The following is a 56202-nucleotide window of genomic DNA, read 5'->3' as shown; positions in this document are numbered from 1 at the left end:
GGCAGGAACTGCACCACGAGCTGGCCGACCATGGGCTGGAGCTGCGCGAGCGCGGCGCCGGGCTGATCTTCGCCTCCCAGGACGGCACCTTCGTGAAGGCCAGCACCGTGGACCGCGGCCTGTCGAAGAAGGCTCTGGAAGCCAGGCTGGGCGCCTTCCAGGCACCGGTGGGCCTGGTGCGGCCCTGGGCGAGCAAGTCCTACCGCAAGGGACCGGTGCGTAGCCGCGTGGACACCACCGAGCTCTACGCCCGCTACCGCGCGCAGCGCGAGGCTGTGGGCGACCAGCGGGCCGAGGCACTGGGCGTTGCCCGCAGGCGCAAGGCCGAGGCACTGGCGGCGGCGAAGCGGGCCTATGCGCTGCAGCGTGCCGCGATCCGGCTTTCTGACGGCAAGGGCATCGACAAGCGCCTCGTCTACGCCACCGCGAGTTTCCAGATGCGCCAGAGGCTGCAGGCTATCTACCGCGCCTACGAAGCGGAACGCGCGGCGATCCTGAAGGACCACCAGCACCAAGCCTGGGCCGACTGGCTCAAGGCCGAGGCCGTGAAGGGCAACAGCGAGGCGCTGGCGGCGCTGCGGGCCAGGGCCAAGGCCTCGAACCTGCGCGGCCACACCGTGCGCGCGCAAGGCCTGACCGAGTCCACCGGCGCCAGCCCTGAAGTCGAGAACGTCACCAAGGCCGGCACTGTCGTCTACCGGGCCGGCGCCAGCGCCGTGCGCGATGACGGCCAGCGGCTGCAGGTCTCGCGTGCGGCCGACCAGGACGCGGTGCAGGCGGCGCTGAAGCTGGCCCGCCAGCGCTACGGCGACCGCATCACCGTCAGCGGCTCCCAGCGATTCCGTATGGCCGTGGTGCGCGCGGCGGTGGAGCTGGCGCTGCCGGTCACTTTCACCGACCCCGGCCTTGAGCGGCAGCGCCAGGCCCTGATGCGCAAGGAGCCCCCTCATGGAACGGATGAGCGACGAGGACCTGATCAACGAGACGATGGCCGCCCTGGGCGAGCCGCCCGATCTGGAACTGACGCGGCTGGCGCTGCCCGCCATGCCCACGGTCGAAAGCCCAACCCTGGCGGCGCTGCCCAAGGTGCGCCGCCCCGATCCCGTCACCGTGTGCCAGACCTGCCCGAACGCAATGTGGCAGGCCAACGAGCAGGACGTGAGCTGCTACTGCCGGGTGATGTACGTCACGGTGTGGAGCAACAAGGAGCCCAAGCACCTGACGCACTGCGACGGCCCGTGGATCGGGCAGGAAGAGAAGGAGGAGTAAACCGCCCGCCCGTGGGCCGCCCGGGGTCGAAGGCCCCGCCCAAGGCCGAGGCGCGGCTGCGCACCGGCGCCGGCGTGGGCGTGCGTGCGCCGGCGGCGCCACGGCCAGCGCCAGCTGCCCCCGCCTGGCCGATACCCGGCGCGAAGCTGGCGCCGCAAGCCTACGCCGCCGCGGACAGCTACATCGAGGAGCGCGAGGGCAAGCGTGCGCGCGGCATCGACGTGCCCAGGCACGTGCGCTACAGCCCGACCAAGCAGCCCCTTTCCTTCGCAGGCCTGCGCAGCGTCGATGGCTGCACGCTGGCCCTGCTCGACCGCGGCGATGCGGTGCTGGTGATGCCAGTTGACTTCACAACTGTCTGGCGGCTGAAGTCCGTATCCATCGGGCAATCCATCACCGTCACCCCCACGGGCTCGCTGGCTGCGAGCCATTCCAGAGGACGAAGCCGATGACCCGCTCCATGACAGTGAACAACCCTGCCGTCGGGCCGCAGGTGCGCCAGCGCCGCAGGACCCGTGGCAAGCTGGTGCCCATCATGGGCACCGCCTCGCTGGCGGGTGGCTTGTGGGCAGCCACGCAGCACTTCGCCCATACCTTCGACTACCACGCCAGCCTCGGGATGAGCGTGGGCCACGTGTACCTGCCCTGGCACGTGCTGGGCTGGGCCGCGAAGTGGAGCGAGGTCTACCCGCAGCAGCTGATGACTTCGGGTAGCGTCGGCGCGATGGTGGCCGCGGGCGGCCTGATCGCCACCATGGTCGTGAAGATGGTCGAGGCCAGCAAGCCCACGGGCAACCAGTACATGCACGGCAGTGCCCGCTGGGCCACGCTGAAGGACATTCAGGCAGCAGGCCTGCTGCCACGCGAGGCACGGAGCTGGCGCGAGAGGATGCACAAGCTGCCGCCGCCGTCAGCCCTGGCCTGCTACGTGGGCGGCTGGATCGACAAGCAGGGCGTGCTGCGCTACCTGCGCCACACCGGGCCGGAACACGTCCTGTGCTACGCCCCCACCAGGTCCGGCAAGGGCGTGGGCCTGGTGATCCCGACACTGCTTTCCTGGGTCAAGAGCGCCTTCATCACGGACCTCAAGGGCGAACTGTGGGAGCTGACCTCGGGCTGGCGAAAGCTCTTCGCCGGCAACAAGGTGCTGAAGTTCGAGCCGGCTGCGCTGGACAGCGCGCACTGGAATGCGCTGGACGAGGTGCGTCTCGGGACCGAGCACGAAGTCGGGGACGTCCAGAACATCGCGCAGATGATCGTGGATCCCGATGGCAAGGGGCTGGAGTCGCACTGGCAGAAGACCAGCTTTGCCCTGCTGCAAGGGGTCATCCTGCATGCCCTGTACCGGGCCAGGAACGGCGACGGCCCGCGCGCGTCACTGCCGGTGGTGGACCACATGCTGGCCGACCCGGAGCGCGCGACGGCCGAGCTGTGGGTGGAGATGACGCAGTACCACCACCTCAACGGCGAGGTGCATCCCGTCGTCGGCGCCGCGGCGCGCGACCAGCTTGACCGGCACGAAGAGGAAGCCGGCTCGGTGCTGTCCACGCTCAAGAGCTACCTGTCGCTGTACCGCGATCCGGTTGTGGCCCGCAACGTCGCGGACAGCCACTTCCGTAGCAGGGACCTGATGCACCACGACAGCCCGGTGAGCCTGTACCTGGTCACCCAGCCCAGCGACAAGGAGCGGCTGCGCCCGCTGCTGCGGCTGCTGATCACGATGACGATACGGCTGCTGGCCGACAAGATCGGCTTCGAGCAGGGGCGTCCGAAGCCCAGCTACAAGCACAAGCTGCTGATGATGCTGGACGAGCTCACGGCCTTCCGCAGGCTGCCGATCCTCGAGGACGCGCTGTCGTGGATGGCCGGCTACGGCATCAAGGCCTTCCTGGTGATCCAGGACATCACGCAGCTTCGCCACCCTCAGCTGGGCTACGGGCCGAGCGAGACGATCAGCTCGAACTGCCACGTGCAGTGCGCCTTCCCGCCCAACCGGGTCGAGACGGCGGAGTACCTGTCGCGGCAGACCGGGCAGACCACCGTGCTCAAGGAGGCCATCACGGTCAGCGGCAAGCGTGTGGCCTTCATGGAGTCCAACGTCTCGCGCACGGTGCAGGAAGTCGCGCGCAACCTGCTCACGGCTGACGAGGCGATGCGCATGCCCGGCCCCGAGAAGGACAGCGCCGACCAGATCACGAAGGCCGGCGACATGGTGGTGTACGTGGCGGGCTACCCGGCGATCTACGGCAAGCAGCCGCTGTACTTCCAGGACCCCACCTTCCTGGCCCGCTCGCAAGTGGCGCCGCCCAAGACCAGCGACTGGATCGTGGCCGCGAACCAGCCGCGCATGGAGCAAGCAGCATGACCTGGCAAGCACCACCGACCCGCTGGGAGCAGTTCACCGACTCCATCGGTGTCTCGTTGCTGGCAAGCCTGTTTGTCATCCTGCTGATGGCCTGCTGGCACTTTTGGAAGGAGCGCAGCAACCGCAGGCCCGAGCAGCGCGGAAAGGACGCCCCACGCGGGGAAGACGTCCCGCATGGAAGGGACGGCCCATGAGGCGCTGGCACAAGTTTGCCCTGGCCGGCGTCGTGGCCGCCCCGCTAGCGCTGGGCGCCGCGGCCAAGGCGCTGGGCCTGTACTGGAACACCAGCCCGAGCATCCCGCTGGGCCTGTACCGCGCCACCAGCGAGCTGGTGCGCGTCGGGTCCTACGTCCTGCTGTGCCTGCCGCAGGGCGGCGTCTTCGAGCAGGCCTACCGGCGCGGCTACCTGGGCGTGGGCGTGTGCCCTGGTGGCGCCGGCTACGTCATGAAGCGCGTGATGGCAGCGCACGGCGACCACGTGGAGCTGGATGACGACGGCGTGCGCGTCAATGGCCAGCCGCTGCCCGACAGCGCCCCGGTGCGCTTCGACGGCGCCGGCCGGCTCATGCCGCACCTGCAGGCCACCAGCGCCACGCTGGCGCCCGACCAGGTCCTGCTCATGTCCGACCGGTTCGCCCTCTCCTTCGATGCCCGCTACTTCGGGCCGACCAGCCGCAGGCAGATCAAGACCGTGATCCGCCCCGTGTTCACCTACTGAGGAAAAGCCACTCATGGACATGCCAAACGACGAAGACGTGCGGGTGCCGCCTCCGAGCCTGGCCGAGGTGGTGCGCGACAAGCTGCGCGACGCCGGCACGCCCGCCTTCCTGGCCGAATTCGACCCCGAGGAGGCGGCACTGGCCGGCGCCTTCGTGGAAGACGCGCTGACCCTCAGCGACGCCCTGGACAGCGCCACCGACCTGGCCGCGGAGGCCTGACCATGGATCGCGGCAAGCCTTTCCATGAGCGGGTGGCCGAGAAGCTCGTCGAGCTGCTCGAGGCCGGCACCGCGCCCTGGCAGAAGCCCTGGGAGCCCGGCCGGCCAAGAGCTGGCGTGCCGATGAACCCTGTCAGCGGCAAGCGCTACAAGGGCATCAATGCGGTCTTCCTGGCGGCCCAGGGCTACAGCGACCCGCGCTGGATGACGTACAACCAGGCGCAGGCCCAGGGCGCCCAGGTGCGCAAGGGCGAGCACGGCACCCCGGTCCAGTACTGGAAGTTCAGCGAGGAGCAGCCCAGGCTCGACGACAACGGGCGGCCGGTGATCGGTGCGGACGGCAAGCCCGAGACGGTGCAGGTGCAGCTGGAACGCCCGCGCGTCTTCCATGCCGTCGTGTTCAACGCCGAGCAGATCGAGGGCCTGCCCACGCTGCAGCACCGGCCGCCGGCCTGGGATGCGGCGCAGCGCGCGGAGAAGTTGCTGCACGCCAGTGGCGCCACGATCCGCCACGTGGAAGGCGACTGCGCCTTCTACCGGCCCTCCACCGACGCCATCCAGATGCCCGGGAAAGGACAGTTCCCGGACGCGGCCAGCTACTACGCCGTCGCGCTGCATGAGCTGGGCCACTGGACCGGGCACGAGAACCGGCTGGGCCGGGACCTCGCCAATCCGTTTGGCAGCGAAGGCTACGCGCGCGAGGAACTGCGCGCCGAGATCGCATCCATGCTGGTGGGCGACTCGCTGGGCATCGGCCATGACCCGGGCCGCCACGCGTCCTACGTCGCGTCCTGGATCAAGGTGCTCAAGGAAGACTCGCTGGAGATCTTCCGCGCGGCGGCCGACGCCGAGCGCATCCACACCTTCGTCATGGCGTTCGACCAGCACCAGGGCCAGAAGCAGGAGGCGAGTGTGGGCACCGTTGCCGAGGAAAACCAGCGCATCGACCAGGCCCTGGAGCAGGCCCAGCAGCCGCGCGTCTACTTGGCCGTGCCCTTCGCGCAGAAGGATCAGGCCAAGGCACTGGGGGCCCGCTGGGACCGCCAGGAGCAGTCCTGGTACGTGCCTCCCGGCGTGGAAACGGCGCCGCTGCTGGCACGCTGGCCCCGGCGCGAAGAGGCAGCACAGCAGCTCCAGGCAGCGCCAGCCGAACAGCCGGCCGCGCCCGCGCACGAGGAGCAGCGTACCTACCTCGCCGTGCCCTACATCGAGCGGCACCAAGCCAAGGCCGCGGGTGCGCGCTGGGACGGCGCGGCCAAGTCCTGGTACGCGGGCGAAGGCGCGGACAGGGACGCGCTGCGGAAATGGCTGCCCGAGAACCAGCGCCAGCAGCAGGACCCGGCGATGGCCGCGCGCGACGAGTTCGCCCAGGAGCTGCGCGGCATGGGCTTCATCCTGGAGGGCGAGCACCCGGTCATGGACGGTGCCACGCACCGGATCGCCACGGCCGGCGACAAGGGCAAGGAGAAGGCCGGCTTCTACGTCGGACACCTCGACGGCCACGTGCCGGCCGGCTACGCCAAGGACAACCGCACCGGCCAGGAACTACGCTGGAAGGCCAAGGGCTACCACCTCAGCGACGAGGACCGCGCCAGGCTCACCGCCGAGGCCGCGGCCAGGCGGGCCGAGCGCGAGGCCGAGCAGCAGCGCCAGCACGAGGCAGCGGCGCAGCGCGTGCAGCGCCAGCTGGCGGCTCTCCAGCCGCTGGACTCCAAGCACCCTACGCCCTACCTCCAGGCCAAGGGCATCCAGCCTTACCCCGGACTCCTCACGGACCAAGCCGGCAAGACCACCTTCGTGCCGGCCTATGACAAGACCGGCAAGCACTGGACGACGCAGTACATCGGCGAGGACGGCACGAAGCGGTTTGCGAAGGACAGCCACAAGGAAGGCTGCTTTCACGTGCTGGGGGGCATGAAGGAGCTGGACCGCGCGCCTGTCATCGTCGTGGGCGAGGGCTACGCCACCATGGCGACGCTAAAGGAGGCCATGGGCGCCCCGGTGGCCGGCGTGGTGGCCTTCGACTCCGGGAACGTGGGCGCGGTGGCGAAGGCGCTTCGCGAGCTCCACCCGACCAAGCCCATCCTGGTGGCCGGCGACGACGACCGGGCGGTGCAGCTCACGCAGGGCTTCAACCCGGGCCGCGAGAAGGCAGAGGCGGCGGCGCGCGACGTCGGTGGCAGGGCCTTCTTCCCCGTCTTCGCCCCGGGCGAGGCCGACTACCCGCGCGAGCTGGCGCCCATCACGCCGGCCGCCTGGCGGCTGCACGACGCGGCCGAGCGGCTGCTGGAGCAGGGCGGGCTTTCGGACAAGGACCGGGCTGCGGCCGGGCAGGACCTGCTCAAGCCCGAGCAGCTCGCGGCACTGGCGCGCATGAAGTCGCACACGGACTTCAACGACCTGGCGCAGCGCAGCCAGCTCGGGCGTGAGGGGCTGCTGCGGCAGGTGATGCCCGAGGCGCAGCAGGCGGTGGAGCTGCACAAGGCCCGGGTGCAGGAGCAGGTCCAGCAGCGTGGCCAGGACCAATCCCGAAGTACGGGTCACGGGATGCAGCAGCGCCAGCGCCACGGCATGCGGGCGGGATGACCGTGGGACCTCTGATCGCTCAAGGCTCGTCCGTACGCGAGGCTGCCGAGGAAGTCGGTATTTCGCCGTCGTCCCTGCCCCGTGCGAAGCCCACCCACGTCGCCAAGGCCCCCCTGCGGAACCCCACAAGGATCAGCGCTGCGTTCGCGCGGCGCTTGCAACCCAGGTGCCGGCTGAATTCCCGCAGTTGGCCCAGAGCTGAAGAAAGGACCGGGACAACTCAGAGAACCTGAGCCCGAAAAGAGAAAAGGCCCGGGATTCCCGCCCCAAGCCTCTCTCCGTGATGCGTGATCCCTCGCCGAGATCTACACACCGCCATAGCAGGCTTGAAGTGTAGGGGCAGCGAGGGAATCCGCAACGCGCGGGTGAACTCGTCCCTGCAGATTCATGTACCTACCTGCTACAGACCAGGCGGGCGCACGCGCGCCCTCGCCTTCTTGCCGCCGCTCACGTGACCTCCCTGATCCCATTCACGAAGCCCATCTGAGGCTTGGGGAACAGACTCACCGTGGCGAACTGCGCGGCCTGCCCGCTCGGGCTGAGGCCGCGCTGTACGAGTACTTGGCCAAGGCGGACCTCAGCGGCGTCGATGACTGCGGCCGGCGTCGCGTGTTCGACACGGCAGTCCGTGAGCTGCAGGACGCCACGGACTACTGCCGCCGCAGCATCACAGGCGCCAACGCCGACCTGGTGGCATGGGGCCTCATCGAGCGCCCGCCTCAGGAATTGCATGGCGCACGCGGTCCCGGCACGCCCATCGGGAAGACCTGGCTCACGCCCTACGCCGACGCCATGTTCTTCGGCCCGCGTGCGCAAAACGTTGCGCAGCCAGTAGCTAAAGAACCAAACCCTTCAGGGGGCGAAGGGGCTGCGCCCCAGGCCGCTGAAGAGGCTGCCGATACCGAAGCCCCGAGGCCGCCAGAGCCCGCTGAAGGCCGAGCCGTTCATGTGCGCGACGACCTGAAGCCGCTGCTGGAAGTGATGCAGCCGGACGACGTGCGCAAGGTGCTGGCCGTGGCACGCGCACACGATGTGTGGGTGCAGGACGTGATGGCGCACCGGATGCTGGCCATCCTGGCTGCACGGGAGCCCGTCGGGTACCTGATCCACCTGATCCACAGCGGTGAGGATTGGAGGCGACCCGTGGCACCTTCTGGCGGGCGCAAGAAGGCCACTGGCCAGGAGTCGATCAAGGGTCCCAACACGCTGGCCGGCGAGCGCGAAGACAGGGAGCGTGAACGTGAGGCAGTCCAGCACCGGGCACAGCGGTCCAAGCCGAGGATTGAGCACCTGCAAGCCTTTGCGGCGCTGAAGTCGGCGGCGAAGCTCCGTGGGCTGCAGGCCGCGAGCTGGATCAATGCCGATCACCGTCCATGCCACTCGGGGCTGATGTGATAGACCGTCTATCGCCCCTCTTCGATGAGTCGCACCACCAGGCGCAGTAATGCGAGGGTTGCCAAAAGCTAAGACTTATACGGACAAGTGGGACAAATGCGGTGCATTCTGGTCTGCGACGCAGAACATGGGCCACGAAGCGGGGATGGAGATGAAGTTGGCCCGCTGGCATTGGCGCGAGAGCAAAATGCCAAGTCGCTGCCCGGCAGTACGGATTCAAGTCAATGCAGGCGCTGTTTCATGGCTGAGCGCTGCGTCTTCACCTACCAGACGCGGCTGGTGCTTGCGCCTGAGCAAGCCCAAGCGCTCAACGCCTATGCCGAGCTGCATGGCCGGGCGCAGCGCTGTCTCCATGCCGCACTGCGTCGGCATCGCAGCCTCAACGAACTCAAGCGCGAGTTCCTGCCCCGGTTCGGCCTGACCGCGCGTCAGTTCAACGGGATTCGCGTCGAGCTCGACGGCAAGGTCGAGGCAATCCTGCAGCGCCGGCCGCAGCTCATCGAGGAGGCGAAGGTGCGCCTTGCCAAGGCGCACCGCCTCGTCAACAAGCTCGCCCAGAACAGTCCCGGCACCAACAAGCTGCATCAGAAAAAGCGCCGTCTCGCTGTCCTGGAGCAGCGCCTAGCGGCGTTGCAGCGCGACGAGGCCGATGGGCAAGTGCGGCTGTGCTTTGGCAGCCGCCGGCTCTTCCATGCCCAGTACAACCTGCAGGCCAATGGCCTGTCCGACCACGAGGAGTGGCTCGACCAGTGGCGCGAGGCGCTCAGCCGTCAGTTCTTCGTGCTGGGCAGCCAAGATGAGACCGCGGGCAACCAGACCTGCCAGGCCGCAGTGTGCGAGGACGGCAGTCTGCAACTGAAGCTGCGCCTGCCCGACGCGCTGATGCAGGAATGCGGCGCAAGGTTCCTGATGATTTACGGTGTGCGCTTTGCCCACGGCCACGGGCCCATAGTCTCGGCGCTGGGCATGAGCCGGGTCGTGTCAGCCACTACCCGGGCTGGCAAGCCCGCGTCCAGGCGCGTGGGCCGCGCCATCAGCTACCGCTTCCTGCGCGACGACAAGGGCTGGCGCGTGTTTGCCAGTGTCGAGGTCGACGCTGCGGCCGTGACCACCTCGCCGGCGCTAGGCTGCACCGGCATCGACATCAACGCCGACCACCTCGCCGTGGCTGAGGTGGACCGGTTCGGCAACCTGGTGGACGTGCGGCGCATTGAGCTGCCCACGCGGGGCAAGTCCAGCGACCAAGTCAAGGCCCTCATCGGCGATGCGGCCGTGCAGGTCGCGGCGCTGGCCCAGGCGCGCGGCAAGCCGCTGGCTTTGGAGAAGCTGGACTTCCGCAAGAAGAAGGCCGAGCTCGAAGCGGTGGATCCGGCGCGCTCCAGGCTGCTGTCCTCGTTCGTCTTCTCCAGGATGACGAGCGCCCTCAAGGCAGCAAGTCTGCGCGCCGGCGTGGAAGTCATCGAAGTCAACCCAGCGTTTACCTCCATCATCGGCGCGGTGAACCACGCACAGCGCCGGGGCATCTCGGTACACCAGGGCGCGGCCTGTGCCGTCGCCCGTCGAGGATTGGGGCTGCGCGAGGCCCCGGCCGTGCGTGAGGCCATCGTGCCGCTGCGCAATGGCGGCCACGTCACCTTCGCCGTACCCGCGAGGAATCGCGCGAAGCATGTGTGGCAGCAATGGTCGGGGATTCGCACCTGCCTTAAAGCGGCGCACGCAGCGCATTGGCGGTCGGGCAGTTCCACCGACCCGCCCGCACCCTTGTCTCCGGCAACGCAGGCATCGAGTGCACACCGCCTCTCCACGGCGCAGTCCCGTGGCGCGAACCGCTCCCAACACTGTTCGGGGAGCGTCATGGACGACATTCCGTTCTAGCGGAATAGATGTCCATGTTTTTAGGAGCGGTGCTAGACCGTCTAGCGCCCTGAACTTGCGGATTGAGGAAGCGGCCTCAGCGTGCGCTGGCACGCCCCGCTAGACGGTCTATCACCACGCCGTCCGGGCCGCAGGCAGCACGTCAGCAACAAGGCTTTCTGGCTCGACAGGCCGCCCGGCGGCATCCCAGTCAAAGGCTGCTGTGCGTGTCCACGCCGCGGCTTGCGCGGCAGGCCAGCCAGCAACAAAAAGGGCAGGGCGCTGAGCACTCTGCCCTTCGACGGTCAAACGGCGAGCACCGGGCCGCGTCAGTCCAACAACGCCTTCAATGCCGATTCGAGCGCCTTCCATTTTTCCGGCGGCATGACACCCGGAGCGATCTTCAGGACCGTGTGGCCGGTGTCGTCCACGGCAATGGTGGCCCGCCGCCCCGCGCCCAGGTTGAACTTGCGCTCAGGAAGCGGCGCCGCCGGGGCCGGGCTTTCGCGCCTCAGGCACGCAGTGAGCTGACGGAACACCTCCGGCGCGGGCAGGCGGTCTGCAGCCGCCTGCTTCGCCGCGGCGAGCACGGCCTGTTCATGCTGCGCAACCGCCTCCTTGAGCTCCGTGGCCCAGCGGAACTGGATGTCGTTGGGGGAGGGGAACGCCTCCAGCACGGCGGACGGCAGCTGCGCGATCTGCGTCGCCTTCACGACATCGCTGATCGCGCGGCCAATGCCTTCGGCTAGCTTTCTCATCGAGGGAAAGAGCCCCTCATCCAGCGCGCGCCGGTACATGGCCCCCTGCTCGTAGGCCGACAGGCCCTGGCGGTTGCGGTTCTCACGCTCCATGTGCGTGAAGAGCTCGGTGTCCGACAGAGGCTGCACGACGGCCAGGACAGGCAGGCCGAGCTCCAGGCAGGCACGATGGCGCCGGTGGCCGAAGACGATCTCGTACTGCGGTTCACCGTCCTTGGCATCCGGCCGGGGCCGTACCTTGATCGGCTGGACATTGCCCCCCGCATCCTGGATCTCGGCCCTCAGCGCCTCGAACTCCGCGGTGGTGTACGAGTCCGCGTGCCGGTTGGCCCAGCGGGACGGGGTGATCAACGCCGGGTCCATCGGCTGGGCGCCGCGCTCCTTCTCCAGCTGCGAGACCTGCTGCGTGAGCCGGTCGATCTCGGCCTTCGTCCTGTGCCCGTCCTGGAAGAACCCGGAGATCTTGCCGATGCCCGTCGGCGCTGCTGGCCGCGCGGGAGCAGCCGCCGGGACCGCGGGTGCCGCCGGCGCCGCGCTGGCCGGCTCCAGGTTGTCGAACGTGATGGCGGCAGCCCTCTTGGCAGGGTTAGTCATGGCGGGCCTCTCGTGCGGCTTGCTTGCGCCAGTACTTCTGCATCTCGTCCTCGATCATCTCCGTCACCCGCTCGTAGGCGGCGGTCGCCCGCTTCACGGTACGAGGATCGCCGGCGGAGGCGTCGAACACCGTGCCGAACGCCGCGGAAGCGGCACTGGCGGCAACGGTGGTCGGCACCTCCACGGGCAGGAGACGCTCGGCGTATGCGGCAGACATCCACTTCAGGACACCGGTCGCCGACTGGTCCGTGGACTGGACCTTGGTCGGCAACACGCTGATGAACGAGAACGTCTTCTCGGCGCCGCGCTGGGAGACCATCTGGTCCGTGACGTCCTTGAACATGCGCCAGAACTGCGCCGAGCTGGCGAAGTCCAGGGCATTGGGCGGCAGCGGCATCACGATCCCGTTGGCAGCCATCAGGGCATTGATCGTCACGTAGCCGAGCGAGGGCGGCGTGTCGATCACGATGACGTCGTACTCGCCGCGCACGTCCTGCAGGCCCTCGTCCAGCACCCGCCACACCTCGAAGTCCGCGCTCTCGGCCTGGCGCGATGCGAGCGCGAACTCGGCCGCGAACAGCACGGGCGCCGCCGCCACCAGGTCGATCCCGTCCCAGTAGGTCTGCCTGATGGACGGCCGGATGGAGGCCTCGCTGCCGGAGAGCAGCGGCAGGATCGTGTCCGCCTCGTGCACCTCGGTGTCGGGCAGGATGCCGAAGAGCGTGGTGAGCGAGCCCTGCGGATCGCAGTCGATGACCAGCACCCGGTGGCCACGCAGCGACAGGCCCTGCGCCAGGGTGAGCGCCGTCGTGGTCTTCGTCACGCCGCCCTTGAAGTTGCCGATGGCGATGGTCGCGGCTGCGGCGCCCTCGGGCCTGAGCTCGTCGCCGCGCGCCGCACGCACCCACTGGCGGGCCTCGGCCAGCGTGAACTCGCGTTTCGCGCCGCTCGGGCTGAGCTTGCCCATCGGCAGTTCGCCCTGCTTGATCCAGTAGTCGTACTTGGCCTTGTCCAGCCCGGCCAGCGTCTGGATCTGGCCGGCGTTGAAGGCAGGCGCCTGCTTGCGGACCTCGGGCGCCAGCATCTGGGCGCGCACCTGCGACACGACCGCATGCACGCGGTCCGCCTGCATGCCTACATCGGCCATCGTGATGTCGTCGTCGACGAACTTCAAAAGTGCCTCCGGTTACGCTTGTTTTCAGACGCAGGATCGTAGCATTGGCGCCCGTTTCTGCCTCTGACGTTACGCCTTGCTTCTGATGTTTTGACCTGCTTGTCGTGCCGCCGCGACACGGACCGCCTGCGCGCGCGGGCGCAGGCAACGCCTCACGCTCACCGGGACGGCTTCTTCCTCTCGACCCAGTCCAGCACCGCGCGCAGATCGGCGGCTTCCTTGCGGCCCTGCTGTTCCAACTCGGTCTGCAGCCAGTGCAGGCGCTGCAACGCGGTTCTCGTGGGCGCCTTGGGTGGTCGGGCTTCCCGCTCCACTGCCAGTGCCTGGGCCTGTTCCTTGGCTGCTTCCATGGCTGCCTGGATTTCGACCGCCGTGCGCCGGCTGCGCCGCCGGTTCGTGGTCACGCCAGTGCGCTTCATGGCCCGCGTCAGCGTGCTGACGGCGATGCCTGCAGCCGTGGCGGCCTCCTGGACGGATCGGCCGCTGGCCACCAGCACCAGCGCGCGGGCCGTGGCTTCGGTGGGTTGGCGGGGCATCGAGTCCTCCATGCAGCCGGCGTTTGGGAAGGCAGCGCGCTGCAGTGGCGCTGGTGGCCAGCGCCAGCCGCAGGCCTTCCCGGGGACCGCCCGCCTGCCTGTCAACGTTCCGCCGCATGGGCTTTCCCGCCACACAGACGGGAAAGACGCCGGGCGGGCCGAGCGGTGAAACGACGCGCGTTTCAGCCGTTGGCCTGCGGCGCCTCGGGATGACGCGCTCGCCAAGCGCGCAACGCCTGCCGGTATCGCTCCATTTCGAGGTCGTACAGCTCGAAGATGCACGGCTCGCAGCCATTGCCGCAACAGGCGTCGAGATCCGGCTGCGCAGGCGGCTGAGGCATGGGATCGGCGTCGGGCGCAGTGGTCGGCGTCATGACGATGCGGGCCAAGGGCGCGCCAGCGGGCGACCCGGGGCGGCGACGTTCGGCTCGACGTCAGCCAAGCCACGAGCGGCCTCGATCCCGGTCGGGCTCGGCATGGAACCCAGGCGCTCCAGCGCGTTGCGCAACGCCGCGGCCAGCGTGTCGCCGCGCGCCTTTTCTTCGTCGAGCTGGCGCTGCAGCCGCGCATGCTGTTCCTGGAGCTCCCGCAGTTCCACAGCCAGGTTGCCAGGCTGCGCGTTGACGTCCAGCGCCGCGATGGCGTTGCCCAGCGCTGCGGCACGGCTGCGGTAATCGGCGGCCAATGTGGGCGCAAGGCGCAGGCTCGCCGCGCACGACGCGGCTTGTTCCCGGGCACTCGTGGCCGCGGCAATCAGCGTGTCGCGCTGCTCGTCGAACAGCATGACGGTGGTGACGTTCATCTGGTCCTCGTGCCTTGCGGGTAGGGCTCTGGACTTGGGCTGTGCCCGGCCGCGCCCAGGACACATGGCTGATCCTGGTGGAGCAGCACCGGCCATGCCAGCGCCAGGGGCGCTGCGGTACGCATCTTGGCGTCGAAAGACTCTACTGAAGGTAGATGTTTTCTCGCCAGTATGGATACAGTGCGTGGCATGGACGAGAACGACGAAAAGCAGTTGCGCCGCGAATTGGGCAAGCGCTTGCGCGAGGCGCGCCAAGGCGCAGCGGGGGGCCATCGGTACACGCAAGGTGACGTGGCGACCGCGCTGGGAAAGAAGGTCGCCGCAATTTCTGCCTGGGAAACGGGACGCACGCTGCCTGATGCCCTGGCCGTGCGCTGGATGGGCCAGCACTACGGCGTGTCAGCGGACGTGCTGCTGGCCTTGAAGCCCGCGCTGCCTGGTGAAGGGCCTGCGCCCGCGCCAGCACCCCCTGTGGCCGGCGAGCCGTCCAAGGCGACGGAAGCTGCCTCGCACTCGCAGCGCGTCGCGATCGCCAAGGTCAATGCCAGGGAGGTCCCAGGCATCGACACCATCGAGCTGCCACTGCAGGACTTCATTCGGGTGCTGGACCGGGCGCTGGGCAGTGGCCTGAGCGGTGAGCGCGAGAAGCACGCTTTCATCGAGGGCGTGCTGGCGGCCTACCAGGTCAAAAGCCAGTCTTAACGCTGATCAATTCTTCGTGGAAGTTTGTCCCGACGAATTCAATTGAAATCATTAGTTCTCTTGATATTGATCCTGACAGTTTAATACACGCACTGAAGGTGCATATATACACTTAAAATAGGATATTTAAGACCACTGAGAGTATAATTATCTCCATGCACCAGGGCAGGTGCTACAGGAGATAGAGATGAGTGGTTTCGATTCTTCTCCCAACACCTTCAGCTTCCATTCGGCATTCGCCGGCATTCCGGTAGTCATCGAATACGAGGTTGAAGTCAACGAGGACCACCGGGGCCGTGACGTTGAAATCATCCCGACCGTGTGCGTCATTGGCGAAACCGGAGTCGATCTCTGCGAGGACGCCGGTTATTTCCACCCGGACCAACTGAAGACGTGGCTGACGCAAGCCGAGGCCGACTACAACAGCCTGCTTGCCGACGACAGCGAGCCCAACGACTTCGCCGATCCCTGGGCGGCCTCCGCTGCCGAGGATCGCTGGATCGCCCAGCGCGATCAAGTTCACTACGCCCGCGCGGGGGTCTGACGTGGAAGGGCTCTGCCTCCAGCGGAGCTCATGGCCCCCGGTGCGGGGCCATGCGGCGGCCACCAGCCAGCAGCTGGCTTCCCATGGCGTCGGTTTTGAACCCGGCCCGTACTACCTGGGAGCCAGCGGGCGAACCCTGCATCACGACAATCTGCCGAGCCCTGGCGGCATGGTGGCCGTGGTGCCGGTCCTGGCCAACGCGCATCTGCTCAAGGCGGCCCCGGACCTGTTCGCCGTGGCCCAAGCCCTGGCTGCCCTGCCTGCCGCATCCGACGCCGAAGCCCTGGCGGCGCGGATCGCGGTGCTGGTGGAGGCCGCACAGGTGGCTATGGCGCGTGCCTCGGGAGCGATGGCATGAGCAGCGCCACCCACCAATCCGCCATCCACTGGCTCGCCGCGCACCGGCCTGTGGACCCTGGCGGACGGCAGCGGGTCGATGCCCTGATTCGTGAGCACGAGGCCGCCTGCGTGGCCGAGGAAGGCGAGGACCCGACCTGCCCGCCGTGCCAGTTCGGGCACCGCTGCCAGCACGGGGCAGGGTGCCCGACGCGCGACAACGAGGCACGCCATGCGTGAGCCCTGCGCAATCCGGCGTTGCTGCCGCAACGGCCACCGCAGCCGCACCGCCTGGGAAGTGGCCGGCTTCCTCGCGGGGCTGCTGCTGGCGCTGCTGTCCGCTCCCTTCTTCTGGATCTGAGCCCTTCGGGCCCCGGTCGGCGGCCCCTCTCGCTGGCCTTCCTTCCCTTGGAGTCATGCCATGTCGCAACTCGGTCCCGTCATCGGCAACCGCCTCGCCGGCGCCCACAAGGCCGCCCCCGCGCCCCACTTGCGCCAGCGGCTGGCGCTGGAGTCCCGCCGCAGCACGCCGCTGGGTACTGTCGCCACCGGCGCGCACGGACGGCTGTCCTTCGTGCCGAACTACCTGCTGCACGGCCGGGAGCGGATCGAGGCCGATCCCCGCCCCATGCCGTGCTCCGCGTTCCGGCCGGGGCAGCGCGTGCGGGTCGATGCCACCGCCGACGACTTGCTGGAGCAGGACCTGAATCGCTTCGAGCCCGAGGAGGCCGCGGCCCTGGCCGGCCGCGAGGGGGTCGTGGTCGAGCACTCGGGGTGCGCCTCGCTCGGGCTGGTGCTGGTGATGCTGGACGGCGTGCCCTGGGCCTTCATGCCGGCGTACCTCGCGCCGGTGTGCCCCGCCGAGGGCGACGATGAGCTGGCGGCCATGGCAGGGGAGGGCGCCGCCACCGCCTTCGACCCCTACACCGAGCCGCTGGCGCTGGGCGATACGGTGCAAGGCATGGACGGGCGCATCGGGCGCGTGACGCTCATGCAGCCGCAGCGCCTGGGCGTGGTGTTCGAGCGCGGCAGCGCTTGGTGCGGCGACATGAACTCGCGCGCCTCGTTCCGGCTGCTGGCCAAGGCCGGTGCCTGGAGCTGCCCCGACGGCTGCCCGTCCTGAGCGGGAGGGCGAAGGCGATGCTCAGCGAAGCACAGAAGGCCCTGCGCCGTACCGGCGTAGGCGCCTCGGAATGCGCCGCGGCCCTGGGCCTGAGCCCGTACCAGACCCGGTTCGAGCTCTACCAGGTCAAGCGCGGCGAGGCCCCAGAACCTGAAGACAACCTGGCGATGCGCTTTGGCCTGGCGGCCGAGCCCTTCATCCTCTCCGAGTTCCAGCGCGCGCACCCGGATGACCTGCTGGTGGTGGCGCCCGACACCATGCGGCGCGGGCGCCTCTTCGCGCACTTGGACGCCTGGGTTCCCGGCCGCTTCACCGTGCAGGCCAAGACCGCACGCACGCGCAACGGCTGGGGCGAGTCCGGCTCGTCCGACATTCCACAGCACTACCTCCTGCAGGTCCAGCAGGAGCTGCTGCTGTCGGGCGAGGCGGTGTCCTTCGTGCCGGTGCTGTTCGGCGGTGCGGACTACGACGAGTTTGTGGTCGAGGCCGACCGCGAGCTGCAGGAGTTGATCGAGGACGGCATCGCGGACTTCTGGGCCCTGGTGGAGCGCGGCGAGCCGCCCGAGCCCGTCACGCTGGACGACATGCTGGAGCGCTTCGGACGTGCCAGCCGCGCCGAGCAGGTGATGGCGGACGCCGAGGTGCTGCGCGCGGCCCGCGAGCTGCACGCCATCAAGGCGCAGCGCGAGCAACTGGACGCCACCGAGGCCGCCCTGAAGGCGCGGCTCATGGGCGCCCTGGGCGAGGCCGACACGCTGGTGGACGCCACCGGCCAGACGCTGGCCACCTGGAAGGCCACCAAGCCGGCGCGGCGCTTCGACGCCGCCGCCTTCGAGGCCGCGCACCCGGCGCTTTACCGGGAGTTCCTGCGCACCGGCGAGCCCGGCCGGCAGTTCCGGCTCAAGGACTGAAAGGTGAGCCTTTTTGGGATGGCCGGCACCGCTTCAAACGCCAGCCTTTTTCACCCGTAGCGCGCTTCCGTGAGCGCACCTTGCAACCGCATCCTCTGCCAGGAGTACGCCATGAGCGAGATTGAAGTCGTGCAGAACCCGTTCGATACCGCGCCGGGCAACGCGCGCAGCGGTACTGATGGCGCAGGCGCCCGGGCCATGCAGGCCCGCGAGAGCGCCGAGGTCATGGCGCTGGCGATGATGGCCAAGCGCTTTCCTCGCGATGTGATCCGCGCCACGGACCGCATCCGCAATGCCTTCACTCGGCAGACCCTGGCTGAGAAGGCGCAGTACCAGTACAGCCGCGGCGGCACCGACGTGGTGGGGCCGAGCATCCGCGCGGCCGAAGCCTGCGCGCAGCAATGGGGCGCGCTCAGCAGTGGTTGGCGCGAGATCAGCCGCTACGTCGGGCCGGACGGCGTGGGCGTGTCCGAGATCGAGGCGTTCTGCCTGGACCATGAAACCAACAACCGCGAAGTCATCCAGTTCTTCGTGCGCCACTGGCGCGACACGAAGCACGGCGGCTACCGGCTCAAGGACGAGCGCGACATCTACGAGCTTTGCGCCAACCAGGCCGCGCGGCGCAAGCGGGCCTGCATCCTGGCGCAGATCCCCGGCGACGTGATCGAAATGGCGATGGAGCAGGCCAGCGCCACGCTGCGCGCCAAGGCCGACACGTCCCCTGAAGGGCTCAAGCGGCTGCTGGACACCTTCGCCGGCGAGTTCGGCGTGACCAAGGAGCAGATCGAGCGCCGCATCCAGCGCCGCATCGAGTCGATCCAGCCGGCTCAAGTTGTCGGGCTGAAACGCATCTACGTCAGCCTGCGCGACGAGATGAGCACGGTGGCCGACTGGTTCGAGCCGGTGGAAGTGGCGCTGGCAGCCAACGACGCGCAAGGCGAGGGCGGTGCTGGCGCTGCTGGTCAGGCGCCAACTGCCGCCGACAAGGCCAAGGCGATGCTTCGCGAGCGCGCGAGGCCGCCGGCGCCTCCAGCGGCTGCTGCACCCGCCCGGCCGATGGCGCCGCCGCCGCAGGCCCGCCGCGGCTTCGATGCCGACGCGTTTGCCGAGCAGATGCAGCGTGCGGCCGACAAGGGCGATGCCGACACGCTCGACGCCCTGGGCGAGCAGCTGCGCGACGTGCCGGGCGAGGACCTGCGCGCCACGCTCGGCGACATGCACGCGCGGCTGCGCGCGGGCTTGGACCAGCCGCGCCAGGCTGAAGCGCAGCGTCCGCCACCGGGCACGGACCCCGTGCCGCCGGCCCGGCGCCGCGCGGTGCCGTGAAGCAGTGGCGCGCTCGGGCGCATCCTGTGCGGCTGGTGAGGCTGGTGCTGCCCTCTCATCCCGGTCTCGCGCGTGGCGCGGGAGTCGCCCTGGCGTCGGGGCATCATTGGAGTCATGTACATGACTGAAGACATGCCCAAGGGCTGGGTCAAGCCAGTGGCCAAGCCCACGCCCGAGACCCTCAAGGCCCGCATCGCCGAGCTGCGCGCCGAGCTGGCCGAGGCCGAAGGCCAGCTACGCGAGATGGAAGAGGGCGCCAGGTTGGAGGCGCTGGTGAAGGTGCGCAACCTCATGCGGGCCTTCGAGCTGACGCCGGCGGACCTGGGGCTGGAGCCAACACCGAAGCGGCGCGGCAGGCCACGCAAGAGCACTGGATAACAGGAGCAGCTGCGCCTACCTGCCATCCAGGTAAATGCCGGGTATGCGCCACCTCGGCGTGGCAGGCCGGCCGGGAGCTGCCCGCCGCCTGGACGCGACGCGCATGCGATAGCACCCCTGTCGTCCTGCTCTCGAGCGGCACACCAGCAATGACAAAAGCCCTGGCTCGCCAGGGGCCCGAAGCCAGGTGGAGGCACAGGATGCTCCTATTGCCCTGGTCATGCTGCACTGCACAATCGGTTTGTCCTGGGATCCGAGGAGGAAACCATGCAAACCGTGCGTGCCATCGCGCTCATCGAGCAGGCAGTGCAGCTTGCCGATGAGCAGTTTCCTGGCGATCCGTTGGCAGAAGTCTGCCGCCTCGCATCCCGAGAGGAGCGCCAGGCCGTGCTCTGCATCGTGCGCTCGCGCCCGGCGCTCTTTGATCGGCCCCCGACCCCGCAGAACGTGATGGCGGCCCTGCGCGAGATGGTGCGAAGCAAGCCTGCGCAGGCGGTCCTGCAACGCTGCCCGGTGGTGTGGGCAACCTGATACCGGCTGACCTGGGACGAGCCCTGCAGCGCAGGCGCCGCTGCAGGTCACGCAAGACGGCTGCCGCCTGAGTCTCGTGAGGCGCTCAGCCTTGCCGAGCACGCTCGCGCAGCATGAACAGGTAAAGGCTCTCGACCTTCTCCCGTGCCCAGGGCGTTTTGCGCAGGAACTTCAGGCTCGACGAGACGCTGGGCTGGCTGCTGAAACAACGCACTGTCACGCGATGGGCAAGGCCGGCCCAGCCGTAGTGGGCGGCCAGTGCCGTGACGATCATCTCCAGCGTGACACCGTGCAGTGGGTTGCGCGGCTGGGCTGGCAGGGGTGCGGCGTTATTCATCCTGCATTGTCACAGTGGCGCCCTGGCATCGAGCCTCAGCGCGCGGGCTCGGGGAAGCAATCGGCGACCACGTCTCGCAAGCACGCCTGCAACTTCATCGTCATGGCTTCGCACGGCAGGCACGGCGTGGCCGCGCTGCTGTGGGGCAGCGAAACCCCGAAGGTGCTCGGGCATTGCGCCGTCCCGGTGCTGGTGGTGCACTGAAGCTCGGGCCTGGCCTTGACTCCCGGGCCCAGTTTTCAGGACAGCATGTCGTCGTCCATGTCGTCGAAGCCGGGGCCGGCGGCCGGGCGGCGCGGTGCCGGGCGCGTTGGCCGCGCTGGCGCGGCCTGCGCCGCGTCGTCCTCGGTACGCTGTGCGGATCCCGTGTCCACCCCGGAGCCTTCGAGCGCCTGCGCCAGCGCCTTCTCCACCGCCTCGATGCGCGCCTGGCAGACCTTGTAGGCCTGCACCGACTCGGTGACGATGGCCAGCAGGTCGTCGATGTTGGGCTCGTCCTGCTCGCGCAGCGTCTGTGCGTGGCGCTGCAGGATCTCGTAGTTTTCGCGGAAAGTCTCGCCGCTCATCTTTCCTCCTTCTTCAGCGTCCGGGCGGCCACGGTGCCGTCCCGGAACTCGATCTCGATGGCCTCCCCGGCGGCCAAGCCGGCCGCACCGGTGACGACGGCGCCGCCCGTGCGGCGCACGATGGCGAAACCGCGCCCCAGCGTCTTGTGCGGTCCCTGGCCGGTGATCTCGCGCACCAACGCCTGGGACCGCTGTGCGCCATCGGCCAGCGCCCGGCGCGCACCGACAGCGACCTCGTCCATGGCCCGACCGGCGTTGTCGCGGGCTCGGGTGGCCTGCACTGCGGCGCGCTCCAGCACGCCTTGCAGGCTGGCTTGCGTGCCGGCGCGAGCGGTGTGCAGCGCGTGTCGCCCCTGGGCCAGCACGTCCACGAGCTGAAGCTGCGCCGCCTGGCGTGCGGCGCCCATGTGGGCAGCGGCCTGGTGCCGCACCTCGCCCAGCAGCGAGCGTGACTGCTCCGATCCCAGCCGGATGGATTGCACGGCCTGCAGGCGCACGTGCGCAACGGCCTGCGCCGTCTCCTGGCGCGCCTGCTGCAGCTGGTGGCGCGCCGTGTGGACCACGAACTCGAAATGCTCCCGGGCGCGCCGGGCCCGCTGGGCGATCAGCTGCTCGATGCCGGCGATCACCTTGGACGGCGTGTCGAAGCGCCGGTGCGCCACTTCGTCGAGCACGGTGCTGTCGCGCTCGTGGCCTATCCCGGTGAGCACCGGCACCTCAAGATCGCAGACGCAGCGCGCCAGCGCGTAGTCGTTGAGCCAGGCCAGGTCGTTGACCGCGCCGCCGCCGCGGATGATCACGACCGCGTCCGGCAAGGCGTCCAGCTCCCAGTTCTCGAGCGCGTGCAGCAGCGCGCTTCGGATCAGTGCCGGGGCTCCTTCACCCTGGAAGCGGCTGTGGGCGTAGACGAAGCGGCAGACACCGAAGCGCTGCAGCCGCTGCGCCTCGGCGTGGAAGTCGCCCAGGCCGGCCGCGCCTTCTGGGGCGACCACCAGCACCGCGTTGAAGTCCCACGGCGCGGGCAACCGCCGGTTGGCGTCGAAGACGCCCTCGCGCTGCAGCCGCTCGCGGATCTCGCGCTTGCGCGCCTCCAGGTCGCCCAGCGTGTACTCCGGGTCGATGGCGTCGATCTCCAGGCTCAGCCCGTAGACCGCGTGCACCACGGGCTTCGCGCGCACGAGCAGCTTGATGCCGGCGGCCAGCACCACCCCGGTGGCGCGCTCGAAGGCCGGCAGGATCGCGGCCGCCGTTGACGCCCAGATCATGGCGCGGGCCTGCGCCACGCCAGCCCCCTGCGCGTCACGCTCGGCGAGCTCCAGGTAGACGTGGCCGCCGCGCGTGTCGGCGCGGCTGACCTCGACCCGCGTCCAGACGCCGCTGCGATAGGCCTGCGCCACGGCGCTGGCCACACCCTTCAGCAGCTGCGACAGCGCGATGCCCTTGGGCACTGCCAGCTCGGTGCTTGCAGTACCGATAGCTGGCACCGCAGGCACCGCTGTCTGTGGCGAGCGTGCCGGCAACCAGGCCTCGAACGGCGCAAGGTCAAGGCCCACGGGAACGTACCAGCGGCGCACGTCCGGATCCCAGCGCGCGCCCAGCGCCTTGACCCGGTCCTTGTCCTTGAAGGCGGTGTCGAGGTAGGTCAGCGTGGCCGGGGTGGTGTTCATGCGGAGCGCAGGTTAGCAGTCACCGCATCCCAGCCCGTGGACCTATGCCGGCCTCAATGGAGTCGGCGGCACGCGCGCAAAAGGCGCCAGCTGAGGCTCCTGCTCCGATGCCGGCGCCGTGGTGCAGGAAGATGGCGCTTGTCACAGGCGAAGGGGGAGGGGACCTTGGACTGGTTCGAGCGCATCACGGGTTTCGGGGAAGAGGAATACGCCAGCACCCAGGCGAGGCTGCGAGTTGAGGGCAACGCCCTGGTGAACGAGGTCACCGGGCGGCGGTGGGCCATGGGGCGGCTGGAGGTCGTCTCGCTGGCCGAGTTGCGTGCGCGTGCGGCCGTGCAGCCCGACGGGCCGGCACTTGTGCCCGGGGTGGTGCGCGGCGACATCCGCGACCTGCACCTGGCCTTCGAGCAGCAGGGAGCGCTCATCCAGGTCGCCTCGCAGTTCAACCTGCTGGAGATGGTGGGGCCGGGCGTCAGCCCCGAGGACGGCGTGACCGGCTACGCCTGGGACCATACCCAGGGACCGGCCTGTGCGATGGCCGCCGGCGCCGCGACCATCTACCGCAACTACCTGGTCCCGCTGGCCGGCAGTCGTGGTCAGAGGGCGAGGCGCCAGATCAACACGCTGGCCGACCTGGGCACGGCTCTTGGCCATGACCGGCAGCCCGTGTGGACCTGGCGCAATGGCTATGCCCTGTGCTCCGACGAAGGCTTGGCGCGGGTGTCGCGGCAGCTGGCGTCGGCCTGCGCGGCGGAGATCGACCATCTGCGCGGGCTGCTACGCATCGGGCTGCACTGGGATGTCGAGGTCACGGATGCGCGGCAGGGGCCTGGGCCGCTGGTCAGCCAGGCGTACTGCTCGGCGATGCCCGTGGCCTATGGCCGGCCGCCAGCGCATGCATGGGAGCCGCTGGCGCGGCTGGTGCTGGAGGCCGCCTACGAGGCCACGCTGCTGGCCGGCGTGCTCAACGCGCGCCGCGGTGCCTCGCGTCGCGTGCTGCTCACGCGGCTGGGCGGCGGCGCATTTGGCAACGAGGCGGCCTGGATCACTTCGGCCATCGAGCGCGCGCTGGCCTGCGTGGCCGGGCAGAACCTGGAAGTACTGGCGGTCAGCCGCTGAACGGGGCCGCCAGCGGCGGCCTTTTCTCGTTTTCGTCAGGCGGGTCTTCGGTTCTTGGACTGTCACGGCGCTGGGTGGTCCGCCTGCCTGTGCCGGCAGCAGGCACCTATGGCGCGGTGACTGGGCGCACCAGGCAAAGGATGTCGTCCCAGCACGACGGCTTGAGCAAGAAGGCATCGAAGCCGCCGTGCACGGCAGCGGCGATATCTTGCTGACGCCCTTTGCCAGCCAGGGCCACCAGCAAGGGACGCGTGACCGCATTGCCCTGGCGCAGCAGGGCTGCGAGCTGCATCCCGTTGAGGGCCTTGCCCGCGACCGAAGGCTCGATGATGACCACCGTGGGGTGCAGTCTCGATGCCAGCTCGCAACCCTGGTCGGCGCTGTAGCAGGCATGTGCCTCGATGTCGTTCACCTGCAGCAGCTCGACGAGCGTGTCCGCGGCGTCCAGGTAGTCATCGACCACCAAGACACAGTCCTTCCCGGTTCTCATGGTCTTCTCCTTCCATGCAGCGGGCCTTCAGGAGCTGCAGGGAACGCCATGCCGGCAACCAGCTCAGGGCGTACAAGCAGGTCAAGGCCACGCTGCAGCAAGCCAGTGGACCTTTGGGGACGTCCTGACGCATCAGGGGCTTCCAGCCCAGGCCCCGGGGTCAGGGTCTGTGGCCTGGCAATGCCAGGACAAGGAGCCGGCCAGGACCTTCACGGCGGGGTACCGAGCGGCGTCGCACGCAAGCGAGGAAGCCCCGCCGCTGTGCAGCAGCCCATGTCCTTGCTCCGGGCGTGTGCGCCAACGGACAACGCGGGACTGAAATAAACTTCCGAATGATCGGAGGTTTTATGGCTACCCAACTCGCCCTCGTGCCGACGGCCGAAGCTGCGTTCATCGCCGGCTTGTCCGACCGTCAGATGAACCGTGTGGTGGACGAGCACTTGGTGCCCGACGTGCTCGTGGGCCAGCTAGACGGCACGCGACTGTTCACGCGGCTGAGCGCGGCGTTCGCACGGTTCTACTTCGACACCGAGGACCTCCTCATCGCCGGCGCCCGCCGCCAGGTGCTCGAGGAGCTCACCAGCCGCGTGACGCGATCGCCGGACAGGGAGGCCGTGCTGGCGCTGGCGCAGGTGCCTGCGGAGCTGAGCTGGAAGGTCGAGCGCTGCGCGGTGGAGATCGACGTCGCCCCGTACGTCTCGACCGCGCTGGTGCGGGCCCGGGAGGTCGATCAGGCCGAGGCGCTGGTCACCACCGACGCGCAGGTCCTGGGCGGCGCGCCCGTCTTCGCGGGCACGCGCGTGCCCATCGACAGCGTGCTGGCGTCGCTGAACGCCGGTGTCGAGCTGCCGCGCCTGCAGGAGTCGTTTGCGTTCCTGACCCAGGCCCATGTCGGGGCCGCGCGCGTCTACGCCCAAGTGCACCCGCGCCGCGGACGGCCGCCCCGCCTGGGCGAGCTCAACCCGCAGGCTGTGCGCCGCAGCGCCCGCGTGGTCAGGGCGGCTCGTCCATGACGCTGCGCCTGTTGATCGACGAGTGCCTCTCGCCGGAGCTGGTGCAGCTGGCCGTGGCCGCCGGCCATGTGCAGTCCACCTGCGTGCGAGACCGCGGCTGGTCGGGCGTGAAGGACTGGAAGCTCGTGGTCCTGGCCGTCGAGGGCGACTACACGCTGGTCACCCACAACGCGGTGGACTTTCGCGGCGGCGGCCCGGGCCGCCTCGGTGGCCAGCACGCGAAGCAGCCCATCCACGCTGGGTTGGTCTGTCTGAACTCGGTGTTCGTGATGGACCTGGAGCGACAGCGCGATCTGTTCACCTTGGCGCTGGAGGAACTGGCCCACCATGGCGATCTGGTGAACCAGGCGCTCGAAGTATTCGAGTTGGAAGACGGCTCGGTCGAGATCGTCCTGTACGACATTCCCGAGCCGGATTGATGGGGGCTATCGCACCAGCCGGGCGGCTCTGCCGGAGGCTTTCCTGCGCAAGCGCGCGGTGGCCGTGACAAGCACGGTGGCCTGACCAGCGGGCAATGGGCGAAGGCACGACGTTTCAATACGGCTGCGCGCGCGCTCAACCGCGGCTTGCGGCGTTATGTAAAAACCAGGGCGCCAGCGGTGCTGTGCAGCGGACAAGGCCGAAGCGCCATGCGGGCGGTGTCAGCCGTGGCAGGCGCGCCGCATGAACGACGTCAGAGCGCATGAACAGGCGAAGACGTCCGGCTTGTGATGCCAGACTGCTCGCACGTCTCCAGCGCTGCCCAGCAGTCCAGCCCCACACCATGAAGAACATCCAGCACGGCGACTCGCCCACCGCGCCGCAGCACGACGGGCCCCTGGCCGACGCTGCGCCATCTGCAGAGGACTTCAACGCCGTATTTGCGGCCATGCCGGGGGTCTGGCTGCTGCTGGCTGCCGACGCTCCACGCTTCACGATGCTGGCGGCCAGCGACGAGCGCCTGGCCGCGACCCTGACGACGCGCGAAGCTACCCTGGGGCGGCCGCTGTTCGAGGTGTTCCCCGATGCCAATCCCGACAACCCTGATCCTTGCGGCGTGGGGAATCTGCGCACGTCGCTGGAGACGGTGCTGCGCACCCGGGCGCCACACCGCATGGCCACCCAGCGCTACGACCTGCGCCGCTCGGATGGCACGTGGGAGGAGCGCTACTGGGCACCGCTCAACGTGCCGGTGCCGGGTGCCGACGGTGAAGTGCGCTTCCTGCTCCACCATGTCCAGGACGTCACGCACGAGTTGATCGGGCACCAGGCACTCACAAAGGCTGAGCAGCGCGCAGCGCGACTGCTGGAGCAGATGACGGACGGGCACTTCGTGCTGGACCGGGAGTTTCGCTTCGTCTCGATGAACCAGGCCGCCGAGCGCCTGGTCAGCAAGTCACGGCGGGAGATGCTCGGGCGCACCCACTGGGACGTGTTCCCGGCTTCCGTGGACGTGGACGCGGGCCACGCGTACCAACGGGTGGTAGCCGAAGGCGTGGAGCAGCACCTGCAGCAGCACTACGTCGGAGAAGGCTACGACCTGCACCTCGAAATCGATGCCTATCCGACCGAGGAGGGCGGCGTCGCCATCTTCGCGCGTGACGTCACCGAGCGGGTGCGCGCGGCCGATGCGCGGCGCAAGGGCCAGGCGCAGCGCTTCGTTGTCCAGCTGGAAGACGCCCTGCGCCCGCATGGCGAGGCCAGCGCCATCCAGGCTGAAGTGGCGCGGCTGCTCGGCGCGCACCTGGGCGCCAGCCACGTCGTGTACAGCGAGGTGCCGGACGCCACGGTCCAGGACTTTGGCTCGTACGTGGCCGGGCAGCTCGCCGCAAGGCAAACAGTCGTGGTCGCCGATGTGCAGGAAGCGGCGCAGCGCCAAGGCATGGATCACCCTATCGAGGTGGGAGCGGGCATCCGTGCCTGCCTGATCGTGCCGATCGTAAAGGAGGGGCGCCTTGTGGCCTGCCTGGCGGTCAGCCAGGGCGTGCCGCGGCACTGGACCGCCGACGAGATCGCACTGGTCGAAGACGTGGCCGAGCGCACTTGGGCTGCCGTGCAGCGCGCACGTGCCGAAGAGGCGCTGCGCCTGAGCGAGGAGCGCTATCGCACGCTGTTCGAGCGCATGAACGAAGGCTTCTGCACGGTCGAAGTCCTCTTTGACACTGCGGGCCGCCCGGTGGACTACCGTTTCGAGTCCGTGAATCCGGCTTTCAGCCAGCAGACGGGCCTAAGCGGCGTCGCGGGGCGACGCATGCGCGAGCTCGCGCCGCAGCACGAGGAGCACTGGTTCGAGACCTACGGACACGTCGCGCTCACAGGCGAACCCGTCCACTTCGAGGCCGCGGCCCAAGCGCTGCAGCGGCACTTCGAGGTGCACGCGTTCCGGGCTGGCCAGCCCGAAGAGCGCCGGGTAGCCATCCTTTTCAGGGACATCACGCAACGCAAGCAGGCAGAAAGTGCGCTGCAGGCCCTCAACGCCGCGCTGGAGCAGCGCGTGCTGGAACGCACCGCCGAACTGGTCACGGCACGCGATGCCGCCCAAGCCGCCAACCAGGCCAAGAGTGCGTTTCTTGCCACGATGAGCCACGAGCTGCGCACGCCGCTCAATGCCGTCATCGGGTTGAGCCATCTGCTGCAGCAGATGGCGCTGCCGCCACGGGCACAAGGCTTTGTCGGCCACGTCGCCCAGGCCGGCGAGCAACTGCTGGCCCTGGTGAACGACGTGCTCGACCTCTCGCGCATCGAAGCCGGCGAGATGCGGCTGGAGCGTGTCGCCTTCGATCTGGCGTCCGTGCTCGACGCCGTGCGTGCCATCGTGGAGCCGCAGGCCCTGGCCAAGGGGCTGACGCTGGAGTTCGATGCCGCACCGGACTTGGCAAGGAAGGTCAGCGGTGATCCGCTGCGCCTGAAGCAGGTGCTGCTGAACCTGCTGGGCAACGCCGTCAAGTTCACGCTGGCCGGCAGCATCAAGTTGCACGTCCAACAACAGGCTCGTGAAGTCGGACGGGTCGTGCTTCGATTCGACGTGACCGACACCGGCATCGGCATCGCGCAGCAGGCGCAGGCACGGATCTTCGACGCTTTCACGCAGGCCGACTCCTCCACCACGCGGCGCTTCGGCGGCACGGGGCTGGGCCTGTCCATCGTGCAGCGCCTGGTGGACATGATGGACGGGACGCTGTCCGTGCAGAGCCAGCCGGGACAGGGCAGTACCTTCAGCGTGGAGCTGCCGTTTCAAGTCGGTTGAGCACTCAGCGGCGCCATCAATGCATGCTGTTGCCCGGACCCGTCCAGCGGCTCTTGCGGTAGATGGTGTTGCGGCTGATGCCCAGCCGCTTGGACGCGTTGGAAATGTTGCCGCCTGCGGCCTGGAGCGCAGCGCGGATCAGCTCGACCCGTGCTCCTGCATCGTGCGGCCAGGCAAAGCCGCATCACCAGCGCCCACCGGGCAGGTGCCTGTTGCCCAAGTCCTGTCCGAAGCAACTGCTTCAGCCGCATTCGCTGCGTCAACCGCCGCCGGCGGCGCCTGCTCGGCCTGCTGGCCGCAGATGTCGATCAGCGCGACGTGCGCGCGCAGTTGAAGGTTGGACGGTTGGCCGCTGACTTGGCAACATTTTTTATTATTGTAGATTATGCTCTATTATCTGGGTCAATACAGGTTGTACTACCTTCTTTGTCAGGGCATCCACGTTGGCCCCGGCAGTGGGTGAAGTGAATGGCGGCGACGAGTCGTAATCCCTTCTCATCAGGGCAAGCGTCCGGGTAAGCAGCAGGACAAGGTCACGATCAAGTTCCCGTCGTAATCCCTTCTTCATCAGGGCAAGCGTCCGGGCCGTGGGCTTCAGAATACCCTTACAAAACAACGGCTTGGCTTGGCCTTTGGCAGCCGATCGCTGCCAAGCCACACCGCAGTCCCAATTCTTCTGCGAGCAATGTTTGCCGCGTCCACTCCTTGGCAGTCCCCATCGAGGCTCTCAAGCAAGTGCGACCCATTGCTGCAGGGCACGCGCCCGGCAACACGGCAGCTGCGGAACCTCTGCGGCCGCGTCAACCGAGGCAACGCCGGACGCCGATAGTTGTTCATGTAACGCATTCTCCCTGTGCGAGACGTATGGTGCTGAGTTCAGCGCCGAACACCGCCAGCGCCAGTTCCAGCAGGTGCTCATGATGCGTGAGAAAAATCACCTGCGTGTGGCGTGACAGCTCGCGCAGCGCCGCCAGACCTGCCTTGGCGCGGGCATCGTCGAAGTTGATGAACAGGTCGTCGGCGATGAAGGGCAGGGGCGTGGCGTTGTGCAGGTGCAGTTCCAGCGCGGCGATGCGCAGAGCCAAGTAAAGCTGGTCGCGCGTGCCTTCGCTCATGCCGTCCACGCCGACCACGCGACCGTTGCGCCGGCTGGCGTACAGGGTAGGGGCCTTGTCGTCGAAGTCGACGACAAGCCGAGTGAACTCGCCCAGCGTGAGACCCGCGAACACCTGTTCAGCCCGCTGCAGCATCGGTCCTTGCTTGCGGTCCCGGTAGCGCTCGATGGCCCAGCGCAGCAGCTTGGTGGCTGTGGCCACCTTGAGGTAGCGCTCCGAGGCCTGTGCCATTTCCGCCAGGGCTTCCTGCCGCTTGGCTTCCGCCATTGCCGCGTCGGCCTGACCCGCGATCTCGTCGAGCGCCCGGCGCGCATCCTGGCGCCGCTCCAGCAGGCCCTGGTAATGAATCCTGAGCTGGGCCAGCTGATCCTTGGTCCGTGCCACGGCAGCGACGACTTCCGTGGCGTTGCAGGCGTCCACCTCGGCCACGACCGCGTCCATGTCGAGGCCGTCGCCCCCTTGCAGCACCTCGTTGCGCGCCGATGCGAGAGCCGCCTCCAGCCTGCGCTTGCAGTCCGATCGCTGAACCAGCAGCCGAGCTGCATCGACGTCATCGACGCCAGCCTGCTTCAGCAAGGGAGCGAGGTGGGCTTCCTGAACCGCCATGTCGTGCTGGGCACTCTCGAGGTGACGCCTGGCCGTCTCAAGCTCCAGTTCCTTGCGGACGCGATCCGCCTTGGCAGCCAATGCCTGCGACAGGCGTTCGGCCAGGCGCTTGGCAACCTCTTCGGGACGCGCCTGCGAGGGCACGTCCTCGCCTGCCTCCCGAGCGACATGGCGAACCCGCTTGTCGAAGTGCTCCAGGTCGGCCTCCATGGGACGGATGCGATCCGCCCGGGTGGCTTCGATCCTGTCCAACAACTCCATCACCCGGGCCGCCATCTCCACAGCGGCCTCGGCCTCGCCCACCGACTCGGCGTGGCCGTCCAGACCGATGTCCGCCAGCGTGGCCTTCCAGTCCTGCTGCCACTGATCACGGGCGAGCCGTGCCTGCCTCGCGTCCTCCTGTCGCTGCGCCAGGGCACGCCGCGCGGCCTTGATCTGCCCGCCCAGCAACGTACGCCGCGTGTCCGCGGTGTCCGCATCCGTGATGAAGCGCTCCACGCGTCCGGCCGCAGCCGTCAGCGGCTCGCCTTCGATGATGGGCAGCGCGCTGCGCTGCATGCACCGCAGCAACTCGCTATGCGCGGCACTGTAGGCCGCCACCTCGATTTCGAGCTGTTGTTCGCTGTTGGTCAGTGCCGTGGCCGCGGCCAGGGCGCGGTCACGCCTGGCCAGCCATTCGCGCAGATCCTCCAGCCGCATGCCCTTGAGTCCCAAGGTGGCTGCCTGTTCTTCCCAGCGCGCCAGGAAATCCCGCAGTTCCCCTGTCCGCAGCTCCAGCGCGGCCTGCAGGCGACTGGCGGCAGCCGTTGCCGCCTCGAGCTGCTGGCGCAGGCTGCGCAGCGTCGCGGCATCGTCGGCCGAGGCAAGGCGGGCATCAGCCAACTCGTCAGCCAGGACCACGCCTTCCTCCAGCGTCCGCGCACCCGAGTCCAGCGCTAGCCGGCCAGCCTTGATTTCTGCCCACGTGCCGTCACGGTGGCGACGAGCCTCGGCCACATCGGTTTCCGTCACCACCCGGCGATCCCGGGTGAACTGCTCCAGCTCCAGCGACTTGGCCGCAACTACCTCGTTGGCCTCCTCCAGCCGCTGTCGCGCTTGCAGGACGGCTGTTTCCAGCTGGCGCTGCTGCTCGCGCAGTTCGCTCGCCCGCTCGGCGGTGGGGCAGGGCAGGTTGCGCAGCTCAACCAGCGACGGGCTCCAGGGGGTGAGAGATTTCAACGCGTCGTCCAGTGCCGCACGGGCGTGCTCGACGGCGGCGTGCAGCGTGCGCTGGGTTGCCGGGCTGTTGCGTACGGCTTGTGCCTGGACGAGCGCGGACCGCAAGTCCGCCCCGGCCTGGTGAGCAGGGATCTCCTCGAGGTCACTCTGCAGCGCCTCCAGCGTGACCGCCTGCTCGCGCACGGCTTGCTCGGCCGCTTCGGTGGCCTGCTCCACGGCGCCACGGGCCTTGACCAGGTCGCCGACACGGCGCAGGTCGAGCCGCGAAGGCAACGCGGCACGGATCTGTGCCTCATCTCGGGGCCAGCCCAATTGGCCGCAAAGGTCCTGCACGCTGGCGAGCAACTGTTCGACCTGCCGTCGCTGGTCCGCGACGTCGACGATATGACTGGCGCACCGATGCCGATGAGCCTCGAGTTCTTGCACCTGCGACTCCAGGGCCAGAATGGCATCGTCACGCACCAGCTTGCCCACCTCCGTCTCCAAAGCATCGACCTTGCTGCGGTGAATGCTCACGGCGGTCCGCGCCGATGTCAGGCCTGTCACACAACCGTCCAGTGTGGACTGGGCATCCGGGGGCAGATCCAGCACATCGCCCAGCTCCTGCAGTTCCCGGGCAATGGAGCGCATCTTCGCCAGGGACGGTGCCACGCGGCGAATGCGTTCAAGCCTCGCAAGCTCGGTATCGAGGGTCTGCACCTGGGCCTCAGCGTCACGGACCTGCTCCTCGGCTTCCTGGACGGTGCGGCGCGCCTGCGTCCACGCGGTCGTCCGCACGGTAGCTGTCTTGAGCTGGGCACAGGCCGCATCGAACTGCTCCTTGGCCTTGTAGTAGGCACGATCCTTGGCCGCCCGGGGACCCCACAGCTTGCCACCTTCGTCCTCCAGATCCTGTCGGACCCGCCCCAGGCTTGCGATGCCCGCGGCCGACTGGAACAGCATCTGGCCAACGTTGCCCGACGCGTCGAGGATCGCCTGTCCGCCCTGCACGAGACGCGGGTGGTCCAGGCAGAACATCTGCTGGAACAGCTGTTCGTCAATATTACCAAGGAAAGGTGCGAGCGCATCGTCGGACAGCACCGTATCCGTCGGCGTCCTCAGCGTCTGCCTGTTGGCCTTGCGCCGTCTGAACGTCAGGCTCTGCCTTGCATCCTCGACGGTAGCACCCACGAGGAGCTCCTTCTGGTCGTGCAGGAAACCCATCGTGGCCCGGTGGGGCATGCCGAAGAGGAGCTCCAGGATCGCCGTGCGCAGGGTGGACTTCCCAGCCTCGTTGGGACCGGTGACGAAATGGAAGTCGAATTCACGCTGCGGCAACTCGACGCTCAGGTCGGTGAACTTGCCATACCGGATGAGATCCAGCTTGCTTAGGCGCATGATCAACCTGCCTTGGCGATGTGGGCCAGCAGGCCCGGGGCGACGCTGTCGATGAGCGGCGCGAGGTGACCCTGTCGGGCCTCGTCGAGTGCCGGCACGAGGCTGGTCAGCTCGCCCTGCACCTTTGAGAGAAAGGGCGTCAGCTCCGTGCGCAGCTCGGCCAGGAACTCGGCGTCGCCCTGGGCCTCGCGCAGGATTTCTTCCAGCTCGGCCAGGGCGTCGAACCGGCCCTCGGCCTCGGCGGCGTCCTCGTGGCCTTGCGTCCCGACGCGGACCTTTTCCAGCCACAACCGGTCGTTTCCGATGTCAGCGATGCGGCCGAGCACCTCGTAGCGCAGCTGGTTCTCCAAGCCGAAGAGTTCGCCGTGCGCACGGGAGCGTCCCTTGACCGAAACCCGCACGGCACGCGGTACGTTCGCATCGATGCTCAACACTTCCTCCAGCGCGCGGCCGATGCGTTGCACGACGTCCTGCAGGTTGTCACATCCGCAGGCGTCCACCTCCACGCCTTCCCAGCGCAGCACGTCGATGAACAGCCGCTGCGTACTTGCGTGCCCGGCGTCATCGACGTTGACCAGCACGGCACCGCGCCGCCCCGCCTCGCGGATGCTGCGACCTTGCAAGTTTCCGGGGAAGACGACGGTGGAGCCGTTCCTGCGCCAGTCCTGGTACTCGTGGACGTGGCCCAGGGCCCAGTAGCCGTACCCCTTGGCGAAGAGCCCGTCCAGCGTGCACGGCGCGTAGCGATCGTGGGCCGCGTGCCCCTCCAGCGCCGTGTGCAGCACGCCGATGTTGTAGTGTCCCGCCAGGGGCGCCCGGTACCCCATGGTGAGGTCGTCCGTGGTGGCCTTGGTCCTGAAGCTCTGGCCATGCAGGGCCACCTTGAGGTCGTCGAGCGTGAACACCTGCGGCTGCCGGCTGCTGAAGCAGTGCACGTTGTCCGGCAGGACGAGCTTGGTCGTCATCTCGCTTTCGGCGTCGTGGTTGCCGAAGAGCACGTACGCGCGGATGCCGGCGCGTCGCAGCCGCCCCATCTCTCGGCAGAAGAACACCCCCGTGTTGTAGTCCTTCCACTGACCGTCATAGAGGTCCCCGGCGATCACCACGAAGTCCACCTGTGCCTCGATGGCCTGGTCCACGAGCGCGGAAAAGGCCAGCCGCGTGGCGTTGCGCAGCATGGCGGCTGGCGCGTCGTCGTAGGCGCTCAGTCCCTGCAGAGGACTGTCAAGATGGATGTCTGCAGCGTGGATGAATCTCAAGAGAACCTCCCTCGGAAGCCCGCCTTCAGGGCAGGCACGTGCTCGCTTCGGACCGTCGGCATGTTGGTGCCTCAAGTGAAGGTGGGTTGCGCATCCACACCAATGCGCAAGTCGATTGGCTGTGGCTGACCCTGCGCATCGGGTTGGCGCGTTGGCAGACCGTCTGCTGATGTCTGCCTGGCTGGCTGGCATCCCGATCCAGGCAGTGAGTCGAGGCGGCCAAGGGAACGGGCTGAGAAATCGGCGCCGTGGCCCTTTGCTGCCGTACTCGGGCCCTACCGTACCGAGTCGCCCATCCATGTCTTGACGTAGGCAACGAATTGGCTGATCTCTTCGGCCGCCAGCACGTCCACCTTGTATTCACGGGCGCGCTGGCGGACCTCCTGCTGCACGGGCCGCGCGGACAGCAGCAGGCTGCGGCCCGTCAGACCACTCACCTGCTGCGTCAATTGAGCCAGCTTGTAGACGTAGGCCTGGTCCTTGTCCGTGTCGCGTCCGAACCGGGCCGTCTTGCACTCGATGAGCAGGGCGCGATTGCGGTGCACCGCCAGGGCATCGATCTCGTTTCCGGTGCCGCCGGCCGAGCCGATCCTGAGATTGACGGCATGTTCCTTGGGCCTGAGCCCTCGCAGCTTGGTCGCCACGAACTCCTCGAGCCAGCCGCCAGCGAAGTAGGCTGCAGCCTCGCGGCTTGCAAACACCACTTCCGTGTCGCCGCCCCAGTGGAGCAGCCCAAGCTCCCGGGCCCGCTGGAGGATTTCGGCATTGCGGCCACGGGGTACGGAATCAAGCCTCTGGCATAGAGCCCCGGAACCTTGCGAGGCCTTCAACGCATCGCTGGCCAACCAGTTGAGCGTGCCGAAGAAGCGGGCGAGCTGGCTGGCCTCGTCGCCCAGGACTCGCGTCAGTGATGCGCGTTCGTGTGCAGCCTGTTGCGCAGCGACGTCGCGATTGCCGTCGCTGATGCGCTGGAAGCCGTGGAGCAGCAGCATGTCGTCCACGCCCACCACATCCTGCATAGCCTCTGTCCTTGCATCGGGAGCCAGCCAGTCGAGCCGGTTGTCTCGCGTTTCCAGGTACAGCAGGTGCAGGTCGTCCACCATCGGTAGCGCGCGACAGCGCCAGCGTCATCAGCTTGTGCCCTCCGGTGGCATTGAATACCAGCGGACGCTCGCCCAGGTGAATCGCCACCGCTTCCGCTTCACTGGCGACCTGCTGGGGCGTGCTGTCGTCAAACGCGCGGCGCTCGACCCGAACACCATGCGATTCCAGCACCCGTTGGAGGTTGCCCGCGCTGAGCTTCATCGCCGGCGTCTCCAGGATCACGACCTCGGTGGCCCGCAGCTGCAAGGCCGGGATCAGGCTGGCGAGGTTCTGGCCGGTGGCGATGCACAGGTGCAGGGAGGGTCGGTGCATGGCTTGTCTTTCAAGACACGGGTTGGACTTCAAAGCGCCGCAGTGTTGCGCCAAGCAACTGCAGTTGGCTGGCGTCGAGCTCGACGCCGCGCATGTGGCAAGGCAGGTCGACGCTGAAATGGACGTATGCCGCCTGGCGGCGGCACACCTCGGCGACCAAGTGCACCGGGAGCGTGCCGATGACGGTGTCGCCGGGCTGAACCTGGCAAAGGTCCAGGTGGGGCAGCCAGGCATCCACCTGCACGCCTTGCAGGCGTGCCCACTCGACGCAGCCGGGATGGCGAGAGACGAAATACGTTGTCAAGACCGACGGGCTCAGTGAGCTGTGACGGTGGCCAGGCCGTATTGGCCCAGGCCCATGGTCGCGTTCTTGCCCAGGTGCAACCATTGACCCAGGGTCAACCACGGCAGCAGCGGCGCGAGTTCGCCGTAAAGCGTCCAGCGGCCCAGCACGCCACCCAGGTTCATCTCCTGACCCTGGCGAGCCGAGTAGCGCGCCCAATCCTTCCAGTGCAGTTGGCTGCGATCGTCCTGCAGCGTGGCGGCGGCGGCCACCAGCGCCGCGCCGTCGAACGGCGCCGGGCGGATGTCCATGTGAAGGTCCAGCAGCAGGTTCACACGGCGCAGCAGTTGGCTGATGAGGGTGCGTGGGCTCAATTCCTGCGGGCGCAGCGGGCGGCCGTTGTTCTGCAGCCGCAGCGGGGTATCGATCAGCAACTGCAATCGCTCCAGCGGCCGGGGAAGCTCCAGGGGCAGCGCATGGACGGCGGCGTGTGGAAGCACCTGCGCCTGGGCCAGGTCGAAGGCCGGCGTGTGCGTGCGGTCCGCGTCCACGTGGCTGACGGATCGCAAGGCGCCACGCACGCGTGCCTGGCCGAGACCCTGCCGCAGCGCGCGCTTCCAGGCCTGCACGACCAGCGGCAACTGGCGCAGTGCCCCGGCGCCGATGAGCACCATGTGGAAGCTCAACGCCTGACCTGCGGGCACGTGCGTGCAGCCGATACGTGGCGGCTCGATGATGTAGGGGTTGGGCACCTGGCTGAAGCGCTGCTCGAACTGGGTCGGTCGCGGCGGAGTCTCGAACAGGGCGGGATAGGCACAGCTGCGGTACAGCGGGCAGGCCTTGCAGTCGTCCCGCCCCGTGCTGCAGACGGTTTCGCGCAGCGCGGCGCCAAAGCAGCTGCGAAGCAGCGCGCCGGCGTAGTCGGGCAGCACGAGGTCGGCCTCGAACACGGCCGTGAAGCAGTAGCGCGCCAGGGGCAGGGCCAGGGGTGGGGTCACGCTTGGCCTCTGAGCTGAGCGATGGCCTGTTGCAGCTCTTGCCAGCGTTCCTTCTTCGACGGCCGACCCCAGTCCTTGGTGGCGCTGCTGGCGAGCAGCTCGGCCGCGGCCTGGCGACTGCGCGGCTCGGTCCATGCCAAGGCAGTGGCCATGAAGGCGAGGCGGATCTGGTTGAAGGGACCGCTGGGATTGAAGGCACCCGCTTTCTTGGCCGTGTCCAGGGCTTGGCTGAATTGAGCCAGCTCGACCTTGGCAGCCTCGAAGGCCTGGTCCTCGGGCGACATGGCGGCCATGCGGCGCACCCGATCCTCCGCGGCGGCCCGCGCCTGGGCGGATTCCAGCGCCTGCTGGCGAGCACGGGCGGCTTGTTGGTCCTCCTCCATCGCGCCGTAGCCCACTGCGGTCTTGGCGCCAAAACCGAGCCAGGCAAAGGCATGGCGCAATGCTGCCTGCAGCAGCGCCTGCCAGCGCCCGTTCTGCGCCAGCTCCGCGTGCTGCGCGGCCAGGAACGGCACGTCGCACTGCAGGTGGAAGGCGAAACCCGTGCCCGGCGGCACCGTCAGGAAGTTGATCGGGTTGGGCTGGCCAGACTCGTGCGGAGAGCTGCTGTCGCCGCTCCTGGCGTCCCGGCGGTCCTGGTAGTAGTGGCTTTGATGTGGCGTCATCACCTCCACCTGCAGTGCGTCGCCCGTGATCTGCGGGATCACGTCCCAGCAGATCAATGCGCCGCGCTGGTGCTCGGTTTCGCCGTTGGCGCTCTCCCAGCCAAACAGGGTGTCGATGGCGCGACTGTCCCAGCCCTGCGTGTCGCCCCAGTCGCCACTGGCCAGCTCGCGCGCGGCCTGGCGCAGCATGCCCTTGACGCCGCTGCCGGCCAGGTAGGGCAGCCCGTAGGGGTTGAGGAAGGCGAAGCCGTTTTCCAGCGGGTGCTCGTTGCCCAGGCCGGTGGTGAACGGCGCAACGGCGCGGGCGTCCAGCGCCAGCAAACGGCCCTGTGCGGCCATGGGTGCGGCCAGTGCGGCTTGGCGCTGGGCCAGCGCACGCATCAGGTCCACGTCCGCGGCGTTGAGTCGCAGCGCCTGCTTGAGCGCAGCAGCCTTGTTCTCGTCCTTGAAGGCGCGCAGTTCCCTCTGCGGTCCGGCGCTGCGTTCGTTCACGTCATGGGTGGTCCACAGGTGCTCGCCAGTGCGGTTATCGACACCCCAAAACGGCAGGTACATGCCAAAGCGCAGCCCCGGCGAAGCCTGCGACAGGTCCTGCTTGAGCAGGTAATGCGGTACGGCGGCGATCGCCATCTCAGTCCTCCCCGCCTGTGGCGCGCACGGCCGGTGCCATCTGGCGCGTCCAGCGCAGCCAGGCGAAGGCCTCGGCGGTGATGTGCTGGAACGTGCGCGGCTCGGCCTTCATCAGCGCCTGCATGAAAGCGGCGAACTCGGCCTGGGGCAAATCCTTCGGGAAGCGCCGGCACAGCCAGGCGCGCAGGTGCTCGCCCAGCAGCTTGCAATGGTGCTGGGACGCCTTGCTGCCTTTTTCCTGCAGAAAAGCCATCACCTGCATCAGGCCGCTGTTCATGATCAGCGCTGGCAGGCCCTTGGCCAGGTTCTGGTACTCGCTGCTGCAGCCTTGGCAGACCTGCCAGGCGTGGGCCGCACGCTGCTGTTCGAGGGTCGTTGCCATGGTCTCAGCCCTCCACCACCTGGGCCATCACCAGGCCGCGCCCGGTGGTGGCATCGCCGCCGATCTGGATCAGGCGGTCGTGCAGCACGTTCTTGAGCTTGAACAGCACGTCCGTGGCGTCCAACTCTGCGCCCTTGCCTGTGCGTGTGGCGCTGGCCATCAAAGGGGCCAGCAGCAGCGATTCGGGTGGCAGGTTCTCGGTGTAGAACAGTCCGCCGTCTGAGGCAGTGCCGGTCTTCTCGTCGATGCGCACATGGGGCTCGACGAGCGTTGCGTGCTCGACGAAGTAGGCGAAATCGGTATCGGACAGGATCACCAGGTCCTGAGCGAGCTTGCCGCGGAAGAAGGCGTAGGCATCACCGGCGGGCAGGGCCTTGGCCGCCAGATCCTGGGCGACGGCGGGCAGACTGTCCGAGACTCTGGCCGTGTACTCGAAGGCCTCCAGGTACAGCTTGTCGCCGCCGAGCAGTGCCGGATTGACGATCAGGCACTGGCCTTCGGCGACCTCGGGCACGGTCCAGGTGGTGCTCACGCCCACCAAGGCCAGCAGGCGCTGCGCGCGGGCCAGCGCCTGCGAGCAGGTGGCGTAGACGTAACCGCCCTTGAGACTGCGCACCGGAAAGGCCACCAACTGCGCATCGCCGAAACTGAGCGCACCGGCGTGCAGCTCGCCGCTCTGCGCGGCGGGGCCGAACAGGCGCTCGATCAGTGAGGGGTCGCCGCCAATGGCTGCAAAGCCGTGACGCAACGCGCCCTTGATGCCTGAGCCGGCAAAGCTGGGGTGGTTGGTGTGGCGCTCGCGCTGGATGGGGTTGTCGATCACGCCGATGGCGCTGCCCGCACCCATGTGGACCGGGCTGACGGCGTAGAGGAAGACGGCGGCTTGGCGTTGGAACATGGTGCGCTTTCCCTGGGTCTTGTGGTGATGGGGTGTTTTCGCGAATGGGCGTCGCCGCCTTACCAGGCGGCGAAGCTGAAGCGGTTGAAGCCTTCGGCGCGACGCTGCGGATTCTCGTCGGCAGCCGCCCACAGGCCTTGTTCGGCAAGATTGCCAAGCGCCTGCGGCGTGGCGTCGAGCTCGTCGAGCCAGTAGACGCTGCCGGTCGGGGCCACGCGTTGAGCGGACTTGGGCTGGCGCTGTGCCAGATCCCAGCCGCTGACGATCTCGGCCCGCGGCACGGCGGCGCAGGCCAGCCGGGCGCTGAATCCGGGCAGGCGGATGCGGCGCTCACCGTCCACGCCCGGCGGCAGCCACCCACCGGCGAACAGCCCAGGGCTGGTCAGCACGATGCGGCAGCGCCGGGCGCCGCACAGATCGGCCAGGTCCGCCTTCGGTGGCTGGTAGGCGATGGTTTGCAGTGCGGCTCCCCGCCCGTCGCCGCCCAGGCGCAGCATTCCGTGCTCGGGTAGCGTGGCCCCGCGCACGGCGGCCAGGAAGCCGACCTCGGGCCTGAAGGCCACCGCCTGCGCGCTGAACAGTTGACCATCGGCGGCGCGGCGGGTGGATGGATCCAGACCCACGCCGACGCGGTTGTCGATGCGCCACAGTTGTTCGCTGCCGACCAGTTGCTGCAATGTGGGCAGGCGCCCGGCCAAGTACGCCGCCCACCCGGCCGTGCTCAGCCACAGCCCGCTGCTGGCTTTGCTGCGATCGGCCTGGGCCAGCAGCGGCCACTGGGCCAGTGGGGCCGAGCTGAGCAGGCCCGGGGCCGGCTCGTGAGGTTGCAAGCGCTGCACTCGCAAACCGGCTGAGGCATCCTGGCTGACCACCAGATCGGCAGGCAGCGGGTGCAGGGTTTCGAGCTGTCCGCGGGCATCGCGCCGCGCCAGCGTGAAATCGGTGAGCGCGAACGAGCCGGGGGCCTGGGGCGTACCCAGCTCAGGGTGCGACTGGCGCCCAGCGGCGAAAGCCGCCAGATCCATGCCGCTGTCGCTCAGCATCAAGCTGCGCAATGCGCCGGCTGCCACCGACGGCCAGGGCGGCACCAGGCTTTCGCCGTGGCTGCCGGGATCGCCAAAGAGCTTGTTGCCCCGCAGGAACAGCACGTCCAGCGGCTGGATGAAGCGGTAGGTCGTGGATGACATGTCGGGTCAATCCTTGTTGCGGGTGGCGCGTGCCAGGAATTCGGCAGCGCTCATGAAGTGCACCAGCCAGTCCAGGCGCTTCTCGCCATCCCGCGGCGGCGGCCGCAGGGCATCGTCGAAGGCCAGGGCTGCCAGGCGCTGTGCCAGGCGAGGAACGTCATGGGCTTCGCGGACCGCCTTGTCAGCTTGCCGCGCCAACTGGTAGGCCAGCAGCGTCTCCAGCATGGCCGGCTGGTCCTGCGGCAGGTCCCGCAGCCAGGCCAGGCTGTTGTAGACGGCACGGCGCGAGACGCCGTCGGCACCGAGGAACTTGCGCAAGGCATGCAGCAGGTCCACCGGCTCGCCCCACTTGGCGGTAACGGTAAGCGCTCCACCGGAACGCTTGACGATGGTGAGGCTGAAGGCATCTCGCCCCCCCCGTCCCTTGGCTCGGCTCTCGGCCGCGCGCAACTCCCGCATCACCGCACCCAGCGGGGCCTGGTGGTGGGCCACCACCGCGCCACAGCTGGCGGTGGCGCGAGTGCCCATCATGCGCATCAGGCACAGGCGGCCTCTGTTGCGCAGCAGGGCGAAGCCATCCTTGAGCTTCAGCCCGGCGCCCTGGTAGTCGCCGTCCTCATGCGCAGGGTCGTGGCCGGCATAGGCCACGCGCAGCCGCTGCATCGCAGGCAGCAAGTCGGCCACCGGCAACATGGCCAGCACGTCGTCACCGCCGGCATAGATCAAGCGACCCAGGTGTTCGTCCTCGACCACGTGCGGAGCCACCACGAGCGAGAAGTCGTTGAGCGCAGCCGAGATCGAGAGATGGCGGTTGGGCGACACGGCGCGCCGTTGTTCTGCGTAGGCTCGCAGCCGGCCCTCCTTGCGGGCCTGCGCGTCAAAGCCCTTGTGCACATCCGGGTGGAAGCTGTCGCGGTAGCTGATCGCATAGTCATCACCGCCAGCCAGCCACGCGCCCATGCGGTCGCCATCCATCAGCAGCAGGCCGTAGTAGGTCTCGAGCTGACCTGCGTCACGGCCCAGCGCGTCGCTGACCAGCCGGCGCAGTTCCTGAGCCTGCGTCTCGTCGTCGAGTTCGTCTGCGGCGTCGAGCAGACCGGGCAAGCGGCGCGCATCGGCCAATGCGGCAGCGTTGCGGGCATGGCGCCGCATCAGCCGGCGGGGCAGCGCGACCATGCTCTCGCCATGGCGTGCCAGAGCGTCCTGCAAGCGCGCAGTGGCCTGGCCACCATCGTCCAGCCAGCGATCGAGCTGGTGCGCCAGTGACATGGTGTGGGTGGACACGACGAAGCGCTGGGCACTGTCCAGATCACCGACGGCGCGGCCCACCTCCTGCGCAAACAGCGTGGGCCACAGGCGCTTGATGGCCGGCAGCGCGCCCAGATGTTCGCCCTTCCTGGCCCAGGCCGGCCGCTTCCTGGCGATGCGAACCCACAAGGTGTCGCGTCGCTGCCCGGGCGGCAGCAAGAGCTGCTGTGGATCGGTGGTCAACCATTCCGTTTCCCCGGTCAACGAGCATCGCCAGCCACCCTGCGAGCCTTGTGCGAAGGTGCGCACCGATTTGGCGGCAGCCAGCGCGCGCTCGGCCAGGTCATGCACGGCCGGGTACAGGGCACCCGGATTGGGCGAGAAGAAGGTGGTGTTGCCTTCCCAGGCAGTTTCCTTCTGCAGCACTTGCCAAGCGGGGCTGGCCAGGAATCCGGCCGGCTCGCCGGGTGCCACGCCGAAGAAGGGCGCCATCGCGGCGGACAGCGCAGTGGTGTCCAGGTCGGTCTGCCTTTCGGTGTTGCGCGGGCGGATCAGCGAGAAAGGCACGGCAGCCCAATGCACTTCGGGAAAGCCTTCGAGCTGCTGGCGCATTTGCTGGTAGGCATGCTCGCCTTCGCTGCGCGCCACACCGGCTTGCTCAAGCAAGCGGTCCACGACCTGCTGGCCCAGCCCCTCCAGCCAACCACGCACCGCGCGCTCGATCTGCCGCACCAGATCCTGCACCTGGGCCCGCGGCACGATGGCCACGAAACGGTTGGGCAGTGCGGCGGCGAACAAGGGATTGGCGTCGGTGCCGCGCGTGGTCCAGGCGGCGTCGTCGAACAACTCGCGCGGCAGCCGGCATTCGTCGCGCAGCCACAGGTCTACCTGCGGCACGCCTCGCAGGCGCGGAAACAGGATGGCGTCCGGCCCCAGGGCCTCGCACACGGGCTTCATGGCCTCCCAGGCCAGGCGCGCGAGCAGGTGCGAGCCGGCCCACAGATCCGAGGTGGAGCGCGCCGCGGCGATGAAGCTCTGAACCGGCCCCAGGGCCAGTGTCAGCAGCGCGACCTCGCCCTCGGGATCGGCCGCAAAGGCACCGGCGAAAGCGGAGGTCAGATCCAGGTGGTCCCAGATGCTGTGATCGGGCACCCGGGTGTCGGCCGGCAGCTGGGGCCACAGCACGCCCAGCGTGCCGTTGTCCTGGGTCTCCCGCAATTCGGGACCGAAGCGCCAGTACGCCAGCAGGGTGCGGTTCCAATCGACCTCGCCATCGGGCTGGCGCTGCACCAGAGCCGAGAAGTGCTCGAAGCTGCGCGACTTCAGCGCCTGCAGCTCCGTGTCACCCAGGCTGCCGAGGTCGAAGGTCTTGCCGGTCAGCGGATGGATCAGCACCGGGCGCTGGGTCCAGCGCACCTGCGCCCCCTCAGCGACCTTGAGCGTGAGCTGCTTGCCGGACCGGGTTTCGACTGCGATCTCCTGCAGTGGCCACTGCGGGCGGTCGGCTGCGGCCGCCCACCAGTCGGCTCGGCGCACGATCTCGTAGATCGGCTTCGGAATACCGTTGTGGAACAGGGCGCCGTGCAGAGCCTCGGCATTGTCGGGATCGATGTTGGCTACATCGATGCGCCCGAAACCCAACAGGCGGTGCAAGACCTTGGAACTGCCGCCTTCATGGCCAGCAGGATCGCGCAACAGCACCAGCGCCTTCTCAGCGGGGTCGTGCAGACGGGCGTGGAGCTTGGTTTGCCAGAGATTGTTGGTCGTCATGATCAGGACTCAGGCCGGAATGCGTTGCAGACGAGCCTCTGCGTCGAGGTGGTGGTGCACCTGCTGCCAGACGGCCACGATGGCGGCGCGATCGGGGCGGAAGGCCGGTGGCGGCAGGCACGGCACGTGGAAGACCACGCCGCGCAGCTTGCCGTCGGTATCGGCACGCACCTTGAAGCGCAGGCTGTTGGGCAAGCGGGCGTTGTTGCCCCAATCCTTCACCGCGTGGTTCGTCACCGGGTAGCTCAGCCAATGCCTGTCGTGGATCTGGCCATCCGCGCGAGCCGCGGGAAACCTGAACTGGGTCCGAAGGCCGATCTTGATCTCGGCCAGGCGGCGCATCACCAGCTGCCAGTTGGGCAGGGCCTCGGTTTGCCAGATGAGCGCAGCGTCGGCGTCCGTGCCGATGGCCTGTGGCCAGTCTTGTTGCAGTGCGTCGCGCCACGGCAGCGTCAGCGCGCGGTCAAGTGGGCCATCGAGCGCCGGGGTATTGGCGTCGGCCGGCGTCAAGCTGAACGAACCCCAGCCATTGCGGCTGCGCCCACCGACGGTGCCGTAGTGCTGCAGCAGCCACAGGGCCCGGTGCAGTCGGCGTGCGTCGCCGTTGGCCGGAAAGGCCAGCGACCAAACAGCCTCTTCGCCGGACTGGATGGCAGCACTGCGTTTGAGGGCGGTTTGACGGTCGCGGAACTCCAGCGGCCCGTAGCCCAGGTACAGATGAGCGCCCACCGGCGCCGGCTTGCCTTCGCGGTTCTTGACCTCGGGATGGGTGACGCGTTGAGCGTCCAGTCCCGTCCAGTCCCGTTGCTTGCCGATCGTCCACTGGCTCAGTCGCAGCCTGAGCTGGCTTCGGCGCGAGTCACTCTCGCGGTCCGCGGCCACGCCGAACAACTGGCCCTCGGCTTGTCGCATGGCGGCCAGGTTCAGGTGCTGCGCCTGATCGGCCGCGTAGGCCACCCGCCACCATTGCCGCAGCAAGGCCTTGAAGGGAGGTGTGCGCCACTGCGCGGATTGCAGGGCGTTGCCGAGAAAAGCTGGCGTCAGAAAGCGCAGCTTGTAGCGCAACGTGATGACGCGCGAGTCCATGATGGAATCCCTCAGTCTGTTGATGTCGTCAGTGACACAGTGTCACCGGCCGAGCCGGCGTGGCGGTAGGCGGCAAGCTTGTGGCGTGCGCAGCGAACTCGTGCCGGCCCTGGAGTCTCGCCGCGCTCGGGCTGGTGTCCCAGCACAGCAGACCACCGTCTCGCAGTTGAGCGGGCAATTGATTTCCTGGGCACATCACGCCTCATGGTCGGCTTCGATGTCTGCGAAGCGGATGGCCGATGCCGGCAAGGACAAGCGGTAGCGATACGGCTTCTTCTTTCCGCCGTCGATCCGATAGGGCGCGGCGGCCACGTTCAACGCCCGATCGAGCGACTTGTGCAGGAACGACTTGGTCTGGGAGAAGAAGTCGCCTTCCATGCCTTGCTTGAGCCGTTCCTCGGTGCGCTCGGTGTCGCCCAGCGGCCCGGCCACCTGGCGCAGCTCATGCAGGTACAGCTGCGCCATCGCAACGTCTCCGGCGCCCACGGGCGGCGCGGGCAGCGGCTCGGCGCCGACGAGCGCGCGGCGCGCGAACATCGCCAACAACGCCAGTTGCACGCGCGGCAGCCGCACGACCTGCCCACTGGCACGGATACAGCCCCGACGCAGGTCCAGCACCAGCTCGGCCGGCGCGAGCGCACGCCGCGCTGCCTGCACCGTGGCGTCGAAGCCGGCTCGGCCCGCCAGCAACTCCTGAGGCAACCCGTGGCGCAGGCTCACGATAGGGATGTCGGCCAGCGTCACGCGGGCCTCGGCCGCATCGGCCAGTTCCCGCTCGCCAGCCTTGATCACCTGGCTGTAAGGCGTGGGGTAGTAGAAGTCCATGCTTCGCTCGTAGGGCTCATTCACCAGCACATGGCTGAGCGAGTCCTGTACCCGTCCGAACAACGACAGGGCATAGCCCACGAAGAAGCCCATCGTCTTGCGTCCGCCGGCCAGCGACACGTGCAATGCACAGTTCGCATCAGCGGTGAACTCACGCACCCGCTCGGTGATGAAGTCGGCTGCCAGCCGGTTCTCCTGCAGGTCACGTATATCGGCCAGCGGCTGCCCCTGCGCATCCGGCACCACATGGATGTGGTGCTCGTCGAATGCGATGTCGGCCAGCCCGTAATCGTGGCGCAGCCGTGCAAACCAACCCGGCTCTTGCGACAGCAGCGCGAGCTTGAGCTTGTGTGCGCCCGTGGCCGTCGTGATCACGTGCACTTCGGTCGGCACGAAGGCCGGTTGCTGCATCACCGCCAGCGCATAAATGGTTTCCGTCACAACTTGGGGCGACAAGCCCGTGACGGCCAGCAGCACGCGACGAGGATACTGGTGGGCAGGTGTATCAGGAGCAGGTAATTGCATGGTTGGCATCGTGCAGGCTCAGGCGGGCCAACCGGCAACTCGCAAGCTTGTCGCCAGTGACGGCCTGTCCACGTGGAGACCCCTTTCGACCATGGCGGCGCACCCGCCCCAATGACTGGCTCGGCCACGGGGGGACTTCGAGAGGTACCGCACAAGCGTGTTCGGCCCGCGCAGTGTTGCTCAGTGCGCGGGCCGCGCGTTTGACCTGCGGCGGGCCTAGCGAAGCCTGGACGCGGCTCAACGAGGTCAGCCTCAAGGCAGCGCGGTCCTCAACTGGTATCGAGGCGCGCAGCACGGTGGGCTGCGATGCACTGCGGTAGAGCCACATCACCGCAGCGTCGGCCGGCGATGGGGTGTCGGACGCAGGGGGACAGGCACAGTCGGCACGCCGCGCGCAACGAGCCCACGGCGATGAACCCGCAAAAGGCAGGCAGCGGTGCCCAGGCCGCGCGTCAAATGAGCACATAGCGATGGACAGCGCAGCGTGGGCTGCATGCACACTCCTCCCTCCTTGTCCTTGGCAGCAATGTTACCGGATGCATCCATGCCAGTAAGGCGTTGGAAGCATGCCAAGTGGCCGGCGACAGCAGTTTCGACCCCACTTTTGCTTGCAAATAAAGCCTCACGCTGAGGCGTAGCGACAAGTCAGTGCATGGATGAAGCTCGTGACCACCCGGGGCAACTTCTGCAGTCGATGCAAGACACGGTAGACCGCGCGCTTGAGCTCGTGCTTGGTCCGCGTTGTTGCCTTAGCCACGTGGGCCTTCAGGTGGTTCCAGACGAGCTCGTCGGGATTGAGGCGCATACCCAGGCAGGAAGAACAAATCCAGCCGCTCAGCGCTGTCCTGGACGAATTGCTTGGTCGGCTTGGATGTGCGTACGGGGTGTGCGTCCACCGCCAAGAAGATCTTGCGATCCATGCTCGTGATCAGGCGGCACAACGTGCACGCCAGCCTGGGCTCAATTTCTTCGATATCAGGGCACGGTCCGGACCTGGTGCTCAAGAAGATCGACTTTCTGGACGTGTCTCAATCCCTTCGATATCAGGGCACGGTCCGGACACCACTTGCGCGTGCACCGCGTGATGGACATGGGTCTTAATCCCTTCGATATCAGGGCACGGTCCGGACGCTGCGTTGCGCGGCTTCGGCCTTCTTCTGGAGTCTTAATCCCTTCAATATCAGGACACGGTCCGGACCAGTACAACAGGGAGCTCGCGCTGGTGCTGACGTCTTAATCCCTTCGATATCAGGGCACGGTCCGGACCGTGAGTTGGGTGCGTGGGACGGACTGCTGTTGTCTTAATCCCTTCGATATCAGGGCACGGTCCGGACAAGGTTGGCCTCGGAACCCATTGAACCAGGAGAGTCTTAATCCCTTCGATATCAGGGCACGGTCCGGACGTGGCCGCCGTCAACCACAGCTTCGATTTCTTGTCTTAATCCCTTCGATATCAGGGCACGGTCCGGACGTACACCAGCTGGAGTGTGGTGTTCGCCGTGGGTCTTAATCCCTTCGATATCAGGGCACGGTCCGGACCACTGGCTGCGCGGCATCGACGCCCAGCGGGGGTCTTAATCCCTTCGATATCAGGGCACGGTCCGGACTGGTGCACCCAAAGACTTCCGCTGCCTGGCGGGTCTTAATCCCTTCGATATCAGGGCACGGTCCGGACACCTGGTCTCCCCCATCCTGGCCGACAAGCCGGGTCTTAATCCCTTCGATATCAGGGCACGGTCCGGACAGATGATTATCCCCTTCGAGCGGCGCTCGATGTCTTAATCCCTTCGATATCAGGGTACGGTCCGGACCAATAACCATCTAAACCCACAGGTCTCTAAGAGTCTTAATCCCTTCGATATCAGGGCACGGTCCGGACATTCAGCGTCACGGCAAAGAGGTGCAGCTGCGGTCTTAATCCCTTCGATATCAGGGCACGGTCCGGACTGTGGGGGCTGACAACACCCCGCGTTTGGCTGTCTTAATCCCTTCGATATCAGGGCACGGTCCGGACCTGACGGCGCTGGACACCAAGCCTGAGTTCCTGTCTTAATCCCTTCGATATTAGGGCACGGTCCGGACGCGACCTATCGAGCTGAACGAGAGCCGCATCTTGTCTTAATCCCTTCGATATCAGGGCACGGTCCGGACACTGTGACCAAGGCGGATGCCGAAATGGGCCAGTCTTAATCCCTTCGATATCAGGGCACGGTCCGGACTTGTGCATGTGCGCCTTTGGCCTCGCCTTCGGGTCTTAATCCCTTCGATATCAGGGCACGGTCCGGACTGCTCGCGTCGAAAATGATAGCAGCGACAAGGGCTTGGCGGGGCCCTTCACAACTTTTCGGTCGACCGCGGGAGCTGTCTCCCGCAAGGACTCGTCGCTGCGGCGGCATGGCGGACCCTCATGGCACGAAGAGGCCATTCTCCTCCAGCGTGCCTTGCCCGAGGCTGACGATGCCGGGCCGCGCGGGCAGCCTGTAGAGCCGCAGATCGTCCGCCCCCTCGTCGACCAGCACCTTGAGCTCCTCGAAAAGCTTCTGCGCCTGCCGGCCGTCGAGACGGGCAAGAAACACCGATTTCTGCACGTGAAGCGCACAGCCGGCAAGGTGGCGGTGCACCTTGAGCAGCCGGCGCCGCTCGCCGATGTCGTAGGCCACCAGCCACTCCTTGACTTCGTGCGTCATGTGTCCTCCTTCTGCATCATGGCCTACCCTGTCAGTCGTCCTCGATGCCCGGCACACCGTCCTCAGGCAACAGCGCGCAGCCCTGCCGGCGCCATTGCCGAACGAGGTCCGCACAGGTCCAGCGCAGCCAGCGCGCGGCCTTGCGACGCACTTGGCCATAGGCGGGGTAGAAGCGTTCGCGCCCACTCTTGCCCAACAGGCAGGCGTCGCCCTCGTGGCGAAAATCCTCCGGCCGCACCAAGCCGTCGCGCACGAGGCGCCATACCCACTCGTCCACCAGCGGGCGCATCGGCTCGATGAGGTCGCTGGCCAAGGAGGCACGCCCGTGTGCAGGCCGGTGGTACAGGCCCAGCAACGGATCCAGGCCTGCGCACTGGCACGCCTGAACCGCCTGCGCGTGCAGCAGCGTGTAGGCCAGCGACAGGCAAGCGTTGACCGGATCGCGCGGCGGACGCCGGTTGCGGCCGTTGAAACCCAGTGCCGGCGGGAACAGCGAACCGTAGCCATCGAAATAGGCTGCAGCGGCAGCGCCCTCGATGCCGCGCAGTGCCGCTGCGCCGGGGTTGCACACGGTGGCCTGCTTTGCGTCGAGTTGCGCAAGCGCGGCTTCCAGGCGCCGCAGCGCGTCGTGCAACGGCTTGTGCGCATCGGGCCGCAGCGCAAGCGCGCGGCACAGGAAGCGGTGCTGGTGGCGCAGCTTGCCCAGCACCACGCGCAGTGCCCAGGCGTCCACCTGCGGCGGGTCCGTCACCGCGCGTGCCTGCGCCAGCCGCGCCGTGACATCGTGATGGCTTGGGCCCAGCACCCAGGCCACGCGCCGGCCGTAGCGGCCCGAAAGTACGACGCCCATTCCGCCTTGCTCGGCGACACGACCAAGCACCGAGGCCTCCACGACGATGCCGCTGCCCTGAACCACGAGTTGGTCCACCAGCTTCAGCGGCACACTGCCCGCGCGTCGTCCGCCCTCGTAGACGGCAGCAGCCTCGCCATCCAGGCGCAACGCCATGTCGCGCCGATCCAGTACAAGCAGTCCCATACGGTTCTTCTCCTCTTCAACCCAGGTAGATGCAGCCGCTCCGTTCACTGGACTCCGCGCCGCGCCCCGCCGTCAGGATGGCGCCGCGCGGGTCGAGCCGTGCCAGGAGGAAGCGGTCCTTCTGCGAGTCGATCGACCCAGCCACGATGCACAGCAGTTCACGCCGTTCGGTCGGGCTGAGCTCGACCTCGTAAGCCGACTTCTGTCCGCCACATGTGAATCCACGCAGCAGCCGCAGCATGGTGGCGCGGCGTCGGGCATCGGAGCTGTCGTAGGCGGCGAGGTACAGATGGCGTTGAGTCATGGCGGCCTTGTGTGGTGAAGGTTCCACCAGCTTGCCCGTGACACACCGCTGGTAGCCACATCCGCAACGTTGCCACTGCAACCTGCAGTGTTGGAATTCTCATCGCTGACCGTAATGGCGACAGCGACTCGGTCCGCAAGGGAAACTGATGCCGTACCGGCCTTCAGGTGCCGCGGCGGGTGATGCCCCAGGGAGTCGTGCAAAGTCTTTGAGGCGCGACAAGGCGCGCAGGGCGAAGCCCGAAGCAGCTTGCCCACGCACAGCATCACGAAACGCTTCGATGCGCTTCGAGTTCAGCACCCTGGCGCAGCAGCCGCATTGCCTCATCCCAGCCAGGCCCCTGCCAACGCCGCCCGGCGTGGTTTTCACCGAGCCTGCGGCGACGTCGGGGTCGGCAAGCGGCGCACCAGGAACGCCTCCAGCCGAGCCCCGCATTGCGCCATCTGCTCTGGCGTGAGCTCGCGGCCGCGCAACTCGGGCGGGACTTCCATGGTCAGGTGAAGATAGCGCGCACCGACCGTACAGACGATGGCGGCCAAGTGCAGCGGCACGGTGCCAATGACACAGTCGCCCGGCTGCAGCACACGGGGCTCCAGGTGCGGCACCAGCGTCCCTTCCCAGCCCTGCGAGCGCAGCCACTGCTGTGCGCCGGGATGACGCGTCACGATCCACGTCTTCGACGCCGGACCAGGCCTGCCGTACCAGTGCGAATCGGGGCAGGCGCTTTGCGCATTCCAGGTGTCAGTGGCAGCGGCAGCGGCAGCGGCAAAGGGGGCACGGGACATGTTCGGTCACTCTCCTGTTGTTGTGTCGGGCTGCACTGTCGCTGCCAGCCATGCTGAACAGAGAGGCTGGCAACGTTGCCACGGCATGCTGTCGTTCGGCGGCCGGCGCGCCCAACACTGGGCACATGGGACTTGGGAAAGCGGCTGGTTGTGGGATTCCAGAGTGTTCAGGCAACCAGCCTGTGTAGGCCTCAACCAGCTGTCGCCTTGCAATGCGAGCGGCCGCGCCTACTCTGCCGCCTGCTCTTGCACTGCCGCTCACGACCGACTACAGAACCGTGATTCGAGGATGTATCGCTTCGGCGGTCTGCCCCCGGCTCCAGCACCATGGCGTGCAGGCCGGGGCATGCATCGGGTGCAAGGCCAGGCATGCACCTGTCCGGCAGCCAAACGACAGCAACGTTGCGCTGTCGACTGATCGTGCAAAGACGCGGCAAGAATCAGACCGTCATCACTTCATCCGAGAGGGAAACGCCCATGTTTGACTTCCTCGAACGCGTCTTCGTCGACACCGTTGCCGAGATCGTCACCTTGCCGCTGCAGCCGGTCGAAGCCGCATTCGACCTCGTTGCCAAGGTCGTCGATCCGGACGGCGATACCCTGTCCGACATCCGACGCGAAAGCTTCCCAAACTCGGTCTTCCGCCTCAAGGACTGACCTGCGGACGAGGCTGTGTTCGCAGAACGGGCGGGGCCAGCAGGCGCGGACCATGCGCCGGCCCGCTTATCCTGGGCCAGACACAGGAGGCGCGCTGCTCGGAACGACAGGGCACGCATGAGATACGATTGTTTACATCATGCTTGCCGTGTCGATGAACGAGCCTTCGCCCCCTCCCCATGTCGCCCCGTCTTGCGGGGATTCCTCCATAGACGAACTGATGGTCTGGGACCGCCTTGAACTGCAAGCGCGACACGCGAACCGACTGCAGCGGGGACTCGAGTCTTTCAGCCGGGACTGGCTGAACTCTCCTGCCGCGCTCGAGCACCCGCAGCTGAGCTGTTGGATAGGACTGAGGCTCCATGCCCCTGTTCCAGCGGCTCTGGATTCAGCCGCGCTACCTGCGGGAGTGAAGGCGTTGTGGCAAGGATGGCTGCAATACGACGCTGCCGAGTTTCCTGCAGCGCAGTCGCTCTTCCTTCAGGCATGGGAGGCCGTTGCCAAGCCAGGTGAGACGGTCTGGTGTACCGAGGCTGCCAATGCGGCCCTGGGGCTGGGCAAGACGCACACACGCAGCGGCCACTGGTCCAGCGCACGGGGCTGGCTGCTTCATGCTGCAGCGGTCGCTCGCTGCATCGGCGACGAGTCGTTGTGCTTCAAGGCCTATGGCGCATTGGGTGAGCTGCTGCTGCGCGCAGGGCAGGCAAGCCACGGTTTCAGCTGCTTGGACATGGCCTACCACCTACTGCCCGCTGGGAGTGGGCAGCGTGCCCGGCAGCTCAACTACATGGGCAGCGCGCTCAGACGGCTCGGTGAGCCGTTGCGGGCAGAGTCAGCGCTGATGATGAGCTTTCACATGGCGCGGGATCAGGGCGACGTTGCAAGCCAGTGGCATGCGCTGGCCCGGCTGCAGTTCGTCGCCCTGGATGCCCAGTCGCCCGTCGACAAGACAATGAGACTTCAGGAGAGCTTGTCGTTGGATCAAGCCGCCCCTGCAGTAGCCCGGGGCTTCTGGCAGCTTGGCCTGGCCCGTGCCCGGTTCCAAATGAAGCCCGATGGAGCTGAGCTTGCCACGGTGGGGGAGCAGCTGAGGGACGCCATGCAGATCTTCGCAAACGGCTGCTTGCCCATGGAGTACTGCTGGGCTGCGCTTTGGTTGCACCGGGTCTGCGGTGACGCCGAACCGTGGCTGGCGGCACGCGAGGCGGTACTGCGCCTGATGCGGATGCCCGAACTGCCCCCGCCACGCTGCCCTGGTGTACTGGACGAGACGCTGGCCACCCTGCCATTGGCAACGACCAATGGCTTTATCGAACTGTTGTCCCTTCCAAGCGATCTCGAACAGCTCGAGTCGCTGGACAGTCTTTTCTTCATATGACTACTCATCCTTCGCATCCAATTCACACGGTGGTCCTGACTGGCGCAGCAGGGGGCATGGGCAGCGTCACTGCTCGAGTGCTTGCTGAACGCGGCTGGCACGTGCTGGGCCTTGACCAGGATGGTGCGGCCCTGAACGACCTATGCGGCCAGATCGGTGCGCGCTTCACTGCGCTGCCATGCGACGTCCGCAGTGCGGACGTGCCGGCGCAGGTGCTGCAGCGCCTGCAAGGCCTTCCGCAACTGGACGGCCTGGTCAACATGGTCGGTGTCTCGCGCGGCGGACCAATCGACTCGTTGACGGACGCCGACTGGGACTTCGCGTTCGATGTCAACGTGACACCGGCTGCCGCGCGTCAATCTGGATGAGAGCACGTGTTGCCTCACGAAGGAATGTTACCGGATCACTGTTTGTCGTTTCCGGGGAATTTCTTCGTAGTAGTGGAGGCTGTTGGCATGTGGGCGAAGGGGCATGGCGGTGGTCAACGCGACGCGTTGTCCACGGACGTGCCCCGGTGCGCTGAAGGCGCATCGTCCACATGTCATCAGCCTGCCGGGTGCGAAGCGCCCGGCCCCGTGCAGGCTCGATTCGCTATCACGGCAAGGCGCACTCGGGCGCGTCCTTCTTGAGCTTTCCGAGGATCAGCTCCTTGAGCTGCTGCGCCCTCCAAGCTTTGATGCGGCGCTGCAGCGTACGAAGTTGCTTCTTGTTCGCGTACGCCTCGGGCACTGCTGCGGCCAGCCGGTCCATCAGTTCGCGCGCTGTGGACGACGGTTTTTCGATCAGCCAGCCCTCAATCACCGGCCACGAATGTTCGAAGGGATCGACTCGAGATCTCCACCAACGTGGAGTAGATGGCCCACGCCGGCCGCGTATCGGGTTGACCTCGCCGCTCTTCCATGCGGTCGACAAGCCGGCCAGGAACGCCGACACGTCTGCCGGCGAAGAAGCAGCAGCAGCAGCAGGCTCATCTTGCGGTCCACGTGACAGCATCTCGTGCAGTACCTGCTGCGCCGTACGCATGTCTCGTAGCAAACGCACCGGGTCCAACTCGGTAAATTGCTTTCTCAACCTCGCTTTCACGTCCTCCGGTACCGCAGGCGAGTCCAGCAGTCGATCGCATGGCGTCGCAGGCGGGTGGTATTTCTTGCTCACGCGCGCGCCGTCGCGCGTCTTGGCCTTGAGCTTGAAGGAGGGCTGGAAGAAGTTGATGTACAGCCGCGATGCCGAATAGAGCTCGGCGAGGGCGTATGTCGCTGCCAAGCCGCTGAGCCGTCCATAACCCACCAGGCGGCGCACGATGGCGCCGTTCTTCTGCTCGACCCAGGCCTGGTCGTTCTTCCTGTAGGGACGAGATCGCGTTTGCTCAAGGCCTCGTTCCTTGCAGTGATCGAAGACGGTCTGGTTCATGAAGGCTGTGTCGTTGTCGGTATCAATTCCGAGGAGCTTGAAGGGCAGCGTGGCCTCCATCACGTTGAGCGCTTCGACTATCAAGGTCTGGTTGCGTACTGGCATTGCCAGGCATTCCGTCCAACCGCTGTTGATGTCGGTGAGCACCAAGGTCCGAACGTAGTCGCCCTCGGTCTTTGGACCGCAGTGCTCAACCATGTCGACTTCCAAATAGCCCGGCGGTGGGTCGCGCCAGTCGGAGAACGTCCGTACTGGAACGCTGCGCCGGATGGCTGTGCCGATGCCGCTACGCCGGCGTCTCTCGCCATTGGAGCCTGCACGAACTTCAGACAGCAGACGATCGATCGTGGCAGCGCTGACTCGTAGTAGCTGCTGCTTCATCGATTGATCAAGGGATAAGTGCCTGTGCCGCTCCATGGCCTCGATCAACGACGGGATGAGGGCCTTGAGCCGTTTGCCACACAAACGGTCGCTGGCCTCCCATACCACGATGAGCTTCTCGCGGAAGGCGTCGTCGTACACCCGTTGTCGAGGTGCCTTCGAGGTCGCTGCCGGGGGCTTCTGCGATAGCACACGAATCGCGTGTTTACGGTGGTATCCCGCGAGTTCGACGAATTCGTCAAGGATCCTTGTCTTGTCCGTTGTCGAGGCTGCCCGGTATCTCTCCCCCACTGCTTGGATCAATTCTTTGCGTGTAGCCATGCTTACCTGCTTCTTCACGTTGCTCCGCTCCCGCCGGACAGCCCGGCGGGTAGCAAACTACGTGAGGCAACGGGTCAGCTCCGGTAGCAGAACTGTTGAGTCAATGCGGTCTCTCATCCTGATCGTCGCGCCATACGTAAGCGCTCGCCCGGCGGCGTTCTTGCCTAAACGGTCAGGCCGTGCAAGGTCGAGCGCAGCGGGTTGGCTGCGAAGTGCTGCTTCCACAGCCGTGGCGTGAGCTCGGCCACGCGTGCGGCCGGATGCTGGCCTACGCGCTGCAGCACGTCCACGAGGTAGGTGTACGGGTCGATGCCGTGCAGCCGGCACGTCACGATAAGGCTTTGCACGATGCCGGCGTGTTGAGCCCCGACCTCGGTCCAGCAGAACATCCAGTTCCTGCGTCCAAGCGGTACCGGGCGCAACGATCTTTCCAGATGGTTCGTATCCATCGGAACATCGGGATCACCCAGGAACACCTTCAACCCATCGCGTCGCTCGCGTGCATAGGCCAGGGCCTGGGTGATCGGGTTGCTGGGCAGGAAACCTTGGCTCTCGAACTGCTGGTCCACCCAGGCGAAGAACTTCTCCACCAGCGGTTTGCTGTGCGTGAGACGGTGCAGCCGCTTGGCCTCGCCGCTGAGCTTCTTCTCGCGGATGTCCTCTTCGATCTTGTAGAGAGCGGCGATCTGGCGCAGGGCTTCGGAGGCTACCTGTGGCTCCGTGTTCTGAGCTTCGAATAGGTTGCGCCGGCAGTGAACCCAACACTGGGCATGGGTGATACCGGTCTTCTTTGCATACTGGGCGTAAGCCTCGTACCCATCAGATAGCAGCACCGCACCGGGCACGCAAGCGAGTCCCAGGGCCTCTTGCACGTGCTCGTGACGCCGGGACTCGAAGTACGGGAAGCACACTTCGTCGAGTTCGCCGTACACGGGCCAGAAGTAACCCGCGCGCATCTTGCCCGCCCCCACACGTCCGGCCTTGATGGGCGTCTCGTCCATGGCCTTCACCCGGGACATGCGGATGGACTCGAACTGCGCCTCGTAGATCGGCTGTAGCAGCTGCGCAGCCTGCTGCACCAGCTGCGTCAGCCAGCCACGGCTGAGCTTGAAACCTGCGTCGAGCAGGCGCTGGTGCTGGCGATAAAGGGGCAGATGCCATGCGAACTTGTCCAGCAGCAGGCCCACGAGGAAGCTCACGTCGGCGCGACTGCCCT

Annotated in this window: 53 protein-coding genes, 2 pseudogenes and 1 CRISPR repeat array (1 of these 56 only partly in view); of the genes and pseudogenes, 26 read left to right on the top strand and 29 right to left on the bottom strand. The window is 67.5% G+C overall.

Features of this window, described 5'->3' with window-relative positions:
- The 8 genes from traI to Q0741_RS28330 all read left to right on the top strand — a co-directional run.
- Positions 1-1721: the 3' portion of a TraI/MobA(P) family conjugative relaxase gene (gene traI / locus Q0741_RS28365; RefSeq protein ID WP_298236542.1), read on the top strand. 598 nt of this gene lie to the left of the window's left edge; only the last 1721 of its 2319 coding nucleotides appear in the window; its start codon lies beyond the left edge, outside the window; the stop codon is at positions 1719-1721.
- Between the two features lie 8 nt (positions 1722-1729).
- Positions 1730-3634: a type IV secretory system conjugative DNA transfer family protein gene (locus Q0741_RS28360; RefSeq protein WP_298236541.1), complete on the top strand. Its 1905-nt coding sequence runs from the start codon at positions 1730-1732 to the stop codon at positions 3632-3634.
- A complete protein-coding gene (locus Q0741_RS28355; RefSeq protein WP_156902255.1) occupies positions 3631-3828 on the top strand; it encodes a hypothetical protein in 198 nt (65 codons plus the stop codon). Before Q0741_RS28360 ends, Q0741_RS28355 begins: the two co-directional genes overlap by 4 nt.
- Complete coding sequence (traF, locus tag Q0741_RS28350) at positions 3825-4352, top strand: conjugative transfer signal peptidase TraF (RefSeq protein WP_298236540.1); 528 nt, start codon at positions 3825-3827, stop codon at positions 4350-4352. Before Q0741_RS28355 ends, traF begins: the two co-directional genes overlap by 4 nt.
- 13 nt (positions 4353-4365) lie before the next feature.
- Positions 4366-4572 carry a hypothetical protein gene (locus Q0741_RS28345; RefSeq protein ID WP_029002173.1) on the top strand — a complete coding sequence of 69 codons (207 nt, stop codon included), beginning with the start codon at positions 4366-4368 and terminating at the stop codon, positions 4570-4572.
- 2 nt (positions 4573-4574) lie between these two features.
- The gene (locus Q0741_RS28340; protein WP_298236539.1) at positions 4575-7157 is read left to right on the top strand and encodes a zincin-like metallopeptidase domain-containing protein; all 2583 of its coding nucleotides are present in this window, start codon (positions 4575-4577) and stop codon (positions 7155-7157) included.
- A 561-nt stretch (positions 7158-7718) separates the two neighbouring features.
- Entirely contained in the window at positions 7719-8552 is an 834-nt protein-coding gene (locus Q0741_RS28335) for a hypothetical protein (protein WP_298236538.1), read from the top strand.
- Between the two features lie 240 nt (positions 8553-8792).
- On the top strand, positions 8793-10427 hold the full coding sequence (locus Q0741_RS28330; RefSeq protein ID WP_298236537.1) for a transposase: 1635 nt from the start codon (positions 8793-8795) through the stop codon (positions 10425-10427).
- 308 nt (positions 10428-10735) lie between these two features.
- On the opposite strand, the gene Q0741_RS28325 is transcribed toward Q0741_RS28330, so the two are convergent.
- The 5 genes from Q0741_RS28325 to Q0741_RS28305 all read right to left on the bottom strand — a co-directional run bounded on the left by Q0741_RS28325 (position 10736) and on the right by Q0741_RS28305 (position 14270).
- The gene (locus Q0741_RS28325) at positions 10736-11758 is read right to left on the bottom strand and encodes a ParB/RepB/Spo0J family partition protein (RefSeq protein ID WP_298236536.1); all 1023 of its coding nucleotides are present in this window, start codon (positions 11756-11758) and stop codon (positions 10736-10738) included.
- Positions 11751-12932 (bottom strand): ParA family protein, encoded by a 1182-nt coding sequence (locus Q0741_RS28320; protein WP_298236535.1) that lies wholly within the window; start codon positions 12930-12932, stop codon positions 11751-11753. The genes Q0741_RS28325 and Q0741_RS28320 overlap by 8 nt, the downstream gene beginning before the upstream one ends.
- A gap of 158 nt (positions 12933-13090) precedes the next feature.
- Entirely contained in the window at positions 13091-13468 is a 378-nt protein-coding gene (locus tag Q0741_RS28315) for a hypothetical protein (protein WP_298236534.1), read from the bottom strand.
- Positions 13469-13650: 182 nt separating this feature from the next.
- Positions 13651-13842, bottom strand: a complete 192-nt coding sequence (locus tag Q0741_RS28310) for an oxidoreductase-like domain-containing protein (protein WP_169161979.1) — start codon at positions 13840-13842, stop codon at positions 13651-13653.
- Positions 13839-14270, bottom strand: a complete 432-nt coding sequence (locus Q0741_RS28305; RefSeq protein WP_298236533.1) for a hypothetical protein — start codon at positions 14268-14270, stop codon at positions 13839-13841. Before Q0741_RS28305 ends, Q0741_RS28310 begins: the two co-directional genes overlap by 4 nt.
- Before the next feature lie 189 nt (positions 14271-14459).
- Between Q0741_RS28305 and Q0741_RS28300 the strand changes: the two genes are divergently transcribed.
- From Q0741_RS28300 to Q0741_RS28255, 10 genes are all read left to right on the top strand, one after another.
- Entirely contained in the window at positions 14460-14972 is a 513-nt protein-coding gene (locus Q0741_RS28300) for a helix-turn-helix transcriptional regulator (protein ID WP_298236532.1), read from the top strand.
- 187 nt (positions 14973-15159) lie between these two features.
- Positions 15160-15516: a hypothetical protein gene (locus tag Q0741_RS28295; protein ID WP_298236531.1), complete on the top strand. Its 357-nt coding sequence runs from the start codon at positions 15160-15162 to the stop codon at positions 15514-15516.
- A 40-nt stretch (positions 15517-15556) separates the two neighbouring features.
- Positions 15557-15874: a hypothetical protein gene (locus Q0741_RS28290; protein ID WP_298236530.1), complete on the top strand. Its 318-nt coding sequence runs from the start codon at positions 15557-15559 to the stop codon at positions 15872-15874.
- The gene (locus tag Q0741_RS28285; protein ID WP_298236529.1) at positions 15871-16092 is read left to right on the top strand and encodes a hypothetical protein; all 222 of its coding nucleotides are present in this window, start codon (positions 15871-15873) and stop codon (positions 16090-16092) included. The genes Q0741_RS28290 and Q0741_RS28285 overlap by 4 nt, the downstream gene beginning before the upstream one ends.
- Positions 16085-16213 (top strand): hypothetical protein, encoded by a 129-nt coding sequence (locus tag Q0741_RS28280; RefSeq protein ID WP_298236528.1) that lies wholly within the window; start codon positions 16085-16087, stop codon positions 16211-16213. The genes Q0741_RS28285 and Q0741_RS28280 overlap by 8 nt, the downstream gene beginning before the upstream one ends.
- A gap of 60 nt (positions 16214-16273) precedes the next feature.
- The gene (locus tag Q0741_RS28275; RefSeq protein ID WP_298236527.1) at positions 16274-16975 is read left to right on the top strand and encodes a hypothetical protein; all 702 of its coding nucleotides are present in this window, start codon (positions 16274-16276) and stop codon (positions 16973-16975) included.
- Positions 16976-16992: 17 nt separating this feature from the next.
- Positions 16993-17886: a YqaJ viral recombinase family protein gene (locus Q0741_RS28270; RefSeq protein ID WP_298236526.1), complete on the top strand. Its 894-nt coding sequence runs from the start codon at positions 16993-16995 to the stop codon at positions 17884-17886.
- A 111-nt stretch (positions 17887-17997) separates the two neighbouring features.
- Positions 17998-19212, top strand: coding sequence for a hypothetical protein (locus tag Q0741_RS28265; protein WP_298236525.1), 1215 nt, complete (start codon positions 17998-18000; stop codon positions 19210-19212).
- A gap of 120 nt (positions 19213-19332) precedes the next feature.
- Positions 19333-19590 carry a hypothetical protein gene (locus Q0741_RS28260; protein WP_298236524.1) on the top strand — a complete coding sequence of 86 codons (258 nt, stop codon included), beginning with the start codon at positions 19333-19335 and terminating at the stop codon, positions 19588-19590.
- A 267-nt stretch (positions 19591-19857) separates the two neighbouring features.
- Positions 19858-20121 (top strand): hypothetical protein, encoded by a 264-nt coding sequence (locus Q0741_RS28255; RefSeq protein WP_298236523.1) that lies wholly within the window; start codon positions 19858-19860, stop codon positions 20119-20121.
- A gap of 85 nt (positions 20122-20206) precedes the next feature.
- Here the strand turns inward: Q0741_RS28255 and Q0741_RS28250 are convergent, their stop codons facing one another.
- Positions 20207-20458: a VF530 family protein gene (locus tag Q0741_RS28250; RefSeq protein ID WP_298236522.1), complete on the bottom strand. Its 252-nt coding sequence runs from the start codon at positions 20456-20458 to the stop codon at positions 20207-20209.
- A 72-nt stretch (positions 20459-20530) separates the two neighbouring features.
- Between Q0741_RS28250 and Q0741_RS28245 the strand changes: the two are divergent.
- Positions 20531-20662, top strand: a pseudogene (locus Q0741_RS28245) (universal stress protein); the annotation flags it as partial.
- Between the two features lie 35 nt (positions 20663-20697).
- Here Q0741_RS28245 and xseB read toward each other — a convergent pair.
- Together xseB and xseA are read right to left on the bottom strand one after the other, a co-directional pair.
- The gene (gene xseB / locus Q0741_RS28240; protein ID WP_298236521.1) at positions 20698-21024 is read right to left on the bottom strand and encodes an exodeoxyribonuclease VII small subunit; all 327 of its coding nucleotides are present in this window, start codon (positions 21022-21024) and stop codon (positions 20698-20700) included.
- Entirely contained in the window at positions 21021-22691 is a 1671-nt protein-coding gene (gene xseA, locus Q0741_RS28235) for an exodeoxyribonuclease VII large subunit (protein ID WP_298236520.1), read from the bottom strand. The genes xseB and xseA overlap by 4 nt, the downstream gene beginning before the upstream one ends.
- Before the next feature lie 165 nt (positions 22692-22856).
- On the opposite strand from xseA, the gene Q0741_RS28230 reads away from it, so the two are divergent.
- Positions 22857-23810 (top strand): hypothetical protein, encoded by a 954-nt coding sequence (locus tag Q0741_RS28230; RefSeq protein WP_298236519.1) that lies wholly within the window; start codon positions 22857-22859, stop codon positions 23808-23810.
- 106 nt (positions 23811-23916) lie between these two features.
- Here the strand turns inward: Q0741_RS28230 and Q0741_RS28225 are convergent, their stop codons facing one another.
- Positions 23917-24300, bottom strand: a complete 384-nt coding sequence (locus Q0741_RS28225; protein ID WP_298236518.1) for a response regulator — start codon at positions 24298-24300, stop codon at positions 23917-23919.
- Positions 24301-24647: 347 nt separating this feature from the next.
- Between Q0741_RS28225 and Q0741_RS28220 the strand changes: the two genes are divergently transcribed.
- The 3 genes from Q0741_RS28220 to Q0741_RS28210 all read left to right on the top strand — a co-directional run bounded on the left by Q0741_RS28220 (position 24648) and on the right by Q0741_RS28210 (position 28539).
- A complete protein-coding gene (locus Q0741_RS28220) occupies positions 24648-25313 on the top strand; it encodes a DUF433 domain-containing protein (protein WP_298236517.1) in 666 nt (221 codons plus the stop codon).
- Entirely contained in the window at positions 25310-25732 is a 423-nt protein-coding gene (locus Q0741_RS28215) for a DUF5615 family PIN-like protein (protein WP_298236516.1), read from the top strand. Before Q0741_RS28220 ends, Q0741_RS28215 begins: the two co-directional genes overlap by 4 nt.
- Positions 25733-26076: 344 nt before the next feature.
- Positions 26077-28539 (top strand): ATP-binding protein, encoded by a 2463-nt coding sequence (locus Q0741_RS28210; RefSeq protein ID WP_298236515.1) that lies wholly within the window; start codon positions 26077-26079, stop codon positions 28537-28539.
- Positions 28540-28555: 16 nt separating this feature from the next.
- Here the strand turns inward: Q0741_RS28210 and Q0741_RS28205 are convergent, their stop codons facing one another.
- From Q0741_RS28205 to csx16 (Q0741_RS28125), 18 genes and pseudogenes are all read right to left on the bottom strand, one after another.
- Entirely contained in the window at positions 28556-28678 is a 123-nt protein-coding gene (locus tag Q0741_RS28205; RefSeq protein WP_367184199.1) for a helix-turn-helix domain-containing protein, read from the bottom strand.
- A 694-nt stretch (positions 28679-29372) separates the two neighbouring features.
- Positions 29373-32855, bottom strand: a complete 3483-nt coding sequence (locus Q0741_RS28200; RefSeq protein WP_298236514.1) for a YhaN family protein — start codon at positions 32853-32855, stop codon at positions 29373-29375.
- Positions 32856-32857: 2 nt separating this feature from the next.
- Positions 32858-34114, bottom strand: coding sequence for a DNA repair exonuclease (locus Q0741_RS28195; protein WP_298236513.1), 1257 nt, complete (start codon positions 34112-34114; stop codon positions 32858-32860).
- A 275-nt stretch (positions 34115-34389) separates the two neighbouring features.
- Positions 34390-35217 (bottom strand): DUF1887 family CARF protein, encoded by an 828-nt coding sequence (locus tag Q0741_RS28190; RefSeq protein ID WP_298236512.1) that lies wholly within the window; start codon positions 35215-35217, stop codon positions 34390-34392.
- A 28-nt stretch (positions 35218-35245) separates the two neighbouring features.
- Positions 35246-35530, bottom strand: a pseudogene (locus Q0741_RS28950) (DUF1887 family CARF protein); the annotation flags it as partial.
- 10 nt (positions 35531-35540) lie between these two features.
- Entirely contained in the window at positions 35541-35834 is a 294-nt protein-coding gene (gene csx16, locus Q0741_RS28185; RefSeq protein WP_298236511.1) for a CRISPR-associated protein Csx16, read from the bottom strand.
- 11 nt (positions 35835-35845) lie between these two features.
- A complete protein-coding gene (cas6, locus tag Q0741_RS28180) occupies positions 35846-36811 on the bottom strand; it encodes a CRISPR system precrRNA processing endoribonuclease RAMP protein Cas6 (RefSeq protein ID WP_298236510.1) in 966 nt (321 codons plus the stop codon).
- Positions 36808-38106, bottom strand: a complete 1299-nt coding sequence (gene cmr6 / locus Q0741_RS28175; protein ID WP_298236509.1) for a type III-B CRISPR module RAMP protein Cmr6 — start codon at positions 38104-38106, stop codon at positions 36808-36810. Before cmr6 ends, cas6 begins: the two co-directional genes overlap by 4 nt.
- A gap of 1 nt (position 38107) precedes the next feature.
- Entirely contained in the window at positions 38108-38488 is a 381-nt protein-coding gene (gene cmr5, locus Q0741_RS28170; protein ID WP_298236508.1) for a type III-B CRISPR module-associated protein Cmr5, read from the bottom strand.
- A 4-nt stretch (positions 38489-38492) separates the two neighbouring features.
- Positions 38493-39386 (bottom strand): type III-B CRISPR module RAMP protein Cmr4, encoded by an 894-nt coding sequence (cmr4, locus tag Q0741_RS28165; RefSeq protein WP_298236507.1) that lies wholly within the window; start codon positions 39384-39386, stop codon positions 38493-38495.
- A gap of 59 nt (positions 39387-39445) precedes the next feature.
- Entirely contained in the window at positions 39446-40573 is a 1128-nt protein-coding gene (locus Q0741_RS28160) for a type III-B CRISPR module-associated protein Cmr3 (protein WP_298236506.1), read from the bottom strand.
- 6 nt (positions 40574-40579) lie between these two features.
- Positions 40580-43591 (bottom strand): type III-B CRISPR-associated protein Cas10/Cmr2, encoded by a 3012-nt coding sequence (gene cas10 / locus Q0741_RS28155; RefSeq protein WP_298236505.1) that lies wholly within the window; start codon positions 43589-43591, stop codon positions 40580-40582.
- 9 nt (positions 43592-43600) lie between these two features.
- Positions 43601-44677 carry an RAMP superfamily CRISPR-associated protein gene (locus Q0741_RS28150; RefSeq protein WP_298236504.1) on the bottom strand — a complete coding sequence of 359 codons (1077 nt, stop codon included), beginning with the start codon at positions 44675-44677 and terminating at the stop codon, positions 43601-43603.
- 195 nt (positions 44678-44872) lie between these two features.
- Entirely contained in the window at positions 44873-45979 is a 1107-nt protein-coding gene (gene csm6 / locus Q0741_RS28145; protein ID WP_298236503.1) for a CRISPR-associated ring nuclease Csm6, read from the bottom strand.
- Between the two features lie 1005 nt (positions 45980-46984).
- A CRISPR array of direct repeats spans positions 46985-48314; the repeat unit is 36 nt; unit sequence GTCTTAATCCCTTCGATATCAGGGCACGGTCCGGAC.
- 118 nt (positions 48315-48432) lie between these two features.
- On the bottom strand, positions 48433-48714 hold the full coding sequence (cas2, locus tag Q0741_RS28140) for a CRISPR-associated endonuclease Cas2 (protein ID WP_298236502.1): 282 nt from the start codon (positions 48712-48714) through the stop codon (positions 48433-48435).
- A gap of 31 nt (positions 48715-48745) precedes the next feature.
- The gene (gene cas1 / locus Q0741_RS28135) at positions 48746-49750 is read right to left on the bottom strand and encodes a CRISPR-associated endonuclease Cas1 (RefSeq protein WP_298236501.1); all 1005 of its coding nucleotides are present in this window, start codon (positions 49748-49750) and stop codon (positions 48746-48748) included.
- A gap of 16 nt (positions 49751-49766) precedes the next feature.
- Positions 49767-50054, bottom strand: a complete 288-nt coding sequence (locus Q0741_RS28130) for a CRISPR-associated endonuclease Cas2 (protein WP_298236500.1) — start codon at positions 50052-50054, stop codon at positions 49767-49769.
- 365 nt (positions 50055-50419) lie between these two features.
- On the bottom strand, positions 50420-50719 hold the full coding sequence (gene csx16, locus Q0741_RS28125) for a CRISPR-associated protein Csx16 (RefSeq protein ID WP_298236499.1): 300 nt from the start codon (positions 50717-50719) through the stop codon (positions 50420-50422).
- Positions 50720-51316: 597 nt separating this feature from the next.
- Here csx16 (Q0741_RS28125) and Q0741_RS28120 point away from each other — a divergent pair.
- From Q0741_RS28120 to Q0741_RS28110, 3 genes are all read left to right on the top strand, one after another.
- Positions 51317-51496 (top strand): hypothetical protein, encoded by a 180-nt coding sequence (locus tag Q0741_RS28120; protein WP_298236498.1) that lies wholly within the window; start codon positions 51317-51319, stop codon positions 51494-51496.
- Between the two features lie 139 nt (positions 51497-51635).
- Complete coding sequence (locus Q0741_RS28115) at positions 51636-52874, top strand: hypothetical protein (protein ID WP_298236497.1); 1239 nt, start codon at positions 51636-51638, stop codon at positions 52872-52874.
- The gene (locus Q0741_RS28110) at positions 52871-53242 is read left to right on the top strand and encodes an SDR family oxidoreductase (protein WP_298236496.1); all 372 of its coding nucleotides are present in this window, start codon (positions 52871-52873) and stop codon (positions 53240-53242) included. The genes Q0741_RS28115 and Q0741_RS28110 overlap by 4 nt, the downstream gene beginning before the upstream one ends.
- A gap of 226 nt (positions 53243-53468) precedes the next feature.
- On the opposite strand, the gene Q0741_RS28105 is transcribed toward Q0741_RS28110, so the two are convergent.
- Positions 53469-55004, bottom strand: coding sequence for a transposase family protein (locus Q0741_RS28105; protein WP_298236495.1), 1536 nt, complete (start codon positions 55002-55004; stop codon positions 53469-53471).
- A 146-nt stretch (positions 55005-55150) separates the two neighbouring features.
- Positions 55151-56202 (bottom strand): IS66 family transposase (locus Q0741_RS28100; protein ID WP_298236494.1); only part of this gene is annotated, 1052 nt, incomplete at its 5' end.

This window comes from uncultured Azohydromonas sp. (assembly GCF_937926365.1).
Taxonomy (GTDB): domain Bacteria; phylum Pseudomonadota; class Gammaproteobacteria; order Burkholderiales; family Burkholderiaceae_C; genus Azohydromonas.
Note: the sequence above shows the minus strand (reverse complement) of the source record. Positions and strands in the feature narration are given on the sequence as shown.

What these genes read in the sequence shown, in the direction of transcription:
- Q0741_RS28360 (WP_298236541.1), top strand. Translation starts at nt 1,730, where the DNA reads ATGACAGTGAACAACCCTGCCGTCGGGCCGCAGGTGCGCCAGCGCCGC.
- Q0741_RS28355 (WP_156902255.1), top strand. Translation starts at nt 3,631, where the DNA reads ATGACCTGGCAAGCACCACCGACCCGCTGGGAGCAGTTCACCGACTCC.
- traF (WP_298236540.1), top strand. Translation starts at nt 3,825, where the DNA reads ATGAGGCGCTGGCACAAGTTTGCCCTGGCCGGCGTCGTGGCCGCCCCG.
- Q0741_RS28345 (WP_029002173.1), top strand. Translation starts at nt 4,366, where the DNA reads ATGGACATGCCAAACGACGAAGACGTGCGGGTGCCGCCTCCGAGCCTG.
- Q0741_RS28340 (WP_298236539.1), top strand. Translation starts at nt 4,575, where the DNA reads ATGGATCGCGGCAAGCCTTTCCATGAGCGGGTGGCCGAGAAGCTCGTC.
- Q0741_RS28330 (WP_298236537.1), top strand. Translation starts at nt 8,793, where the DNA reads ATGGCTGAGCGCTGCGTCTTCACCTACCAGACGCGGCTGGTGCTTGCG.
- Q0741_RS28325 (WP_298236536.1), bottom strand. Translation starts at nt 11,758, where the DNA reads ATGACTAACCCTGCCAAGAGGGCTGCCGCCATCACGTTCGACAACCTG.
- Q0741_RS28315 (WP_298236534.1), bottom strand. Translation starts at nt 13,468, where the DNA reads ATGCCCCGCCAACCCACCGAAGCCACGGCCCGCGCGCTGGTGCTGGTG.
- Q0741_RS28310 (WP_169161979.1), bottom strand. Translation starts at nt 13,842, where the DNA reads ATGACGCCGACCACTGCGCCCGACGCCGATCCCATGCCTCAGCCGCCT.
- Q0741_RS28305 (WP_298236533.1), bottom strand. Translation starts at nt 14,270, where the DNA reads ATGAACGTCACCACCGTCATGCTGTTCGACGAGCAGCGCGACACGCTG.
- Q0741_RS28300 (WP_298236532.1), top strand. Translation starts at nt 14,460, where the DNA reads ATGGACGAGAACGACGAAAAGCAGTTGCGCCGCGAATTGGGCAAGCGC.
- Q0741_RS28295 (WP_298236531.1), top strand. Translation starts at nt 15,160, where the DNA reads ATGAGTGGTTTCGATTCTTCTCCCAACACCTTCAGCTTCCATTCGGCA.
- Q0741_RS28285 (WP_298236529.1), top strand. Translation starts at nt 15,871, where the DNA reads ATGAGCAGCGCCACCCACCAATCCGCCATCCACTGGCTCGCCGCGCAC.
- Q0741_RS28280 (WP_298236528.1), top strand. Translation starts at nt 16,085, where the DNA reads ATGCGTGAGCCCTGCGCAATCCGGCGTTGCTGCCGCAACGGCCACCGC.
- Q0741_RS28275 (WP_298236527.1), top strand. Translation starts at nt 16,274, where the DNA reads ATGTCGCAACTCGGTCCCGTCATCGGCAACCGCCTCGCCGGCGCCCAC.
- Q0741_RS28270 (WP_298236526.1), top strand. Translation starts at nt 16,993, where the DNA reads ATGCTCAGCGAAGCACAGAAGGCCCTGCGCCGTACCGGCGTAGGCGCC.
- Q0741_RS28265 (WP_298236525.1), top strand. Translation starts at nt 17,998, where the DNA reads ATGAGCGAGATTGAAGTCGTGCAGAACCCGTTCGATACCGCGCCGGGC.
- Q0741_RS28260 (WP_298236524.1), top strand. Translation starts at nt 19,333, where the DNA reads ATGACTGAAGACATGCCCAAGGGCTGGGTCAAGCCAGTGGCCAAGCCC.
- Q0741_RS28255 (WP_298236523.1), top strand. Translation starts at nt 19,858, where the DNA reads ATGCAAACCGTGCGTGCCATCGCGCTCATCGAGCAGGCAGTGCAGCTT.
- Q0741_RS28250 (WP_298236522.1), bottom strand. Translation starts at nt 20,458, where the DNA reads ATGAATAACGCCGCACCCCTGCCAGCCCAGCCGCGCAACCCACTGCAC.
- xseB (WP_298236521.1), bottom strand. Translation starts at nt 21,024, where the DNA reads ATGAGCGGCGAGACTTTCCGCGAAAACTACGAGATCCTGCAGCGCCAC.
- xseA (WP_298236520.1), bottom strand. Translation starts at nt 22,691, where the DNA reads ATGAACACCACCCCGGCCACGCTGACCTACCTCGACACCGCCTTCAAG.
- Q0741_RS28225 (WP_298236518.1), bottom strand. Translation starts at nt 24,300, where the DNA reads ATGAGAACCGGGAAGGACTGTGTCTTGGTGGTCGATGACTACCTGGAC.
- Q0741_RS28220 (WP_298236517.1), top strand. Translation starts at nt 24,648, where the DNA reads ATGGCTACCCAACTCGCCCTCGTGCCGACGGCCGAAGCTGCGTTCATC.
- Q0741_RS28215 (WP_298236516.1), top strand. Translation starts at nt 25,310, where the DNA reads ATGACGCTGCGCCTGTTGATCGACGAGTGCCTCTCGCCGGAGCTGGTG.
- Q0741_RS28210 (WP_298236515.1), top strand. Translation starts at nt 26,077, where the DNA reads ATGAAGAACATCCAGCACGGCGACTCGCCCACCGCGCCGCAGCACGAC.
- Q0741_RS28200 (WP_298236514.1), bottom strand. Translation starts at nt 32,855, where the DNA reads ATGCGCCTAAGCAAGCTGGATCTCATCCGGTATGGCAAGTTCACCGAC.
- Q0741_RS28190 (WP_298236512.1), bottom strand. Translation starts at nt 35,217, where the DNA reads ATGGTGGACGACCTGCACCTGCTGTACCTGGAAACGCGAGACAACCGG.
- cmr6 (WP_298236509.1), bottom strand. Translation starts at nt 38,106, where the DNA reads ATGGCGATCGCCGCCGTACCGCATTACCTGCTCAAGCAGGACCTGTCG.
- cmr5 (WP_298236508.1), bottom strand. Translation starts at nt 38,488, where the DNA reads ATGGCAACGACCCTCGAACAGCAGCGTGCGGCCCACGCCTGGCAGGTC.
- cmr4 (WP_298236507.1), bottom strand. Translation starts at nt 39,386, where the DNA reads ATGTTCCAACGCCAAGCCGCCGTCTTCCTCTACGCCGTCAGCCCGGTC.
- Q0741_RS28160 (WP_298236506.1), bottom strand. Translation starts at nt 40,573, where the DNA reads ATGTCATCCACGACCTACCGCTTCATCCAGCCGCTGGACGTGCTGTTC.
- cas10 (WP_298236505.1), bottom strand. Translation starts at nt 43,591, where the DNA reads ATGACGACCAACAATCTCTGGCAAACCAAGCTCCACGCCCGTCTGCAC.
- Q0741_RS28150 (WP_298236504.1), bottom strand. Translation starts at nt 44,677, where the DNA reads ATGGACTCGCGCGTCATCACGTTGCGCTACAAGCTGCGCTTTCTGACG.
- cas2 (WP_298236502.1), bottom strand. Translation starts at nt 48,714, where the DNA reads ATGACGCACGAAGTCAAGGAGTGGCTGGTGGCCTACGACATCGGCGAG.
- cas1 (WP_298236501.1), bottom strand. Translation starts at nt 49,750, where the DNA reads ATGGGACTGCTTGTACTGGATCGGCGCGACATGGCGTTGCGCCTGGAT.
- Q0741_RS28130 (WP_298236500.1), bottom strand. Translation starts at nt 50,054, where the DNA reads ATGACTCAACGCCATCTGTACCTCGCCGCCTACGACAGCTCCGATGCC.
- Q0741_RS28120 (WP_298236498.1), top strand. Translation starts at nt 51,317, where the DNA reads ATGTTTGACTTCCTCGAACGCGTCTTCGTCGACACCGTTGCCGAGATC.
- Q0741_RS28115 (WP_298236497.1), top strand. Translation starts at nt 51,636, where the DNA reads ATGCTTGCCGTGTCGATGAACGAGCCTTCGCCCCCTCCCCATGTCGCC.
- Q0741_RS28110 (WP_298236496.1), top strand. Translation starts at nt 52,871, where the DNA reads ATGACTACTCATCCTTCGCATCCAATTCACACGGTGGTCCTGACTGGC.